Annotated in this window: 50 protein-coding genes and 2 pseudogenes (1 of these 52 running past the window's edge); 27 read left to right on the forward strand and 25 right to left on the reverse strand. The window is 71.5% G+C overall.

The features are described from left to right. Window positions 1-166: 166 nt before the first annotated feature. On the reverse strand, window positions 167-1,024 hold the full coding sequence (locus ACIBVP_RS18890) for an alpha/beta hydrolase family protein (RefSeq protein WP_396107441.1): 858 nt from the start codon (window positions 1,022-1,024) through the stop codon (window positions 167-169). 137 nt (window positions 1,025-1,161) lie between these two features. Here ACIBVP_RS18890 and ACIBVP_RS18895 point away from each other — a divergent pair, with 137 nt between their 5' ends. From ACIBVP_RS18895 to ACIBVP_RS18905, 3 genes are read left to right on the forward strand one after another with little or no spacing between them, the layout of a single operon-like run. Further along, a complete protein-coding gene (locus tag ACIBVP_RS18895) occupies window positions 1,162-1,758 on the forward strand; it encodes a QsdR family transcriptional regulator (protein ID WP_396107442.1) in 597 nt (198 codons plus the stop codon). Between the two features lie 48 nt (window positions 1,759-1,806). Continuing rightward, on the forward strand, window positions 1,807-3,372 hold the full coding sequence (locus ACIBVP_RS18900; RefSeq protein ID WP_396107443.1) for a class I adenylate-forming enzyme family protein: 1,566 nt from the start codon (window positions 1,807-1,809) through the stop codon (window positions 3,370-3,372). Beyond that, the gene (locus ACIBVP_RS18905) at window positions 3,369-5,768 is read left to right on the forward strand and encodes a LuxR C-terminal-related transcriptional regulator (RefSeq protein WP_396107444.1); all 2,400 of its coding nucleotides are present in this window, start codon (window positions 3,369-3,371) and stop codon (window positions 5,766-5,768) included. Before ACIBVP_RS18900 ends, ACIBVP_RS18905 begins: the two co-directional genes overlap by 4 nt. Here ACIBVP_RS18905 and ACIBVP_RS18910 read toward each other — a convergent pair. The 3 genes and pseudogenes from ACIBVP_RS18910 to ACIBVP_RS18920 all read right to left on the reverse strand — a co-directional run bounded on the left by ACIBVP_RS18910 (window position 5,740) and on the right by ACIBVP_RS18920 (window position 9,499). Beyond that, a pseudogene (locus ACIBVP_RS18910) lies at window positions 5,740-6,962 on the reverse strand (acyl-CoA dehydrogenase family protein). The gene ACIBVP_RS18905 and the pseudogene ACIBVP_RS18910 overlap by 29 nt on opposite strands. Continuing rightward, entirely contained in the window at window positions 6,959-7,999 is a 1,041-nt protein-coding gene (locus tag ACIBVP_RS18915; RefSeq protein ID WP_396107735.1) for a zinc-binding dehydrogenase, read from the reverse strand. The pseudogene ACIBVP_RS18910 and the gene ACIBVP_RS18915 overlap by 4 nt, the downstream one beginning before the upstream one ends. Window positions 8,000-8,146: 147 nt before the next feature. Continuing rightward, window positions 8,147-9,499, reverse strand: coding sequence for a DHA2 family efflux MFS transporter permease subunit (locus ACIBVP_RS18920; RefSeq protein WP_396107445.1), 1,353 nt, complete (start codon window positions 9,497-9,499; stop codon window positions 8,147-8,149). A 105-nt stretch (window positions 9,500-9,604) separates the two neighbouring features. On the opposite strand from ACIBVP_RS18920, the gene ACIBVP_RS18925 reads away from it, so the two are divergent. Further along, complete coding sequence (locus tag ACIBVP_RS18925; protein WP_396107446.1) at window positions 9,605-10,159, forward strand: TetR/AcrR family transcriptional regulator; 555 nt, start codon at window positions 9,605-9,607, stop codon at window positions 10,157-10,159. 22 nt (window positions 10,160-10,181) lie between these two features. On the opposite strand, the gene ACIBVP_RS18930 is transcribed toward ACIBVP_RS18925, so the two are convergent. The 5 genes from ACIBVP_RS18930 to ACIBVP_RS18950 all read right to left on the reverse strand — a co-directional run bounded on the left by ACIBVP_RS18930 (window position 10,182) and on the right by ACIBVP_RS18950 (window position 14,201). Next, window positions 10,182-10,721: an ATP-binding protein gene (locus tag ACIBVP_RS18930; RefSeq protein ID WP_396107447.1), complete on the reverse strand. Its 540-nt coding sequence runs from the start codon at window positions 10,719-10,721 to the stop codon at window positions 10,182-10,184. Window positions 10,722-10,938: 217 nt separating this feature from the next. Further along, a complete protein-coding gene (locus tag ACIBVP_RS18935; RefSeq protein ID WP_396107448.1) occupies window positions 10,939-11,571 on the reverse strand; it encodes a response regulator transcription factor in 633 nt (210 codons plus the stop codon). Window positions 11,572-11,588: 17 nt separating this feature from the next. Next, window positions 11,589-12,152 carry a class F sortase gene (locus tag ACIBVP_RS18940; protein WP_396107449.1) on the reverse strand — a complete coding sequence of 188 codons (564 nt, stop codon included), beginning with the start codon at window positions 12,150-12,152 and terminating at the stop codon, window positions 11,589-11,591. Then, on the reverse strand, window positions 12,149-12,652 hold the full coding sequence (locus ACIBVP_RS18945) for a hypothetical protein (RefSeq protein ID WP_396107450.1): 504 nt from the start codon (window positions 12,650-12,652) through the stop codon (window positions 12,149-12,151). Before ACIBVP_RS18945 ends, ACIBVP_RS18940 begins: the two co-directional genes overlap by 4 nt. 85 nt (window positions 12,653-12,737) lie before the next feature. Then, window positions 12,738-14,201, reverse strand: coding sequence for an RNA polymerase sigma factor (locus ACIBVP_RS18950; RefSeq protein WP_396107451.1), 1,464 nt, complete (start codon window positions 14,199-14,201; stop codon window positions 12,738-12,740). A 140-nt stretch (window positions 14,202-14,341) separates the two neighbouring features. Here ACIBVP_RS18950 and ACIBVP_RS18955 point away from each other — a divergent pair, with 140 nt between their 5' ends. The 3 genes from ACIBVP_RS18955 to ACIBVP_RS18965 all read left to right on the forward strand — a co-directional run bounded on the left by ACIBVP_RS18955 (window position 14,342) and on the right by ACIBVP_RS18965 (window position 16,982). Beyond that, the gene (locus ACIBVP_RS18955) at window positions 14,342-15,073 is read left to right on the forward strand and encodes an enoyl-CoA hydratase/isomerase family protein (protein WP_396107452.1); all 732 of its coding nucleotides are present in this window, start codon (window positions 14,342-14,344) and stop codon (window positions 15,071-15,073) included. Window positions 15,074-15,189: 116 nt separating this feature from the next. Then, a complete protein-coding gene (locus ACIBVP_RS18960) occupies window positions 15,190-15,954 on the forward strand; it encodes a putative protein N(5)-glutamine methyltransferase (RefSeq protein ID WP_396107453.1) in 765 nt (254 codons plus the stop codon). Between the two features lie 263 nt (window positions 15,955-16,217). Continuing rightward, the gene (locus tag ACIBVP_RS18965) at window positions 16,218-16,982 is read left to right on the forward strand and encodes a class I SAM-dependent methyltransferase (RefSeq protein ID WP_396107454.1); all 765 of its coding nucleotides are present in this window, start codon (window positions 16,218-16,220) and stop codon (window positions 16,980-16,982) included. Here the strand turns inward: ACIBVP_RS18965 and ACIBVP_RS18970 are convergent. Further along, entirely contained in the window at window positions 16,936-17,439 is a 504-nt protein-coding gene (locus tag ACIBVP_RS18970; RefSeq protein ID WP_396107455.1) for a MarR family winged helix-turn-helix transcriptional regulator, read from the reverse strand. The two genes, ACIBVP_RS18965 and ACIBVP_RS18970, sit on opposite strands and share 47 nt — an antisense overlap. Window positions 17,440-17,561: 122 nt before the next feature. Here ACIBVP_RS18970 and ACIBVP_RS18975 point away from each other — a divergent pair. The 3 genes and pseudogenes from ACIBVP_RS18975 to ACIBVP_RS18985 all read left to right on the forward strand — a co-directional run bounded on the left by ACIBVP_RS18975 (window position 17,562) and on the right by ACIBVP_RS18985 (window position 21,873). After that, a pseudogene (locus ACIBVP_RS18975) lies at window positions 17,562-18,639 on the forward strand (amidohydrolase family protein). A gap of 7 nt (window positions 18,640-18,646) precedes the next feature. After that, window positions 18,647-19,159, forward strand: coding sequence for an AAA family ATPase (locus ACIBVP_RS18980; protein WP_396107456.1), 513 nt, complete (start codon window positions 18,647-18,649; stop codon window positions 19,157-19,159). 113 nt (window positions 19,160-19,272) lie between these two features. After that, on the forward strand, window positions 19,273-21,873 hold the full coding sequence (locus ACIBVP_RS18985; protein ID WP_396107457.1) for a glycoside hydrolase family 97 catalytic domain-containing protein: 2,601 nt from the start codon (window positions 19,273-19,275) through the stop codon (window positions 21,871-21,873). 49 nt (window positions 21,874-21,922) lie between these two features. Here ACIBVP_RS18985 and ACIBVP_RS18990 read toward each other — a convergent pair whose 3' ends face one another. Beyond that, complete coding sequence (locus tag ACIBVP_RS18990; RefSeq protein ID WP_396107458.1) at window positions 21,923-23,428, reverse strand: alpha/beta hydrolase; 1,506 nt, start codon at window positions 23,426-23,428, stop codon at window positions 21,923-21,925. A gap of 169 nt (window positions 23,429-23,597) precedes the next feature. Here ACIBVP_RS18990 and ACIBVP_RS18995 point away from each other — a divergent pair, with 169 nt between their 5' ends. Genes ACIBVP_RS18995 through ACIBVP_RS19010 form a run of 4 tightly spaced genes read left to right on the forward strand, consistent with a single transcriptional unit; the run spans window position 23,598 to window position 25,574 of the window. Next, the gene (locus ACIBVP_RS18995; protein WP_396107459.1) at window positions 23,598-23,897 is read left to right on the forward strand and encodes a YbaB/EbfC family nucleoid-associated protein; all 300 of its coding nucleotides are present in this window, start codon (window positions 23,598-23,600) and stop codon (window positions 23,895-23,897) included. 10 nt (window positions 23,898-23,907) lie between these two features. Then, on the forward strand, window positions 23,908-24,204 hold the full coding sequence (locus ACIBVP_RS19000; protein WP_396107460.1) for a hypothetical protein: 297 nt from the start codon (window positions 23,908-23,910) through the stop codon (window positions 24,202-24,204). Beyond that, entirely contained in the window at window positions 24,201-25,121 is a 921-nt protein-coding gene (locus ACIBVP_RS19005; protein ID WP_396107461.1) for a WXG100 family type VII secretion target, read from the forward strand. Before ACIBVP_RS19000 ends, ACIBVP_RS19005 begins: the two co-directional genes overlap by 4 nt. A gap of 3 nt (window positions 25,122-25,124) precedes the next feature. Then, window positions 25,125-25,574, forward strand: a complete 450-nt coding sequence (locus ACIBVP_RS19010) for a hypothetical protein (protein WP_396107462.1) — start codon at window positions 25,125-25,127, stop codon at window positions 25,572-25,574. Between the two features lie 43 nt (window positions 25,575-25,617). Here the strand turns inward: ACIBVP_RS19010 and ACIBVP_RS19015 are convergent, their stop codons facing one another. Genes ACIBVP_RS19015 through ACIBVP_RS19025 form a run of 3 tightly spaced genes read right to left on the reverse strand, consistent with a single transcriptional unit; the run spans window position 25,618 to window position 29,408 of the window. Further along, entirely contained in the window at window positions 25,618-27,285 is a 1,668-nt protein-coding gene (locus ACIBVP_RS19015; RefSeq protein WP_396107463.1) for a choice-of-anchor I family protein, read from the reverse strand. 18 nt (window positions 27,286-27,303) lie between these two features. Then, window positions 27,304-27,717, reverse strand: coding sequence for a hypothetical protein (locus tag ACIBVP_RS19020; RefSeq protein ID WP_396107464.1), 414 nt, complete (start codon window positions 27,715-27,717; stop codon window positions 27,304-27,306). Next, on the reverse strand, window positions 27,717-29,408 hold the full coding sequence (locus tag ACIBVP_RS19025) for a PHP domain-containing protein (protein ID WP_396107465.1): 1,692 nt from the start codon (window positions 29,406-29,408) through the stop codon (window positions 27,717-27,719). Before ACIBVP_RS19025 ends, ACIBVP_RS19020 begins: the two co-directional genes overlap by 1 nt. A gap of 154 nt (window positions 29,409-29,562) precedes the next feature. On the opposite strand from ACIBVP_RS19025, the gene htpG reads away from it, so the two are divergent. Further along, a complete protein-coding gene (gene htpG / locus ACIBVP_RS19030) occupies window positions 29,563-31,383 on the forward strand; it encodes a molecular chaperone HtpG (RefSeq protein WP_396107466.1) in 1,821 nt (606 codons plus the stop codon). Continuing rightward, window positions 31,380-31,814: a GNAT family N-acetyltransferase gene (locus tag ACIBVP_RS19035; protein WP_396107467.1), complete on the forward strand. Its 435-nt coding sequence runs from the start codon at window positions 31,380-31,382 to the stop codon at window positions 31,812-31,814. The genes htpG and ACIBVP_RS19035 overlap by 4 nt, the downstream gene beginning before the upstream one ends. Here the strand turns inward: ACIBVP_RS19035 and ACIBVP_RS19040 are convergent. Beyond that, complete coding sequence (locus ACIBVP_RS19040; RefSeq protein WP_396107468.1) at window positions 31,802-32,698, reverse strand: SDR family oxidoreductase; 897 nt, start codon at window positions 32,696-32,698, stop codon at window positions 31,802-31,804. The genes ACIBVP_RS19035 and ACIBVP_RS19040 overlap by 13 nt on opposite strands. 88 nt (window positions 32,699-32,786) lie before the next feature. Between ACIBVP_RS19040 and ACIBVP_RS19045 the strand changes: the two genes are divergently transcribed. Then, window positions 32,787-33,362, forward strand: a complete 576-nt coding sequence (locus ACIBVP_RS19045; protein ID WP_396107469.1) for a helix-turn-helix domain-containing protein — start codon at window positions 32,787-32,789, stop codon at window positions 33,360-33,362. A gap of 137 nt (window positions 33,363-33,499) precedes the next feature. On the opposite strand, the gene ACIBVP_RS19050 is transcribed toward ACIBVP_RS19045, so the two are convergent. After that, window positions 33,500-34,132: a dienelactone hydrolase family protein gene (locus ACIBVP_RS19050; RefSeq protein WP_396107470.1), complete on the reverse strand. Its 633-nt coding sequence runs from the start codon at window positions 34,130-34,132 to the stop codon at window positions 33,500-33,502. Then, window positions 34,129-35,355 carry an erythromycin esterase family protein gene (locus ACIBVP_RS19055; RefSeq protein WP_396107471.1) on the reverse strand — a complete coding sequence of 409 codons (1,227 nt, stop codon included), beginning with the start codon at window positions 35,353-35,355 and terminating at the stop codon, window positions 34,129-34,131. Before ACIBVP_RS19055 ends, ACIBVP_RS19050 begins: the two co-directional genes overlap by 4 nt. 74 nt (window positions 35,356-35,429) lie before the next feature. Between ACIBVP_RS19055 and ACIBVP_RS19060 the strand changes: the two genes are divergently transcribed. Beyond that, a complete protein-coding gene (locus tag ACIBVP_RS19060; RefSeq protein WP_396107472.1) occupies window positions 35,430-36,218 on the forward strand; it encodes an RNA ligase family protein in 789 nt (262 codons plus the stop codon). Here the strand turns inward: ACIBVP_RS19060 and ACIBVP_RS19065 are convergent. Then, window positions 36,210-37,580 (reverse strand): PLP-dependent aminotransferase family protein, encoded by a 1,371-nt coding sequence (locus ACIBVP_RS19065; RefSeq protein ID WP_396107473.1) that lies wholly within the window; start codon window positions 37,578-37,580, stop codon window positions 36,210-36,212. The genes ACIBVP_RS19060 and ACIBVP_RS19065 overlap by 9 nt on opposite strands. Window positions 37,581-37,626: 46 nt before the next feature. On the opposite strand from ACIBVP_RS19065, the gene ACIBVP_RS19070 reads away from it, so the two are divergent. Both ACIBVP_RS19070 and ACIBVP_RS19075 read left to right on the forward strand, forming a co-directional pair. Beyond that, a complete protein-coding gene (locus tag ACIBVP_RS19070) occupies window positions 37,627-38,091 on the forward strand; it encodes a carboxymuconolactone decarboxylase family protein (protein WP_396107474.1) in 465 nt (154 codons plus the stop codon). Further along, the gene (locus ACIBVP_RS19075; protein ID WP_396107475.1) at window positions 38,088-38,804 is read left to right on the forward strand and encodes an isocitrate lyase/phosphoenolpyruvate mutase family protein; all 717 of its coding nucleotides are present in this window, start codon (window positions 38,088-38,090) and stop codon (window positions 38,802-38,804) included. The genes ACIBVP_RS19070 and ACIBVP_RS19075 overlap by 4 nt, the downstream gene beginning before the upstream one ends. Here ACIBVP_RS19075 and ACIBVP_RS19080 read toward each other — a convergent pair. The 7 genes from ACIBVP_RS19080 to ACIBVP_RS19110 form a co-directional block, all read right to left on the reverse strand. Next, entirely contained in the window at window positions 38,797-39,159 is a 363-nt protein-coding gene (locus ACIBVP_RS19080) for a barstar family protein (RefSeq protein ID WP_396107476.1), read from the reverse strand. The two genes, ACIBVP_RS19075 and ACIBVP_RS19080, sit on opposite strands and share 8 nt — an antisense overlap. A gap of 9 nt (window positions 39,160-39,168) precedes the next feature. After that, window positions 39,169-39,555: a ribonuclease domain-containing protein gene (locus tag ACIBVP_RS19085; RefSeq protein ID WP_396107477.1), complete on the reverse strand. Its 387-nt coding sequence runs from the start codon at window positions 39,553-39,555 to the stop codon at window positions 39,169-39,171. 127 nt (window positions 39,556-39,682) lie between these two features. Continuing rightward, window positions 39,683-40,912 carry a RimK family alpha-L-glutamate ligase gene (locus tag ACIBVP_RS19090; protein ID WP_396107478.1) on the reverse strand — a complete coding sequence of 410 codons (1,230 nt, stop codon included), beginning with the start codon at window positions 40,910-40,912 and terminating at the stop codon, window positions 39,683-39,685. An 11-nt stretch (window positions 40,913-40,923) separates the two neighbouring features. Beyond that, window positions 40,924-41,649, reverse strand: a complete 726-nt coding sequence (locus ACIBVP_RS19095) for an esterase family protein (protein WP_396107479.1) — start codon at window positions 41,647-41,649, stop codon at window positions 40,924-40,926. Next, on the reverse strand, window positions 41,649-42,701 hold the full coding sequence (locus ACIBVP_RS19100; protein ID WP_396107480.1) for an alpha/beta hydrolase: 1,053 nt from the start codon (window positions 42,699-42,701) through the stop codon (window positions 41,649-41,651). The genes ACIBVP_RS19095 and ACIBVP_RS19100 overlap by 1 nt, the downstream gene beginning before the upstream one ends. A gap of 82 nt (window positions 42,702-42,783) precedes the next feature. Next, complete coding sequence (locus tag ACIBVP_RS19105) at window positions 42,784-43,677, reverse strand: TIGR03619 family F420-dependent LLM class oxidoreductase (RefSeq protein WP_396107481.1); 894 nt, start codon at window positions 43,675-43,677, stop codon at window positions 42,784-42,786. Between the two features lie 90 nt (window positions 43,678-43,767). Continuing rightward, window positions 43,768-48,117, reverse strand: a complete 4,350-nt coding sequence (locus ACIBVP_RS19110) for an ExeM/NucH family extracellular endonuclease (RefSeq protein ID WP_396107482.1) — start codon at window positions 48,115-48,117, stop codon at window positions 43,768-43,770. A 415-nt stretch (window positions 48,118-48,532) separates the two neighbouring features. Between ACIBVP_RS19110 and ACIBVP_RS19115 the strand changes: the two genes are divergently transcribed. The 7 genes from ACIBVP_RS19115 to ACIBVP_RS19145 all read left to right on the forward strand — a co-directional run. Then, window positions 48,533-49,696, forward strand: coding sequence for a ThuA domain-containing protein (locus tag ACIBVP_RS19115; protein ID WP_396107483.1), 1,164 nt, complete (start codon window positions 48,533-48,535; stop codon window positions 49,694-49,696). A 66-nt stretch (window positions 49,697-49,762) separates the two neighbouring features. Continuing rightward, on the forward strand, window positions 49,763-50,548 hold the full coding sequence (locus ACIBVP_RS19120) for an alpha/beta fold hydrolase (protein ID WP_396107484.1): 786 nt from the start codon (window positions 49,763-49,765) through the stop codon (window positions 50,546-50,548). A 31-nt stretch (window positions 50,549-50,579) separates the two neighbouring features. Beyond that, window positions 50,580-52,898 carry a hypothetical protein gene (locus ACIBVP_RS19125; protein ID WP_396107485.1) on the forward strand — a complete coding sequence of 773 codons (2,319 nt, stop codon included), beginning with the start codon at window positions 50,580-50,582 and terminating at the stop codon, window positions 52,896-52,898. Between the two features lie 119 nt (window positions 52,899-53,017). Continuing rightward, complete coding sequence (locus ACIBVP_RS19130) at window positions 53,018-54,193, forward strand: PP2C family protein-serine/threonine phosphatase (protein WP_396107486.1); 1,176 nt, start codon at window positions 53,018-53,020, stop codon at window positions 54,191-54,193. Continuing rightward, entirely contained in the window at window positions 54,186-55,769 is a 1,584-nt protein-coding gene (locus ACIBVP_RS19135) for an ATP-binding protein (protein ID WP_396107487.1), read from the forward strand. The genes ACIBVP_RS19130 and ACIBVP_RS19135 overlap by 8 nt, the downstream gene beginning before the upstream one ends. Beyond that, window positions 55,762-56,205 carry a response regulator gene (locus ACIBVP_RS19140; protein WP_396107488.1) on the forward strand — a complete coding sequence of 148 codons (444 nt, stop codon included), beginning with the start codon at window positions 55,762-55,764 and terminating at the stop codon, window positions 56,203-56,205. Before ACIBVP_RS19135 ends, ACIBVP_RS19140 begins: the two co-directional genes overlap by 8 nt. Continuing rightward, on the forward strand, window positions 56,202-56,600 hold the 5' portion of the coding sequence (locus ACIBVP_RS19145; RefSeq protein WP_396107489.1) for a hydrolase. Its footprint extends 36 nt past the window's final position; the window shows 399 of its 435 coding nt (coding positions 1-399); its start codon is at window positions 56,202-56,204; its stop codon lies beyond the right edge, outside the window. Before ACIBVP_RS19140 ends, ACIBVP_RS19145 begins: the two co-directional genes overlap by 4 nt.

Here is a 56,600-nt window from a genome sequence, read left to right on the forward strand (position 1 = left end):
GCTCTCGCCCCCGAACACCCCCCCCCGCGCCCCCCCACCCCCCCCGGCGCGCCCGCCCACACACCGTCGTTTTTGTTTTTTTTCCCCCCCCCCCCCCCCCCCCCCCCCCACAACTCAGTATGTGTGACAGCGCGACTCGCGGTGTTCTGGCGCGTGACTCGCGGGGTTAGCCTGCGTGGGGGCAGGTGTCTCGGTATTCCTCGATGCTTGAGTCGTTCGGGGCCGGGCACAGGAACTGTTCGTAGCGGGTGTCGTTGTCCACGAACCGCTTCAGCCACGAGATCATGTACTTCGCGACCGTCGTGTTCGACGTGTTCGGGAAGAAGTGGCTCGCGCCGTCCATCTCCATGTACGCCTTCTCCGTCGAGGACGGGATGGAGTTGTAGAACGGGATCGAGTGCGTGGTCACCGAGGCGATCGAGTCGTTCTCGCCGCCGATGATGAACGTCGGGACCTGCAGCGTGGACCACGTCTTCTGCGTGTTCCACGGGGCCAGCGGGATGGCCGCCTGCAGGGTCGGCTGGTCCTGCGCCGCCTCCAGGGACCCGCCGCCGCCCATCGAGTGGCCCGCCACCGCGAGGCGGGACGCGTCGATGCGGGAACGGACCGAGCTGCTGCTCGTCAGGTACGACAGGGCCGCGCGCAGCTGGTCACCCCGGCTTTCGGGCTGGTCGTAGATCGAGTTCGTGTCGATCGTGATGACCACGAAGCCCTGCGACGCCAGGCGCGGGCCCAGCCACGCGATGCTCGACTGGCTGGCCGTGAAGCCCGGTGAGATCGCGAGCGCGCCGAAGGCGCCCTCCGCGGTGCTCGTCGGGTAGTAGATGGTGCCGCCGCCGAAGCCCGGCACCAGGCTCGACACCGAGGTCTGCGACACCGAGAACGGGCCGCGCACGGCCTCGATGCTGTTCTCCGTCGGGTCCGGGCCCCGCTCGTAGGGGTTGTCGACAGCCTGTGCCGTCGGTGCGATCGCGAGTGCCGCGACCGCCGACAGTCCACACAGGATCCGTGTGGTTCTCCGCATGTGCCCTCTCCGTTCGCCGTTGAACACGGTCGGTGACCGACTGTGGCAAACGGACGCCGGTTGCCGCATCGGTGCAATCACCGGTCCGTGGTGGTGATTCGGCCGACACGGCCGGGCCGGACGTACGATCGGCGACCGTGAACCCCTCCGCCGACGAGATCGTCCGCGCCGCCGCGCACTGGATCGATCGCGGCATCCGCCTGGACACCCGTACGTTCGCCCACGAGCTGGGCATCTCCCGCAGCACGCTGTTCCGTCGCGTCGGCAACCGCGAGGAGCTGCTCGGCGACGCGCTGTTCTACCTCGCCGACCGCACCATGGCGGCCGCGGTGCGCCAGTGGGAGCGGGTCGAGGGGGCCGCGGTGCGCAACGGCGCCGGGGAGCTGCGCTGCCTCGTGGTCATGCGCGACTACCGGTCCGCCATCGCGGGCAACAAGGGCTTCCGGCGGTTCCTCGACGACGAGCCGACCGTCGCGATCCGCGTGCTCACCGACCCGCACGGGCGGGTGCAGCCGAGGGTCATGGCCGCGCACATCGAGCTGCTGCGCCGCGACGTCGAGGACGGCGGGTTCGTCCCCGCGGTGAGCCTCGAAAGTCTCTGCTACGCGATCGTCCGGCTCGGTGAGGCGTTCCTCTACTCCGACGTCCTCGCCTCTCGCGCGCCCGACCTCGAGGCCGCGTCGACGCTGCTCGCGGCGCTGGTGGAGGGCCGGGTGCCGACCACCCCCTTGTGAAACACTCGCGCTTGGTGTTTCATCGAACTCGACTTCGAGGAGGCGCCGATGCCGGTCCGGACGGACGTCAGCTGGCCACCCGGACTGCCGGGATCACTGGTATATCCCGAAGTTCCGGCCGGTGCGCTCCTGCTCGGCGCGGCCCGCCGCTACGGCGACAAGGTCGCCTTCTCCCGGGGCGCCGAGTCGCTCACCTACCGGGTGTTGGGGGAGCGGGCGGCCCAGGCCGCGCACGGGCTGATCGCCCGCGGCGTGCGGCCCGGCGACCGTGTGGCCCTGCGGATGCCGAACTGCCTGGAGTACCCCGTCGCCTACTACGGCACGCTGCTCGCGGGCGCGGTGTTCGTGCCGGTGAACCCGCTGCTGCCGGAGTCCGCCGCCGCCAGGCAGATCGCGGACGCGGGCGCCGGGGAGGTGCTGACCGCCGAGGACGTGCCGGGACTCTGCGCCGGGCAGCCGACGACACCACCGTCCGTCGACCTCGACCTGGACGAGAACCTCGCGCACCTCGCCTACACCGGCGGCACGACCGGCGAGTCGAAGGGCGTGCGCCTGCCGCACCGCAACGTCGTGACCAACACGCTGCAGTACGCGTGCTGGATGTCCGGGTCGCTGCCGGCGCTCGACGGCAACGGCGGCGTCGTGCTCGACCAGGTCGGCTCGGACGAGGAGTACCCGACCCGGCTCGGTCAGTCCGTCGCGATCAACCTGACGCCCTGGTTCCACGCCATGGGCACCATCGCGGGCCTGAACGCGTTGCTGCTGCTGGGTTTCACGACCGTGCTGCACGACCGGCTCGACCCCGGAGCGTACCTCGCCGACGCGGAACGGCTGAAGATCACGTCGATCGGCGGCGCGCCCGCGTTGTTCGCCGCACTGCTGAACCACCCGGCGATCGAGACGACGGACCTGACGAGCGTCAGGACGATCTCGTCCGGCGCGGCGCCCATGCCGCTGGAGATGATCAACCGGATGCGTGCGCTGGCGCCGGACGCCGTGGTGACCGAGGGCTACGGCCTGACCGAGGTGACCATGGGTGCCGTGCTCGGGCCGGTGCACCGGTCGGGCGTGCGGAAGGTGGGCACCGTCGGCGTGCCGATCTTCGACACACAGGTGCGGATCCTCGACCCCGAGGGCGCAGAGGTGCCGACCGGCGAGCGCGGCGAGGTGTGCGTCAGGGGCCCGCAGGTGATGGCCGGGTACCACAACCGTCCCGACGCGACGGCCGAGGTGATCCGGGACGGCTGGCTGCACACCGGTGACGTCGGCGTGTTCGACGAGGACGGTTACCTGTCCATTGTCGACCGCATGAAGGACATGCTGCTGTACAAGGGTTACAACGTCTACCCGCGTGAGCTGGAGGAGATCCTGGCGGCGCAGCCAGGGGTCCTCGCGGCGGCCGTGGTCGGCAAACCGGACCCGGCCGTGGGCGAGCTGCCGGTCGCGTTCGTGGTACCCGCGGGTGACGCGGTGACCGCGGAGTCGCTGATGTCGGCGGTGAACGAGCAGGTCGTCGCGTACAAGCGGTTGCGGGACGTCGTGTTCGTCGACCAGATCCCGGTCTCGGCGGCGGGGAAGGTGCTCAAACGCGAACTGCGCGGCCGGTTGTCGTGACCGGCTACCCGCTGCGTGGCAGGGATGCCGTGCTCGGCGGGCTGCGGTCGGTGGCCGGCGGCGCCGTGCTGGTGCGCGGCGCGGAAGGGCTGGGCAAGTCGGCGTTGCTGACCGCCCTGCGTGCCGCCGCCGGTGTACGAGTCCTTGGCGTGCGGGGACTGCGGGCGGAGCGCGCGCTGCCGCTCGCCGCGCTGCAGCGGATGTTCGGCGCCGCGTTGCCCGACGGTGCCGCGGTCCACCGCCTGCTCACCACGATGTCGATGCCCACGTTGTGCTGGGTGGACGACGCGCAGTGGCTCGACGAGGAGTCCCTCGCGGCCCTGGCGTACGCGGCGCGGCGGCTGACCGGACACCCGGTCGGGGTCGTGCTGGCCTCGCGGGCGGCGTCGGAGCTGTTCGAGTCGGTGGAGCTGGCGCCGTTGACCGACGACGCTGCCGACGCCCTGCTCCGGGACCGCGGCGTCCCCGCCGGGGTGCGGCCGCAGCTGGCCGAGCTGGGCGGTGGCAACCCGGCGGACCTCGTGGCGCTGGCGGAGTCGCTGACCCCGGCCCAGGCCGCCGGCCGGGAACCCGTGTCGCCGGTGCTGATGTCGCGGCTCTCCCGGTACGCGGCGCACCTGGCGGAGCTGTCGGAGACCGACCGCGTCCGGCTCCTGGCGAACGCCGCGGAAGCACCAGCGGACATGAGCAAGGCGACCCGGTCGACCTGGTACGCCGCGGCGTCGCTCGCGGACCGCAGGGCGGCACACGCACAGCTGGCGTCCACTCTGGAGGGTCCGGACCGCACGTGGCACCGCGCGATGGCGGCCGCGGCCGAGTCGGCCTCGCTCGCCGACGAGCTGGCCACGGCCCCCGCCGCCGACCACGCCACCGCGGCCCGTCAGCTGGAGCGGGCGGCGGCGCTGACGGCCGACCCGGCGTTGCGGGCCACCCGGCTGCTGGCGGCGGTCGACGCGGCCTGGCAGGCGGGCAGGCCGGGGTGGGCCAGGCTGCTGTTGTCGCGGGTGGACTCCCGGCTCGGCGAGGTCGCGTTGCGGCACGGCGAGATCGAGCTGCGCGACGGCGACCCGGCCGTCGCCACCCACGAGCTGACCACTGCCGCCGCACTGCTGCCCGACCCCGCACCCGCGCTGCTGATGGCCGGCGAGGCACGCAGGCTCGGTGGCGACCTGCACGGCTACCGCAGGCTCGCTCGTCGTCTGTCCACGAAGGACGACCTGGTCCAGGCCCATTTCCTCGGCTTCACCGCGATGTTCGCCGGTCGGCACGACGACGCCGCCGAACCACTCGACGAGACCGTGCGGCGGGGCATGGCGGCCACGGACGTGGCGGGTGCGGTCTGGGCCGCCGAAGCCGCCTTCGCGCGCGGCGACGCCGAGCTGGCGCACGAGTGCGCGGCCGCCGCGGTCGGCCGGGCGCGGCTGCAGAAGCGGCACGCCGAACTGCCGTGGGCGCTCGTCTACCTCTCCCTGTCCGCCATCGCGCTCGACCGGCTGCCCTGCGCCAGGGCCGCGTCCCGCGACGGGCTGCACGCGCCGCACAACCTGCGCATGGAGCACCTGACGCTCCTCGGGCTGGCCGCCGCGCTCCTCGGCGACCGGGCTCCGGAGCTGGACGAGGCGGCCGACGGGATCGCCGAACGTGGGCTCGGCAGGCCCGCAGCGGTGGCCGCCTGGGCGCACGCCTGCCTCGACCTCGCCGAGGACCGGCCCGACGACGCGCTCGGCAGGCTCGAGGACCTCGCCGCCGGGGTGGCGGGCGACCAGCCTGCCGTCCGTGTGCTTGCCACGCCCCAGCTGGTGGAGGCGGCCGTGCTCGTCGAGCGGGAGGACCGGGCACGGGAGGCGCTCGGCATCTTCGACCGGTGGACCCGCGCCGGCGGCAGCCCGTCCTGGAGAGCGCTCTCCCACCGCTGCCACGCCCTGACCACGCCGGACACCGACGACGCGGGCAGGCACTTCCGCCAGGCCATCGAGTGCCACCGGCGTGCGGGCAGCGGCATGGAGCTGGCTCGGACGCAGCTCCACTACGCGACGCTCCTGCGCAGACACCGGCGGACCCGTGACGCTCGCGACCAGTTCCGCGATGCCCTGCGGGGCTTCGAGAAGGCGGGCGCCACCCGGTACGCCGAACGTGCCCGTGCCGGGTTGCGGGCCACCGGCGAGACCGTCGCGGCCCCGCACCAGTCGCTCGCCGGGCTGACCCCGCAGCAGGCGGCGATCACCCGGCTCGTGGCGGCGGGGGAGACCAACAAGGAGATCGCCCGCAGGCTGGTGATCAGCCACCGGACCGTGGACCACCACCTGCGCAACATCTTCACCACGCTCGGCGTGCGATCCCGCGTGGAGCTGGCGCGCCGCGTCGCGGTCAGCGAACGAACGCGCTCAACCCCGTGACCGCGCGGCCGACGATCAGCTGGTTGATCTCCCGCGTGCCCTCGTAGGAGTACAGGGCCTCCGCGTCGGCCATGAAGCGCGCGACGTCGTTCTCCAGCAGGATCCCGTTGCCGCCCAGCACTTCCCGTGCGAGCGCCACCGTCTCACGCATCCGCGTGGACACCACGGACTTGGCGAGCGCGGCGTACTCGTCCTTGTTGACGCCGCGGTCCTGCAGCCCGGCGAGGCCGACGACCATCGCGAGCGACGACGTCACGTTCCCGAGCATGGTCGCCAGGTGGTCCTGCACCAGCTGGAAACCGGCGATGGGCCGGCCGAACTGGACGCGTTCGCCCGCGTACCGCAGCGCGGCCTCGTAGGCACCCATCATGCAGCCGACCGCGCCCCACGCGACGCCGCCGCGTGTCTGGCGCAGCACGTCGTCGCTGGTGTCGCGGAACGAGTTCGCCCGCTGCAGCCGGTTCTCCTCCGGCACAACACAGTGACACTTCCTGGGGAGCGATCCCCCAGACCCCCGGGGGCGGTGAGCGTGATGTCCGCGTTCTGCACGGTCCGCAGCGCGACCTTGCCCTCGATCCTGGTCGCCGTGAACCCGGGCGTGCCCTTCTCCACGACGAAACCCTTGACCTGGTCGTCGGCCTCGTCGCGGGCCCACACGATCACGAGGTCGGCGAACGTGGCGTTGCCGATCCACCGCTTCGCGCCGTTGAGCACCCAGCTGTCGCCGTCGCGGCGGGCCGTGGTCTCCAGGCCACCGGCGACATCGGACCCGCCGTGCGGCTCGGTCAGCGCGAACGCGCCGATCTTCTCCATGCGTGCCATGGCGGGCAGCCACCGCGCACGCTGCTCCGGCGAGCCACACCGGTGGACGCTGCCCATCGCCAGTCCGGTGTGGACACCGTAGAAGGTGTTCATGGACGGGTCGACACGGCCGATCTCCAGCGCGATGAACCCGGTCAGCAGGCGGGTGCCGCGGTGCGCCGCCATCCCGTCGTACATGAGGCCCGCGGTGTCCAGCGCCCGGAACCCGTCGACCACCTGGAACGGGAACTCGGCCCGCGACCAGTAGTCGGTGGCGATGGGCGCGATCTCCGCCTGCAGGAACTCCCGCACGCGCAGGACGATCTCCCGCTCCTCGTCGGACAGCTGCTCCTCGAAACCGAACAGGTCACCGGTGTGCGCCGCAAAGGTCATGGCACCAGAATGAGCCGGATCGGGTTGCCTGTCTTGTCGGTGAGCGCACGCACGGCCTCGGGCGCCTCGGCCAGCGGCAGCGTGCCGCTGATGGACTTCGACAGGTCGAGCCGCCCGTACCGGATCAGGTCGACGAGCCGTTCCACGTCACCGGGCGCGGAACCGTAGTGGCCGATGACCTTCAGCCCGCGCACGCTCAGCGCGATGCTGTTCTTGACCGTGAGCGGCTCCGGGGTGAGGCCCACGAGCACCAGCCGTCCGCCCCGTGCCAGGCACTTCAGCGCCTGCGACCGCACCGCGCCGACCCCGGCCATGTCGTAGGCGACGTCGAGACCGCCGCCGCCGGTGGCCGCGAGCACCTGCTCGCCGAAGTCGGGCGCGGTGGGGTCGAACGCGAAGTCGGCGCCGAACTCCAGCGCCCGCTCCCGTGCCGACGCGAGCGGATCGGCGGCGACGATCGGTGCCGCGCCGAGCATGCGCAGCAGCTGCACGGCATGCGCGCCGAGCCCGCCGATGCCCCAGACACCCGCGGGACGCCCGGGTTCGGCCCGTCCCGTGCCCGCGACCGCACCCCACGGCGTCGACACGGCGTCCGGCACGATCGCGGCCTGCTCGAAGGGAAGCGAGTCCGGGATCGCGACCAGCGTGTGGTGGGTGGCGATGGCGTACTCCGCCCAGCCGCCGTCGTAGTCGACACCGCGCGTCCGCACGGCGAGGCACGGCTCGCGGAAGCGGGTGCACTGTGGACACCGCCCGCACCGCTCGCCCGCCGCGAGCGTCACCCGCGTGCCCGGCTGCCACTGCTCCGGCACGTCCGGTCCGACGACGTCGATCTCGCCCGCGACCTCGTGCCCCAGTGTCACTTCCGGTTCGCTGAGGAAGGCAGGGGGCAGGCTGCCGTCGATGAGGTGCACGTCCGAAAGGCACACCCCGGCGGCGCGGACGCGGATCCGCACCTGCCCCGAGCCCGGTTCCGGCACCGGGACCCGCTTCATCTCGAACGTTCCGGCACTCGGGTTGAGGCGTCCGGCAAGCATGCTCACTAGTCCGCCTCCCCGAATTCAAAAGTGCTGGTCCCGACCCAGCCGCACCGGCGGACCGTAGGCGGCTGAGTGCCGTCACGTTCCCCTGAGGTAACTGCTGATCAGGTCAAGACTCACCCGCAAAGATCGACAGTACTCACCTTAGTGCGCGCGCCTCGGTAGGACCAGGGCGACCAAACCGCCCGCCGCGACCAGCGCCACGCCGACCCAGACCGCGGGTCGTGCGCCCGCCACGAAGTCCGTTGGGCTCGCGTAACCACCTTGCGCCGCGAACACCGACGCGAGCACCGCGACGCCGACCGCCACACCGAGTTCGCGGATCGTGTTGAGCACACCGGACGCCACGCCGTGCTCGTCTGAGCCCACGGTCTCCAGTGCGAGCGTGCTCATCGGCGCGAACTCCAGTCCCAACCCGACCCCGGCGAGGACGAACGGGACGACCAGCTGTCCGTAGGCGACGTCGGTGGTGCTGACGGCCGCCAGCCAGGCCAGTGCCACCACGAGCAGGGCCTGTCCGGTGACGATCAGCGCCCGTGCGCCGAACCGGCCCATGAGCACGAGCCCGGCGAGCGGCGCGACGACCATCGGCGCCATGGTCCACGGCAGCGTGCGCAGCCCGGCCTCCAGCGGGCCCATGCCCTGCACCACCTGGAGGAACTGCGCGAGCAGGAACACCGCGCCGAACGCCCCGGCGGAGAACAGCAACGCGACCCCGTTGACCGCGCTGAACCCCCGTGAGCGGAAAAGCCGCATCGGCAGCATGGGCGCGACCGCTCGCCGTTCCCACGCGACGAACGCACTGAGCAGCACGACACCACCGACGAGCGCGGTCAGCACCCCAGCCGACGTCCACCCGTGGTCGGACGCGTGCGTGATACCCCAGACCAGGGCCAGCATCGCGCCGGACGACAACACGAGACCCGCGGGGTCGAGCCTGCGCGCGCCGCCGTGGGACTCACGCAGCACCGCGGCCGCGAACGGCAGCGCGACCAGCCCGACGGGCACGTTGAGCCAGAAGATCCACGTCCAGTGCAGCCCCTCCGCGACGGCCCCGCCGACCACCGGTCCGATGGCGACGCCGAGCCCGGAGATGCCGCCCCAGATGCCGACGGCCGCGTTCCGCGCGCCGGGCGGGACCGCGGCGGCGAGCAGCGTGAGGGACAGCGGCATGACGGCCGCGCCCGCCGCGCCCTGGACCGCGCGGGCGGCGGTGAGCTGCCACGGTTCGGTCGCGAGCGCGCACGCCGCCGACGCGGCCGTGAACAGGGCGGTGCCCGCGAGGAAGAGGCGTCGCCTGCCGATCCGGTCCCCGAGCGCGGCGAAGGTGAGGAGCAGGGCGGCGAAGGAGAGCGTGTAGGCGTTGACGAACCACTGCAGGTCGGTGAGCGAGGCGTTCAGTGAGGTCTTGATGACCGGCAGCGCGGTGGTCACGACGAGGTTGTCCAGCGTGACCATGAACATCGGGATGCTGACGGCGGCCAGGACGGCTGCCATCGGTCTGGTTCTGGTGACCCGTTCTTCGACGAGCGTCACACGTTCCCCCTTGGTTGTTATCGACTGATAACTAGCAAGGTAGTAATCGACTGATAACATGTCAACGTGTCCAAGACGAGGCTGTCCGCGACCGAGCGAGCAGAGCAGATCGTGTCCGCCGCCGTGACCGCGTTCTCCTCCGGCGGCTACGCGGGCACGTCCACCGACGACGTGGCCCGCCTGGCCGGGGTGTCGCAGCCGTACGTGATCCGGCTGTTCCGCTCCAAGCAGCGGCTGTTCCTCGCGGCGGTCGAGCAGGCGTGCGGCCGGATCGAGAGCGCGTTCCACGACTCCGGCGCCCACGACCTCGCGGGCCTCGGCGACGCCTACGACCTGCTGCTCGAACAGCGTGAACTGCTCGGCATGCTGCTGCACGGCTTCGCGGCCAGCTCCGACGAGGAGATCGGCGCGGTGGTCCGCGCCCGCTTCGGCCGCATCTACGACACGATCCGCGAACTGACCGGCGCCGAGCCGGAGGAGGTCACCCAGTTCCTCGGCTCGGGCATGCTGCTGACCGTGCTGGCCGCGATGCGCGCCATCGGCCCCGGCGCGCCGGAACCGAAGGGCTGGCTGGCCGACATCGCGTCGGTGTACCCGTCGCTGTGCGGCCCGGTGCCCTGAAAGACGCTTTCAGTGCACTGAGCTAGATGCGCATGGGGCCGTCGCCCTCGCCGCGGCGCAGGCCCTTCAGGATGCGTTCCATCACGTCAGGCGACAGGTCGTCCGCGGCCGCGATCTCGGCGGGCGGAGGTGCGGCGGCGGCCGCCGCGCGGGTGGTGCCGCGGCGTGGGAGCGGGACGACCGTCGCGTCCATGCCCTTCGGGAGCGGCACCTCGCACCACAGCAGCTGCTTGCCCGTCGACAGGAGCTGCACACCGCTGTTCGGGCCCGCGAGGGATCTCGGCACGTTCAGCTCCGGCACGGAGCGGTCGTCCTCGATCTCCACCGCCAGTGCGTTGCCGGACAGGCGCAGGCGGAACAGCAGCATGGTCGGCGTCGAGGTGGGCTTCGCGTCGCCCACAACCGCCTTGACCAGTGCCTCCGCCGTGCGCCGGACCTCGGGCACTATCGACTCGACCCGCCACTCGGTGAGCGTGAACCGCACGAAGAGGTCTGCGCAGTTCACGGCGCTCGGCAGCGCGACGAGCTTCAGGTCGTCCACCTGCACCGTCTGATCGCGCACGGATTCCTTCACATCCCAACCTCGGGGGAGACCCGGTGATCTTGCCCCGCAACCCTGCGTGGGGGCAATGCCCACGCAGGCAGCAGGTTACTGCCATCCCGCAAGTCCCCTGTAGCCGCGTGGTGGCCGGTTACCCACCGGTACTTCCCGCATCGCGCTGACCTGCGCAGAGAGGCGGTGCAGGCCGTTTCGTCACACCGAGCGTAACCCTGAGTCGCTAGATGAGCCCCTCCTTGAGCGCGTACGCCACCGCGTGCGCCCGGTTCTTGAGCTGGAACCGGTTCGTCACGTCGTGGATGATGCTCTTCACCGTCCGCTGCGAGTAGCACAGCTTCTCCGCGATCTCCTGCGTCGACAGCCCGGACGCCACCAGCCGCAGCACCTCACCCTCCCGGTTCGTGATGCCCGCGAGTTGCAGGCCGCGCGGCTCCAGCACGTGCCGCTGCAGCCGCGACACCCGGTTCAGCAGCCTGCCGAGCAGGTCCGGCGGCAACGCGCCCTCACCCGCCGCGGCCGCCTTCACCAGGCGCACCAACACCTCCGGCGTCGCCTCCGCGCGGCGCGCGACCGCGCACACGCCCGCCTCGACCGCGGTCAGGATCTCCGCTTCCGCCATCTCACCGGAAACCAGGACGATCCGGGTGAAACCGCGACCCTGCAGGACTCTCAGCAGCTTCGCCGCCGGCTCGTCGAACCGGTCGGCGGCGACGAGCGCGACCGTCGTCGCCGGGTCGGCGTCGTCACCGGCCAGCCAGATCTCCTGGCGGGTGCGCAGTGCCGCGGACACCCCGTTCTGCAGGATCGGGTCGGTCGCGCGGACCAGGACCTGGGTGCGGGTGGTTGCCATCATGTCGTTGTCTCCCCACATCAGCCGAGCTGGTCGGCGTAGACGATGACGTTGTCGAGGTAGCTGCGCGCGGCGCGGTCGAACGCGCCACCGCAGGTGATGAGCCGCAGGACCGGTGTGGTCGCGCCGTTCCAGATCCTGTTCGCGGGCAGTGCCGTCTTCGGGGCCTGCTCCTTGCCGGTGACCACGAAGGTCACCGCACTGGTGCGGTAGTGGACGACCACCTCGTCGCCCGCCGCCAGCTCACGCAGCCGGAAGAACACGTCCGGCCCGTTCGCCTTCGAGTCCACGTGCGCCACCACGACCGCGGGCCCCGGCGCGCCCGGACGCGGCCCCGGCGAGTACCACGCGGCGAGCCCGAAGTCCGGCGTCTGCATGGCGCCGTCGTCCTTGAGCCCGACCGGCACCAGCGCCGCGTCGACGTTGATCGCCGGGATCGTGATCCGCAGCGGGTCACCGGGATCGGCGGGCGGCGGCGTTGTGGCGGGGGCGGTGGTCGCCGCCACCTCCCGCAGCTGGACGCCCACGAGAACCACGGCGGCGACCGCGACCAGCACGGCCGCCACCCACGTCACGACCTTCATGACGGCCGCCGCTCGCTCCGCCGGATCACCAGCAGCGTGCCCGCGGCGGCGAGGCCCAGCAGGGCGAGCGCGGGGACGATGAGCAGGAACCAGTTCACCTCGTCAGCGGGGCCCGCGCCGGTGTCGATGCGGTTCGGGGTCGGCACGCCCGACGGCGGGTCCTGCGGCTGCTGCACCGGCGGTTGCGGCGTGGTCGTGGTGACCGGCGGCTCGGTCGGGTCCGGGTTCGCGATGTCCGTGGGACGGGTCGGTTCCGCTGTGGGGCTCGCGACGTCGGTCGGGGTGGTCGGCTCCACGGTCGGGCTCGCGATGTCCGTCGGCGGCTCCGCCACCGTCGGCAGCGTGATGTCGCACGTGACCTGGACCTCGCACCGCTCCGGAGTCGCGGTCGGCGACGCGATGTCCGTGGGGCCCGCGAACGGCGGGGCGGCGGCCGCCACCTCGGCACCGGACAGCAGCGTGCCCAGCAGGATCGTCGTGGTCAGCACGGCCTTCTTCATCGGGTTCCTCCTGGTTGACGTTCGTGTCACCAGGTAGGAGCCGAGGCCCCGGCAGACCCTTACAACTTTTCCTCAGAACTTTTTTCTAGCCGATGCAGTACACGGTGATCTTGCTGGAATCGGTGGCGGAGTTGCCCGCGGCGTCGGACACCGTGACGGTCCACGCGACCGCACCGGTGTTCTCGAACGGGCCGAGCGCGGCGCGCCAGGCCCCGCGGACGAAGGTCATCGGCTTGCTGCCCGTCACACCCGCCGGGTCCGTCCAGCTCAACGTCGCGGTCTCGACACCGACGTTGTCGGCGGCGGTCGCCGTGACCGGGGTCGTGTTCGGCTCGCCGCAGCCGAGGGCGGGGATGTCGCCGCCCGCGTCGGCTGACACCGTCGGTGGCGTGGTGTCCCGAGGCGGTGGCGGCGGCTGGACCCTGGTCGTCGTGGTCGTGGTGGTGCGTCGGCTGGTCGTCGTCGTTGTGGTGGTGGGCCGCGTCGTCGTGGTCGTCGTGGTTGTGGTCGTGGTGGTCGTCGTCGTTGTCCTGCTCGGCGTCGTGGTGGCCGTCGGCGCGAGCGTCGTCGACGTGGTGGTTGTCGTCGCGGGCACGGTGTTCTCGAGTGCGAGGGGTTCGCCCTCGACGGGGCCGTCAGCGCGCCAGTACACGACCGCCGAGCCGAGGGCCAGCAGCGCGAGCACCGCCACCCCCGCCGCGACCACCCGGCCGCGCCGTGACCGCGTCGGGTCCGGTGACGGCGGCGGCACCGCGGGTGGGAACAGCACCCGGTCCGCCGACGCCAGCCGCACCTCGGCCATCACGCGGTCCTTCAGGAACAGCGGCGCCGGCAGCAGCGGCACACCCGCGAGCAGTGCCAACGGGCTGACCGCGACCCGCCGTCGTTCCGAGCAGACGTCACACGAGTCGACGTGCCGGGCCACGCGCTTGCGCATGAGGGGGGAGAACCGGCCGTCCCAGTCCGACAGGAGCGCGTCGAGTTCGGTGCAGTCCTCGCGGCCGAGGCGGGCGATGAGCAGCGCGCCGAGCGACCGTTCGACCTGGTCGCGCAGCCGGGTGAGCAGCACGTACGCGTGGTTGGCGCTGACACCCATCGCCTCGCCCAGCTCCGCGCCGTCCAAGCCCTGGCGCACGTGCAGGTCCAGCAGCGCACGGTCGCGTTCGGACAGTCCGGCCGCCGCCGACCACACCAGGTCCCGCAGTGCCTTCTGTTCGGCCGCGCGGTGCGGTCCCGGCTCGGTGTCCGCCATGTCCTCCACCTCGTCGAGCACGACGCGGCCGCGGACACGGACCCTGCGCAACGCCACACTGCGTGCGATGGCGTACAGCCAGGGCCGGAGCCGTTCCGGGTCGTTGAGCTGACCGAGGCGTTCGGCGGCGAGGACGAAGGTGTCCTGGACGGCGTCGGCGGCCTCGTCACGGTCGCGGAGCACCGACCAGCAGAAGTCGTGCAACCGGTCGGCGTAGCGGTCGTAGACCGCCCCGAACGCCTCCCGGTCGCCCGCGAGCACACCGGCCACCAACTCGGTGTCAGTGCGTTCACTCAAGGTTCGACCTCCGGGGTGACGGCAAGCGACGTGCATCGACAAGGAGCCCCCGAAGCGAGGAAACCTTACGACTTTCCCCCATACCGGCCGTACCGCCATCCGTCGCACGAATGTCTGCCCGAAAGGGCATGCTGGACCCCGTGATCGAGACTTCCGAACAGGGCGACGTCGCCGTCCTGACCATGTCCCGCGGTCCGGTCAACGCGCTGGACCTCGAGTTGCTCACGGCGTTCCCCGGCGCGCTGAGCGACGTCGCGGGCGCGGCCGCGGTCGTGCTCACCGGTGCGGGCCGCTGTTTCTCCGCGGGCGTCGACCTCAAGCGGATCGTCGACGGCGGGCCGTCGTACGTCGCGGAGTTCCTGCCCGCGCTGAGCACCGCGATGCTGGCGCTGTTCGACCACCCTCGTCCGGTGGTGGCCGCCGTGAACGGGCACGCGCTCGCCGGTGGGTGCGTGCTGGCCGCCGCGTGCGACGTCCGGGTCATGTCGGGCGGCACCATCGGCGTGACCGAACTGGCCGCCGGCGTGCCGTTCCCCACCGTGCCGATGGAGATCATGCGGCACGCGGCGGGCTCCGCCGTCGACCGGCTCGTGCTGACCGCGGAGAAGCTGCCGCGCGAGGAGGCGTACCGGATCGGGCTCGTCGACGAGCTGACCGACGACCTGGTGCCCGCCGCGCTGGCGCGCGCGAACGCGCTCGCTGCCGCGCCCGCCGAGGTGTACGCGCTCGCCAAACAACAACTGCGCGCACCCGCGCACGAACGGATCGCGGCCCGGCGCGAACGGGACGATCCGGGCGTAGCGGAACTGTGGAGCGCGTCGGCCACGCAGGAACGGTTGAGGGGTTTCCTGTCCCGGCTCGCGGCGAGGTAATCTTGCCGCGTCCGCTCGACTCTGGGAGGTGAGACCCATCAACGCTGTTGCAGGCTGGGTGCTCTCACCTCGCGCGGCCTAGGAGAGCCGGGGAGCGCCCACAGCGAAAGGCGCTCATGACATCTGATCTCAGTACCGACCTCGTCGCGCGGCTGCGTGCCGCGGGCTGCGTGTTCGCCGAGGACGAGGCCAAGCTGCTCCTCGAAGCGGCCGCCACCCCGCTCGAACTGGCCACGATGGTCGGCCGTCGCGCCGAGGGCGTGCCGCTTGAGCACGTGCTCGGCTGGGCCGCGTTCCTCGGCCTGCGCGTGGCCGTCGACCCGGACGTGTTCGTCCCCCGGCGGCGCACGGAGTTCCTTGCCCGCCAAGCGATTCGCCTCGCCCGCCGCGGCGCCGTGGTCGTCGACCTGTGCTGCGGGTCCGGCGCGGTGGCGGCCGCGATCGCCGTGGCCGTGCCGGACGTGGACCTGTCGGCCGCGGACGTCGAACCCGCCGCCGTCCGCTGCGCCCGCCGCAACGTCAACGGCGCGGTGTACGCGGGCGACCTGTACGACGCCCTGCCGACGCGCCTGCGGGGGCGGATCGACGTGCTGGTGGCGAACGTGCCGTACGTGCCGTCCGGAGACGTCGCGTTGCTGCCCCCGGAGGCACGGATGTACGAGCCACTGGTGGCACTCGACGGCGGCGGCGACGGATTGGACGTGCTACGACGCGTGGTCGCCGGAACCGCGGAATGGCTGGCGCCAGGCGGTCACCTGCTGTTCGAGATGAGCACCAAACAGGCCCCGTCAGCTGCCGACCTGCTGACGACAGCAGGCCTGACCCCACAAGTGACAACAGACGAAACCCTGGCCGCGACAGTGCTGATAGGCACCCGCTAAAACAACCCCCGCGAGTCGCGTTCCCCCGCACACCGAGTTGTCGGTTTCGTGCAGGTCATTTGTGTGCACGAAACGCACAACTCGGTATGTCCGGGCGCGCGACTCGCGGTGTCTGGGAACGCGACTCGCGGTGTCTGGGAACGCGACTCGCGGTGTGTGCACGGTGTTTATTTGCCCATCGATCGTGTGGTGCTTCCCCCGGTTCGGCGGTACATCGCTTTGGTTACCCCCTCCTACGCTGGCTTGGCTTGGAGGTTCCCCTGGTGACCAGTACCGAACAGCACAGGCGCAAGTACGACGCGCTCGCCGAACGCTACGAGGAGATCTATTTCTACGTCGCCGACCTGGGCCGGGAGCTGGTGTCGCGTGCCGCGCCGCCGCCGGGCACGCGACTGCTGGACGTGGGCGCGGGCCGCGGCGCGGTGGCCAGGGTCGGGCTCGCCCGCGGCTGCACCGTGACGGCGGTGGACGCCTCGGCGGGCATGGTGGCCCGGCTTGCCGCCGATCACCGCGACATGCTGGTGCTCCAACAGGACGCGGGTGCGCTCCGGTTCCCCGACGGTTCGTTCGACCTGGTGACCGCGGGTTTCCTGGTGCAGGTGCTGGCGGAACCTGAGATGGCGCTGGCGGAGTTCCACCGCGTGCTCGTGCCGGACGGCATGGTGGCGTTGTCACTCGAACGGCAGGTCGTCGGCCGTCTCGGCTGGCTCCACGACCTGAACCGCGAGTACTTCGGTGGCGGCTCCGGCGCGCCGTTGTCCCCGGACCGTCTTGACGAGTTGCTCGTGGCGGCGGGTTTCGACGAGCCGGAACGCACCATGGTCAAGGTCCCGAGGCACCTGCCCGACCCTGCGGCACTGTGGGACTGGCTCGCACTGCAGGGCGTCCCGGAAGCGCTGGACGACCTCCCGTCCCCCCACGCCGTCACGTTCCGCGAACGCTTCTTCCGCGGCGCCGAGGACATGCACCGCAACGGCGGCATCACCCTGGAGTTCGCCGCCACGCTCCACACCACCACACGCCCCTGACCCCCGCTGGCCTCGCGAGGTCAGCGGCTGGCGCGGGTGGTGATCGGGCGTAGGGCTTCCGCCGCTGCCCGGACGGCGTCCGGCGGGACCGCGGCCAGGACGCGTTCGTGGACTTCCATCGACACAGCCATGGCTTCTCCGTCAGCCGGGTGCCTTTTTCCGTCAGGTGGACCCATCGGCTCCGCGCGTCCGACTCGTTCTGTTCGCGGGCCACATGACCCGCTGCCGACAGGCGTTGCAGCGCGTTGCTGGTGCCGCCCGACGTCAGGTACAGCGACTTCGCCAGCTCGCTCAGGCGCAGGCGGCCACCCGCTCGCAGCAGGGCCGCCAGTACGTCGAACTCGGCGTAGGTCAGGCCCAGGTCGCTCAACGCCGGCTTCATCGCCTGCTCGAACACCAGGCTCAGCCGCGAGACGCGTTTGGCCAGCGCCAGCCGGGCGATGGCCTCGGGGGCCATCCCGTCGTCGGCCCACCGCTCCGCCAGCCCGGGTCGACGTGCTCGTCGAGGACGGCCGCATCGCCGCCGTCGCGTCCGGGCTCGGCGCGCCCGACGGCGCTGAAGTGGTCGACGCGACCGGCATGCTCGTGCTCCCCGGCTTCGTCGACACCCACCGGCACACCTGGCAGGCGGGCATCCGCGCGGTCGGGCCCGATCTCACCTTTCCCGGCTACCTCGACCTCGTCGTGAACACGATCGCGCCGCGCTACCAGCCCGCCGACGTCCACGCGGGCACGCTCGCCGGCGCCCTCGAACGCCTCGACGCGGGCATCACCACCGTCGTCGACTGGGCCCATATCCAGCACACGCCCGACCACACCGACGCGGCGCTCGACGCGCTCGCCGAGGCGGGCATCCGCGCCGTCTTCGGCTACTGCGTCACCGAACCTGACGTCGCCGCCGCCCGTCGCGTGCGCGACCGCGCCAGGTGGTCTTGTGACCATGGCCATGGCGCCCTACGGGCCCGAGATCGTGGGCGAGGAGCAGGCGCTGCGGGAGTGGCACGTCGCCCGCGAGCTGGGCCTGCCCGTCACCGTCCACATGGGAGGCCATGGCGCCGAGAGTGCCGAACGCGGGCCGGACTTCCTGCGCCGCAACGGGTTCCTCGGCCCGCGCACGAACTACGCCCACGGCAACAGCTACTCCGACGACGCGCTCAAGGTCATCGCCGACAGCGGCGGCACCATCGCCGTTTCGCCGGTCGTCGAGGCGGCGCTGGGGTTCGGCGCACCGGTCACCGCGCGCGCAATCGCCGCCGGGGTGCCGACCGGGCTCGGTGCCGACACCGTCGTGAGCGGGCCCGGGGACATGTTCAGCCTCATGCGCGGCGCGTACGCGTTCGCGCGGCTCGAGGACGGCGGCTTCACCACCCGTGACGCACTGCGCGCCGCCACCGTCGACGGTGCGAAGGCCGCCGGGCTCGACGACCTCGGCTCGCTGCGCCCCGGCAACCACGCCGACCTCGTGCTGCTGCGCACGGACCTGCCCGCGCACGACCCCGTCGGTGCGATCGTGCTGTCCCTGGACACCAGGGCGGTCGACACCGTGGTCGTCGGCGGCCGGATCGTGAAGCGCGATGGAGTCCTACTGGACGCTAAGTGGACAAAAGTCTTGCGGGACGTGGCGGTATCAGCCGATCGGGTGGTTGTCGCGGCATGATTGCCGGGTGCTCGTTGTGTTCGTCGGTCGGCCGGGCACCGGCAAGACGACGCTCGCCCGGCTGACGGCCGCCGAGTTGACCGCCGCCCACCTCCGGATCGACGCCATCGAGGCTGCCGTCATCCGCAGCGGGCTCGCGAAGCCGCCGCTCGGTCCTGTCGGCTACGTGGTCGCGCACGAGGTCGCCGCGTCGTGCCTGGCCGTGGGCACGTCCGTGGTGGTCGACGCGGTGAGTCCGGTGCCGGAGGCGCGTGCGGGCTGGGTCGGGCTGGCGCGTGGCGCCGGGGCGCCGGTGCGGATGATCGAGGTGGTCGTGTCCGACCCGGCCGAGCACCGCCGCCGGGTCGAGGAGCGGCGCAGCGACGTCGACGGGCTGGTCGTGCCGACGTGGCGGCAGGTCACGGCCGTCGCGTACGAACCGTGGAACACCGGACGCGACGGGCCGCGGCTCGTGGTCGCCAACGACGGCTCACCCGACGACGCCATGGTCCGCGTCCGGGCTTACTTGAGCACAATTTAAGCAGACTTTCGCGCAAGTTGTACGAAAGTCTTGTCTGGAACCGACACATCCGGTACCCCTTGAACAGGAACCGCACAGAAGCGGTCACGTTTCAACAGAGCGTGGGGTTGCTGATGAAGTCGTCCCTTGTCACCGCCGCCACGCTCGCCGTGGCCCTGGCCACCGCCTTACCCGTCCCCGCGACCGCCGACGCACCCGGCCGGTGGACCGTCACCGGCCCCGACCGGGCCCTGACCGCCCAGGTCGCGCTCGACGGCGACGGCACCCCGACCCTGAGCGTCAGCCACCGCGGCACCCAGGTGCTCGCACCGGCCCCACTCGGCCTGCGGACCACCGGCGCGGACCTGTCGACCGGTCTCCACCTGGTCGGTGACCGCACCCGCACGGTCGACGAGCGGTACACGATGACCACCGGCAAGCGCCGCGAGCGGGCGACCACGATGACCGAGCGCCGCCTGTCGTTCGCGGGCGACGGCGGCGCACGTGTCGACGTCGTGCTGCGGGTCGCGCCCGACGGCGTGGCCTACCGCTACGAACTGCCCGCCGCCGAGGAGATCACCGGCGAGGCGTCGGCGTTCACGCTGCCCGCCGACGCGCCCGCGTGGTTGCTGCCCTACAACGCCTGGTACGAGGCCAACCGCGTCGCGACGACGGCCGGGGGCGCCGCGGCGGGAGACTTCGGCAACCCGTCCCTGTTCCAGGTCGGCGACAGCTACGCCCTGCTCACCGAGTCCGATGTGGATGGACGGTACTCGGGCATGCGGCTGCGGCACGCGGCCGGCACGTCCACCTACCACGTGGTGCTCGCCGATGAAGAAGTCACCGCGCGGCAGACCCCGTGGCGCACCGCGATCATCGGCGACCTCGGCCGCGTCACCGAGTCCACGCTGGTCGACGACCTCGCCACGCCGGCGAAGTTCCGCGACACCTCGTGGATCCACACCGGCAAGGTCGCGTGGTCGTGGCTGTCGGAACACCAGAGCCCGTCGGACTTCGAGCGGCAGAAGGACTTCGTCGACTTCGCGGCCCGCAACGGCTGGTCGGCGGTGCTCGTCGACGAGGGCTGGAGCGCCGAATGGGTGCCCGCACTGGTGCGCTACGCGCGTGCCCAGGGCGTCGAGGTGCTGCTGTGGTTCCACTGGAACCGGCTCGACACGGCCGAGAAGCGCGACACGATCCTGCCGATGGTGAAGAGCTGGGGCGTGCGCGGCGTGAAGATCGACTTCATGGAGTCGGACTCGCAGGCCCGCTACCAGTGGTACGACGCGGTGCTCGCGAAGACCGCCGAGCTGCGCCTGATGGTCAACTTCCACGGCTCGACCATCCCGCACGGCCTCGCGCGTACCTGGCCGCACATCATGACCATGGAGGGCATCCGCGGCGCGGAGAACTACCCGCCCGCCGCGAACAACCCGGTGCAGGCGTTCACCCGCAACGTCGTCGGGTCGATGGACTACACGCCGGTGTCGCTGGACGTCGGCACGCACGAGGCGTCGGTGGCACACGAGATCGCGCTGCCGGTCGTGTACGAGTCGGGCTGGACGCACTACGCGGACAAACCGGAGGCCTACGAGCGGTACCCGGAGGCGCTGCGGTTCCTGAACCAGGTGCCCTCCGGCTGGGACCAGACCCGGTACGTGGCCGGGCATCCGGACGAGGGCACCGTCCTCGCGCGACGGTCGGGCGACCGGTGGTTCGTCGGCGCGATCTCGGTCGGCGAGGCACGCACGATGACCGCACCGCTGGACTTCCTCGGCGGCGGCACGTGGACGGTCGAGCTGGTGCGCGACGGGTCCGCCGAACGCGGTGACGTCGTGTGGTCGCGGCAGCGTGTGGCGGCCGGGGACACGTTGTCGGTCGACGTCCCCGCGAACGGCGGGTTCGCCGCGATCCTCTGCCGGACGTCGTCGTGCTCGAAACCGCTGCCGGACGTACCGTCGGGCAGCGTGGCGGTGACTCCGTCCACAGTGGATGCCGAACCCGGCTCGACGGTCGAGGTGACCGGCACGTTCACGCTCGCCGAGGGCACCGCGAACGACGTCCGGTTCCGCGCCGCCGCACCGGACGGCTGGCAGGTCGACGGGCCGGTGCTGACCCGCGACCGGATGACGGCGGGCCAGTCGGTGACCGGCCGCTGGACAGTCCATGTAGGACAGTCGCGCGGCTACGTCGACGTGCCCGTGTTCGCGGAGTTCCGGGCGCCCGACGGGTTGTGGGCGGACCGGGTGCACGTCGAGGAGGCCGTGCGCGTGTTCGTGCCGCCGCCGCCGCTGACCGGCACGCCCTACGTGAGCGACCTGACGTTCGTCAGCGAGACCAACGGCTGGGGCCCGGTCGAACGGGACCGGAGTGTCGGCGAGTCGGCCGGTGGCGACGGCAACCCGATCACGATCGGCGGTGTGGTGTACGAGAAGGGCCTCGGCACCCACGCCCCCGCCGCGATCCAGGTCTACCTCGGTGGCCGCTGTGCCACGTTCACCGCCGCGGTGGGCCTCGACGACGAGACCACGCAACCGGGTTCGGTGACCTTCCACGTGCTGGCCGACGACACCGTCGCCTACGACAGCGGCGTCCTGCGGCCCGGCCCGGCCACGCCGGTGACCGCCGACGTGACCGGAGCCCGCATGCTCACGCTGAAGGTGACCGACGGCGGCGACGGCAAGAACTTCGACCACGCCGACTGGGCTGACGCCCGCCTGAGCTGTCAGGGGTGACAGGAGGAAAGCGGGGGGCCCGGCGATCCCGGGCCCCCCGCTGCTCACGTCAGCTCACCCGGTACGGACCCACCTCCGGGTGGATCCCCCTGGTGTTCACCGTCATCGACCCGGAGCCGGGGACCTCCGTGGCCGGGCAGCGCAGGCCCCACCTCGGCGGCGTCAGGTTGATCAGGTAGTCGTCGACCGCGGCGTTGACGCAGTCGCTCGGCCCGCCGTCGCCGTACGCCGTGTGACCCCAGCCCTCGTACGTGATCAGGCGTGCGCCGCTCTGGTGCGCGGCCGTCAGGTTCCACTCGTACACCGTCGCCGGGTCGTGGACGTTGCCGATCATCACCAGCGGCGGTGCGTCGTCGACGTCGAGTCGCCGCTGCGGGTTCGTGGTCTCGGTGCCGCTGCCCACACACGTCATGGCGTGGTCGACGTACGGGGACCACTCGACGTTCGGGAACGCCCGGGAAAGCTTGCCGCGCAACAGCTTGTAGTGGCCGTAGCTCACGACCGGGTAGTTCCAGTCGCTGCACCAGATCGACGGGTACGGCATGTTCGTGACCTCACCGAACGACGCGGTCGCGTCGGCGGTGCCGTCCCGCAGGTCGGCGAAGTACGTCGCGAGGCCGTCCCACGAGGACGGTTGCATCACGCCGAACGCCGACGACGCGAGGTCGTAGAAGTCGATCGGCTGCCCGTCCGGGTCGGTGAGCGTCCCGGCCCTGGCCTTCTCCTTGAGGTCCGCGTACACGGCCGCGGTGTCCTCGCCGTACAGCGCGCACGCGGGTGTGGTGTCGCACCACCGCGCGAACTCGGTGAACCCGCGCTCGACCGGCGCGGTCTCGCTGCGCATGAAGTCCCACGCCGTCCGCATGCTGTGGTCCATGTTGCCGTCCATGACCAGCGCGCGGATCCGGTCCGGGAACATCTCCGCGTACTGCTGGCCCATCAGGCTGCCGTACGAGTAGCCGACGTAGGTCAGCTTCTCCTCGCCGAGCGCGGCGCGGATGGCGTCCATGTCCCGCACGGTCGCGAGGTTGTCGACGTGCTCGGCGAGCCCGTCCGAGTTGGCGCGGCAGCTGTCGTGCAGTGCCCGGTTGACCGATGCCAGGTGGTCGAACTCGGCGGAGCTGGTCGGGTGTTTCGCCTCTTCGGACCGCCGCGCGAGGTCCGCGTCGCACAGCAGCTGCGAGGAGTTCGCGATGCCCCGCGGGTCGAACCCGACCTGGTCGAACCGTGCGTTCACGGCGTCGGTGAAGAGGTCGCCCGACTTCACGGCTCCGACGCCGGAGCCACCCGGCCCGCCGGGGTCCATGAGAAGCGAGCCGATGCGGTTGGCCCGGTCCTTCGCCGGGCGCCGCGCGAGTCCGATGTGGACTTTCTCGCCGTCCGGGTCCGCCCAGTCGAGCGGCACCTCGATGGTCGCGCAGTCCACGCCCTCGGCGTCCGGACACGGTTTCCAGTCGACGCCGCCCCGCGCGGCCGCCGTGCCCGGCACGAGCACGATTCCCGTGGCGGCCAGTGCACCCGCCAGGAACGCGAGCAAACCTCGCTTATGCGTCATGTGCAATCCCCCGATGTCATGATCAGCACTCTGTGTGCTGCCCATGATGCCCTCAGTTGTCGTCCGTCGCCAGGAAGCAGGTCAGGAGTCCCGGCAGGATCCGGCCACCGCGTCCCAGTCCGGTCCCACCGAGACGACGCTTGACGGGACTGGGAGGAGTTCGGTGGCGATGCACGAACGAACGGAAGAACGACTCGCCGCGATGCTCGACACCGGCCGCCGCGAGCTGACCGATCGGCTGCTGGCGATCCGGAACGAGCGCGCGACGGCGGTGGCGACCGCGTACTCCGACGACGGCCTGGTGAGCGCCACGGTCGACGGGCGGCTCCGGCTGGTCGACCTTTCCCTGGACGAGCGGGTGTTCCGTACGTCGGACTCGGCCGCGCTGGCGCACACCATTCTCACCACGGTGCACGCGGCGGCCGACGCGACGGTGCCACGCGCGGGCGGTGACCATGGCCGGGTCTGACGGGCTTCGCATGCGACCCGCCGAGACCGCCGACTCGATGTCGAGGCTCGGCACGGCCGGCCAGAACCTCACCACGTCCTGGTCGTCGGCCCGCACGTCGATCGCCGCGCTCGAGGGCCGGCTCGGCAACGGACAGCTCGGGGCCGCGTTCATGGGCCGCTACCGTCCTGGCGCCGAGCAGGCGGCGCGGACGGTGGCGCGGTGGGTGGCCCAGCTGACCGATCTCGCGCGAGGCGGCAGCCAGGCCGTCGACGGCTACGTCGGGACCGACCGAGCGGTCGAACAGGACATCGGGAGGCTGCCGTGACCGTCGCCGAGCCGACGCATCCACTGTGGACATTCGTGAAGTCGCACGGGATCGAGTGGCCCGCCGACGTCGAGGAGGTGGCCGCCGACCTCGGCGCGGCCTGGCACGCCGCCGCCGACGGCCTGACCGAGGGCGGCACGACGGCGCGAGCCGTCGGCGCCGATCTCACGTCGTCGTGGGCGGACACGTCGGGCGGCACCGCGCAGACCAGGGCGGCGGAGATCGGTGCCGGACTCGACCACGTCCAGCAGGGGCTGCGCCGGCAGGGTGACCAGGCCATCGCCTACGCCGAGAGCCTGATCCGGACCAAGCAGGGCATCCAGCAGGTCATCGCCACCTTCGCCCCGTTCTGGGACCTGCTCGACCCCCGCAACCGCAACCAGATGGAGCAGTGGGTCATCGACCTGGTCAACAGCGCGGGAGAGAAGGCGACCGAGGCGATCCGCTGGCTGCTGACGGTCGAGTCGCAGGGGCCCCAGACCGAACCGTTCTCGTGGGAGGGCCCGAACGACTCCGGCCGGCTCGGCAGTCTCAGCGTGGACGGCGCGTTCGACCACGGCCGGTGGTCGGCGTTCGGTGGCGCGTTGCAGGGCGAGTACGCGGTCGGCCCGCGTGGCGAGGCCCAGGTGAACGCGCCGTGGTCGCGCGACCCGCTCGTGGACGCCGAGGTGCGGCTCGGGGCGAGTGCCAGCCTCGACAGGATCGACGTCATCGACTCGGGGCCGGTGAAGCTCGGCTTCACCCCCGAGGTGTCGGTCGGCCCCGGCGCGACCTTCACGTTCGACCCGAAGTGGGAGAACGGGCGGTTCGATCTCAACGCCAGGATCGGGGCGTCCCCCATGATCGGCGGCAGCCTCGGTACCGACTTCTCGATCGACTTCAACGAAATCGGCAAGAGCCTCTTTCCGACGGGGTGACACATGGACGAACTGACGCTGCCGACGGGATGGCTGCCCGTGCCGCCGGCCGAGGTCGGCCTCGACGCGGAGCTACTCGCGATCAAGGCCGACACCCACGGATCGGGGTTCACCGCGACCATCGTGGTGGACGGCGCCGGACTGGCGCCCGGCGAGACACTGGCCGACCTGGCCGACCGGTCGGCCGCGGCGCTGCCGACCGGGATCGTCGTCGGGCGCGACGCGGCCGGGCCACGCCTGACCCAGTCGCTGCGGCTGACGCACCTCGCCGACGACGTACCGAGGCGGGTGGTGCGGGTCGAGGAGTACCTGGCGTTGCCGGACCGGAGCAGGCCGGGGTGGACGGGCGTGCTGCGCGCGGTGTCCACCGCGACGGTCGAGCAGGCTGACGCGGTGGCGGCCGACTTCACGCGGCTGCTGGCCGGTCTCGACGGGCTCGCCGCGAACGCGTAGCACGCGGCGGTGGTCGCGTCCGCGAGCCACCGCCGCGCGGGCCTCAGCGTGTCGTGACGCGGAACAGGGTCGTCGTGCCCGAGACCTCGTTCGCCACGGCCACCATCGGACCGTTCTCCGACGGGATGAACGTGACGCCCTCGGGGCCGAGGTCGCCCGCCTTGGCGAGGTCGCCGCCGTCCTCCACCGACTCGGCGAAGTTCCTGTTGTTCTCGTAGGCGACGAAGCGGGCGTGCCGCGGGTCGGTGATGTCGTACACCGCGATGCCGCCGACCCGTTCGAACCCGACGAACGCGTACGTGCGGCCGTCGATCTCGCCGAGCGCCATGCTCTCCGGCTCCGGGCCCTTGTCGTCGCTGCGGCCGTCGAGGTCCGACTCAGTGTGGTTGGAGTTGAAGAACTCCGGGTTCGCCGCCGCGGTGACGCGCTCGAAGTCGTCGCCCGAGTCGAAGACCTGGCGACCGTCGGTGGTCCAGATCGAGAACGAGCGGCCGCCGAAGGCGTACAGGCGTTCGTAGCAGCTGCCGTCGGCACGCAGCCCGTCCGCCGTGGTGACGTTCAGCCGACCGAGGTCGGCGTCGGTGGTCACGGACCCGTCGAACACGTCCGGGCACAGCGGCGGCAGGCCGTCATCACCGAGGTCCTTCACCCGTGCGGGCTCGGTGTAGTCGCCCCACTCGCGGGCGTCGCCCTCGTTCGCGGTCACCAGGTAGGTGCGGCCGCGGGAGGTGTAGGACTCGATGCCGTCCGGCAGGTACAGGCCGGACACCGCAACCTCGCGGATGTGCACGGCGTCGTCGCGGTCGGACGTGTCGATCCCGTTGCCCGGCTCGCTGTGGTCCTTGGCACCCAACGGTTTCAGCGCCGTCACGCGGGCCGAGCGCAGGTCGACCACCGCGATCGCGTTCGCCTCCTGCAGCGTCACGTACGCGGTGCGGCCGGTCCGCTCGACCGTGACGTACTCCGGCTCCAGGTTCGCCGAGACGGGGAACTCCTCGTTCACGGTCGGCCCGAAGACCCGCACGCCGGCGGGCACACCGCGCTCGAAACGGTGGAAGTCGGCCGTGCGCACGGACTTCTGGCCCGGCGCGCGGACCGAACGCGGCACGTCGACCACCGCTACCGAGCCCTCCGGGTCCACGCCGTAGTCGTCGGCGGGCTCGCCCTCGTTCGCCACGACCAGCCGGTCGCCCTTCGGCGTGAAGGTCAGCATGTCCGGCAGTGCGCCGACGCGGACCGCGCCCAGCGCCCGGCCGTCGCCACGCGCGTCGAAGAAGACCACCCAGCCGTCGTCGGTCTTGGTGGCCGACTCGACCGCGACCGCGCCGAGACCGTCGGCACGGACGTCGACCGAGTTCGCGACCGCGCCGTCCGGGACCGTCGAACCGTCCGCGGCGCGCACGCCGACCGTGGCCAGGTCGAACAGCTTCGCCGGGGCCGACGGGCGGGCCGCGTCGAGCACCTCGACCTTCGCCCGCGCCGCGTTGACCACGAACAGCCGCCGCGACCTCGTGTCGTAGGACACGATCTCGGCGGCGCTCTCGTCGAAGATGCCGGTCGCGTACGTGCCCAGCGGTGTGAGACCGACCGCCGTGCCGTACTCGCGGTCGGTCAGCCGGTACTCGCGGTCACTCGCCGAGGCGGGGGCGGCGACGCCGGCGACCGTGACGACGAGCGCGCCGCAGGCCGCGACGCGTAAGAGGGAACGCAAGGGGAGTCCTCCGTGTTCTCAGTGCCCACCACAGCACTCGTGGGGTTGTTCGATCTCGCTCGGCCGCAGGACGCCGCCCGCGGCCGGTTCGACGAGCAGGACGAGCCTGCCCGCCTGGTAGGTCGGCCGCAGGTAGCCGAGCGTGTCGACGGGCGTGTCCGGCCCGACCGGCACGCCGATGCCGACGACCTCGTCGATCTCGGACCGCGCCGTGAGCTCACCGGCCGGGTGCACGCCGGTCAGCCGGTCCTGGCCGGGGAACCGGACCGCCCGCGCGCCGTCCGGCGGGCCGTCTAGCGCGGCGGCTCCTTCCCCGGGGACGCCCCGGGCGACCAGCACGGTCCGCGCGACCACGGCGGTGCGGTCCACATGCGTGCACACCACGTCCGCGGTCACGTCGTCCGCGCAGGAGGCCGGGGGCGACCACCACATCAGATGACGTCCACGAACACCGGGTTCGCGTAGAACCACAGGTCCGACCACGGGTCGGCGTCGCCGACGACGTCCATCACCGGGTTGCCCGCCGAGTCGAGGCGGTTGCCGTCGCTGCCGCGCAGCCGCAGGTAGAACGCGCGGTCCACGTTGCGGAAGACGTGCGTGAACCGGACCCGGCCGCGGGCCCCGCCCGGTACCTCGAACGTCTCCACGAGCTTCGTCTCCGGCGCGGTCATCGCGTCGCGGTCGGCGGCGGCGCCGGTCAGCGGGCCCGCGATCAGGTCCACCTTCGCGAGCTTCGGCACGCTGCCACCGAAGTTGGGGCGGGACGCCAGGGTCACCTCGATCGTCACCTCGACGTCGGTGCCGCGCCGCACGAACGTCCGGCCACCGATCGACACGCCGCGGTTGTCGCCGTCGGACTTGGCGCGCACCCGCAGGTCCAGGCCGTCGACCAGCCTGCCGTGCACCGCGACCACCTTGCCGGAACGCAGCCCGCGCATGATGTCCACATAGGACCGCGAGGTGGCGCCGACGAGCGTGCTGCTGTACTGGCCCGGCCAGAAGTCGCCGTACACCTGGCGCTTGCCGGTGTCGACGGGCGCGCCGCGGCTGCCGGTCCGGTTGTAGTCCTGACCGCCCTGCACGTACGTGTCGCCGAAGTTCTGGTGGCTGTCGGAGGTCGCGGTGATCGTCCACGGCTTGCCCTCGGCGAGCAACGAGTCCCACAGGCCGCCGAGCTTCGCGGTCATCCAGTCGAAGCCGCCGTAGGTGCGGTACGGGTTCTCGGCCGCGGTCGGCGCGTAGCCGGGGAAGCTGTCGGCGCCCGGTGACGCCTCGTAGAAGCCGCGGCCGTCGGCGCGTCCGCCGTTGGCCGCGGAGATCGCCGCGGCCTGGTGACCTGGCGCGCCCTCCATGCCGATCGCCACGTCCGGCGCCGTGTCGCGCCAGCCACGCAGCTCGTGCGGGCTGTCGACGCCGCGGCGGGCGGGGTGGTTCGCCAACATGAGCGCGATCTCGGTGCGGCCCGCGAACACCTGCGCGTCGAGGTAGCGCAGGGCGGCGAGCGCGTACGGCTCACCGTCGGCCGAGGTGGCGCGCTGGATGAGCCCGAGGCCGCCGTTCGCCACCGGCGTGGACAGGATGCCGCCGTCGTAGGCCGCCTCAAACGCGCGGAGGATGTCGACCGTGTGGCGGCCGGGCGGCAGGAAGACGGTCGCGTGCTCCGCGCCCGGGATGTTCCATTCGAGGCCCTGGTAGACCAGCATGTCCCGGTACTGCTCGCGTGCCCGCTCGATGTCCGGGCTGACCTGGTCGATCGAGAACTTCTGGTGCGCCACGCCGCCGTGGTCGGTGATCACGAGCCAGTCGAGGCCGTACTCGCGTGCGTTGGCGACCTGCGTCGCCACCTCGTACTGGGCGTCGGGGGAGTACTTGGTGTGGATGTGGTGGTCGCCCGCGAACCAGCGGTCGCCCGACTGCCACGGGTTGCGTGGCCCGTGGTGGTGACCGTGGTCACTGTCGGCCGCCGCGGTCCCGGTGCCGACGGCCGCAGCGCCCGCGGCGATGCCCATCCCGGCGAGGAACCGGCGGCGCGCGATCGACAACGGCCGGTCGTCGGCCTCGTCGCGCCAGCTGCCCTCGACGGGCTCCAGCTCGTGGTGGTGGTGATCGTGTCCGGCGCCCATGGCTGCTACTCCGTTCGTGGCGTGACCAGCGCGAAGTATCGCTTTGCCCGCACAAGCAAGGGCCCCTTCCGGACTGAACACCCGGTGAACAGTCGGCGCTGTCGCGGGACTCGTAAAATCGACCGGTCAACTCTCGTTCGAAAGGGGGACGCCCGTGACCGCGCAGGTCGAGACGCTCGAGTTCCAGTCCGAGGCACGCCAGCTCCTGCAGCTGATGATCCACTCGGTGTACTCGAACAAGGACACCTTCCTGCGTGAGCTGGTGTCGAACGCCTCTGACGCGCTCGACAAGCTCCGGCTGGAGGCCTACCGCGACAAGGACCTCGACGTCGACACGTCGGATCCGCACATCGAGCTGTCGACCGACCCGGTCGCCCGCACGCTCACGGTGCGCGACAACGGCATCGGCATGGACCGCGACGAGGTGGTCAGCCTCATCGGCACCATCGCCAAGTCCGGCACGGCCGAGTTCCTCGCCAAGCTGAAGGAGGCGAAGCAGAGCGACGAGCTGATCGGCCAGTTCGGCGTCGGCTTCTACTCGAGCTTCATGGTCGCGGACAAGGTCACGCTGGTGACCCGCAAGGCGGGCACCGCCGGGGGCGTGCGCTGGGAGTCGACGGGCGAGGGCACGTACACGGTCGAGCCGGTCGAGGACGCCCCGCAGGGCACCTCGGTCACGCTGCACCTGAAGCCGGAGGACACTGAGGACCGGCTCCACGACTACACGGACAAGGCCAAGCTGACCGAGATCGTCAAGCGGTACTCGGACTTCATCACCTGGCCCGTCCGCCTCGGCGAGGACACGCTGAACTCGATGAAGGCCCTCTGGGCGCGTTCGGACGCGACCGAGGAGGAGTACAGCGAGTTCTACAAGCACATCAGCCACGACTGGCAGGCGCCGCTCGAGTCGACCCGGCTGGTGGCCGAGGGCACGTTCGAGTACCAGGCGCTGCTGTTCCTGCCGGCCAGGGCGCCGTTCGACCTGTTCATGCGGGAGCGCAAGCGCGGTGTGCAGCTCTACGTCAAGCGCGTGTTCATCATGGACGACTGTGAAGCGCTGATGCCCGAGTACCTGCGCTTCGTGAAGGGTGTCGTCGACGCGCAGGACCTGTCGCTGAACGTGTCGCGGGAGATCCTGCAGCAGGACCGGCAGATCGAGCGCATCCGGCGGCGGCTGGTCAAGAAGGTGCTGCAGACGATCAAGGCCCTCCCGGAGGAGAAGTACCGGACGTTCTGGGGCGAGTTCGGCAAGGCGGTCAAGGAAGGACTGCTGGACGACACGGAGAACCGCGAGGCGATCCTGGAGGTCTGCTCGTTCGACTCCACCCACTCGGCGGAGGAGCAGACGAAGCTCGCGGACTACGTCGAGCGGATGAAGGACGGCCAGGAGGAGATCTACTTCCTGACCGGCGACTCCCGCGCGGCCGTGGAGAACTCGCCGCACCTGGAGGCCTTCCAGGCCAAGGGGTACGAGGTGCTGGTCCTCACCGACCCGATCGACGAGATGTGGGTCGACGCGGTCGGCGAGTTCGGCGGCAAGAAGTTCCAGTCCATCGCCAAGGGCCAGGTGGACCTCGCCGACGAGAAGGATCCCGAGCAGGACAAGGAGTTCGAGGGCCTGCTCACCTGGCTGAAGTCCACTTTGGACGAGCAGGTGAAGGAGGTCCGGCTCTCCACGCGCCTGACCACGTCCCCGGCCTGCATCGTCGGCGACACCTACGACCTGACCCCGACGCTCGAGAAGATGTACCGGTCGATGGGCCAGGCGTTGCCGCCGATCAAGCGGATCCTGGAGCTGAACCCGAAGCACGAGTTCGTCATCGCACTCCGGGACGCACAGGCCGCCGACAGGCCCGACCTGGCCGAGGTGGCCGAACTGCTGTACGGCATGGCCTTGCTCGCCGAGGGCGGCGACCTGGCAGACCCGTCGCGCTTCACGAAGCTGATGGCGACGAGGCTGTCGAAAACCCTGTGATACTGCGACGTTTCACCGCGGCGGACGCCGATCCGCTGGCCCGCCTGCACGGCGACCCCGCGGTGATGCGTTACGTCGACCCGCCGGAGTCGCGGGCAGTCGTCGAGTCGTCGACGCTGCCCGCGACGAGCACGGGGCTGGACCCGGGGGACGTCGAGCTGGGCTACCGGCTGCTGCCGTCGTACTGGGGTCGTGGCCTGGCCACGACGGGCGCCCGTCTGCTGGTGCGGCGGGCGTTCGCGGAACTGGACGTGCCGAAGGTGGTGGCCACGACGATGGCCGTCAACACGGATTCCCGGCGGGTGCTGGAGAAGGCCGGGTTGCGGCACGTGCACACGTTCCACGCGGACTGGCCGGACCCGCTGCCCGGCGCGGAGCACGGCGACGTGGTCTACGCGCTGACCAGGTCGGAGTGGCTTCAGGCGAAGTAGTGCCCGAGGTCGAGGTCGGCGATGAGCCCTGGCTCGACGGGCGTCCAGTCCAGCAGTTCGCGGGTGCGCGCACTGGAGGCCGGGTTGTCCGTCGTGGCGGCACCGGCGAGCCACCCGAAGTGCGCCTCGGCCTGGTGGGCGGGAATGCTCTCGACCGGCACTCCGAGGTGACGCCCGACGGTCTCGGCGATCAGGCGGAACGGCACCCCTTCGTCGTCGACGGCGTGCAGGCGGGACCCGGCGGGCGCCTTCTCCAGCGCGAGGCGGTAGAGGTGCGCCGCGTCGAGGGTGTGGACGGCGGGCCACCGGTTGGCCCCGTCGCCGAGGTACGCGGAACGCCCGGCCGTCCTGGCGGCGGCGATCACGGTCGGGATGAACCCCTGCCTGTCGAGCGGGCCGTGCACAGTCGGTGTGAGCCGGACGACCGAGGTCCGGATCCCCCGCTCGGCGAGCGCGACGACCAGGTTCTCGGTGTCGACGCGGGGGCCGCCCGGGAGTGTGTCGCCCTCGGTGCCGGTGCGGCCGAGCCCTGCCATCAGCAACGTCCCCGACGTCCCGACGAACGGCTTGCCGCTGCCCGCGAGCCCGTCGGCCATCGCCCGCACGGCGGCCAGGTCGGCGTCGGCGGCGCCCGCGTAGTCGCCGGTGACCATCAGGTCGTGCTTGAAGGCGAGGTGGACCACCCCGTCGGCGGCCGCGGCGGCGTCGCGCAGCCCGTCGAGGTCGTCGAGGTCACCACGCCGCACCTCGGCACCCGCCGCGACGAGCGCCTCGGCGGAGGCGTCGGAGCGGGCGAGGCCGACGACCTGGTGACCGGCCTTGAGCAGTTCGGGAACGAGGGCGGAACCGAGATGCCCGCTGGCCCCGGTGACGAAGACACGCATGGGAGAACCTTTCGCTCAGTGATGACACTTGGTGTCGTCGGCGACGCTAGCACTGATGACACCAAGTGTCATCCCGTAGGCTGGTCCCATGGCGAGGTGGGAGCCGAACGCACCGGAGCGGCTGACGCTGGCGGCGCTGGAACTGTTCGTCGACCAGGGCTACGACCAGACGACGGTCGCGGAGATCACCGAACGAGCAGGCCTGACGAAGCGGACGTTCTTCCGGCACTTCGCGGACAAGCGGGAGGTGTTGTTCGCGGGCCAGGACACCCTGCTCACGCTGTTCGCGCAAGCCATCGCCGACGCACCCGCCACAGCGGGCCCGCTGGCGGCGGTCCTCGCCGCACTGGAGGCGGCGGGGGAGGTGGCGTTCGCCGAGGAACGACGCGAGTTCGCACGGAAACGCCAGTCGGTGGTCGAGGCCAATGACTCGTTGCGGGAGCGTGAGCTGCTGAAGGGCGCACGGCTGACGTCGGCGATGGCGGACGCGCTTCGTGCGCGCGGGGTGGCGGACCTGACGGCGAGGCTGGCGGCGGAGGTCGGGAACGTCGCCGTCGTGACCGCCTTCGGCCGGTGGGTGGACCCGGCGTGCCGGAAGGACTTCGGCTCCCTGGCCCGCGAAACAATGGAAGAACTGCGGAAGGCGGCGGCGTCACTCCAGTGAGGCACCGGCCCCCGAACTGAAGGACCCCTTCATCACGTTGAGCGCACTGAAGGACCCGCCTCGGCCACGGCCCCCGGCCCCGAAAACCGGCCTAGCCGCCACCAACGACAAAACCGGTCCAACCATCCACAAGCGACTCACTCAGGCAACGCGCCGGTGAACCAGTCAGCCGCCTGCAGCGAGACTTCCTCCAAAGTCCCCGGCTCCTCGAACAGGTGCGAAGCCCCGGGCACGATCCGCAACTCGGACGGCGCGCCGAGCACACTCCGGGCCCGCTCGTTGAGATCCGCCACCATCGGGTCCAACTCGCCCACGATGAGCAGGGTCGGCGCCCGCACCTCGGCCAACGCCGCTCTGGCGAGATCCGGCCGCCCACCCCGCGACACCACGGCACGCACCGCGTCCGGCCGGGCGGCCGCCGCGACCAACGCCGCCGCACCACCGGTGCTGGCACCGAACAACCCCAACGGCAGCCCGGCGGTGGCAGGCTCGGCACGAAGCCGGTCGACAGCCCCCACCAACCGCTCCGCCAGCAACCCGATATCGAACCGGGGCCCGCCGTCCGCGCGGTCCTCGTCCTCGGTCAGCAGGTCCATCAGCACTGTCGCGAGTCGACGCTCGTTCAGGAACGACGCCACCGCGCGGTTGCGTGGGCTGTGCCGGGAGCTGCCGCTCCCGTGCGCGAACAGGACCACCCCGACCGCACCGTCCGGCACCTCCACGTCGGCGTCCAGGTGCGCGCCCGCCGCGTCCAGCACGAGCTGCGTCATGACGGTGTCCTCCTCAGCTGCGCGAGCGGCCGCAGCGCGCTCGTCTCGTCGAACCACAGGAACGCGTCGTAGCGGTCGCCCAGCACCGTCGGCACGTAGTTGCCCCACCGCTCCCGCGCCGGGTGGTACACGACGCCGATCGCGCGGTGGTCCAGTTCGTCGGTCAGCAGGGCGGGCCGCGACGGCGGCCACACGAACAGGGCACAGGGTGGCGCGTCGTGGTGCAGCACCGCCTCCAGCGAACCCCTGCGGGCCGGGGGAACCGGCATCGTCTCGACGGGTGCGCCCCACGCGTCGGCCGCGACCACCGTGCCCTGATGGCTGCCGAAACCCACCAGCACCACCTGGTCCGCGCCGTGCCGCTCTCTCGCCAGCTGACCGATGTTGACCTCGCCCGACTCCGCCATGGACGTCGCCCGGGCATCGCCCACATGGGTGTTGTGGGCCCACACGACGCCCTTCCCGTCGTGGTGGGCCAGCAGCCGGTCCAGGGTGTCCGCCATGTGGTGGTCCCGGACGTTCCACGACTGCCGCCCGCCCGCGAGCATCGCGCGGTAGTAGCGTTCCGCGCCCGCCACGACCTCCGCGTTCTGCCACACGGTCAGCGCACCGTGCTCACGCAGCCGCACCAGCAGGTCCACGACCTCGTTCTCACAGGTCTCCGGCACCAGCCGGGTCGCCATCGCGTAGTCCTGCCCGCTCTCCCCGTACGGCTCGAAGCAGCGGTACGCCGACAGCGCGGCGGGCACGTCCTCGGGTGCGTGCTCGCGCAGCCAGGTCAGGATCGCGCGCAGCGACTCCCACAGCGAGTACACGTCGAGCCCGTGGAACGAGACCGGTCGCTCGGCGGTGCGGTTGTGGTCGCGCAGCCACCGGCAGAAGTCGGCGACCTCCTCGTTCGCCCACATCCACGTCGGCCAGCGGGCGAACTCGGCGAGCGCGGCCCTCGGGTCCGCGGGCGCGTCCGGTTCGGCACGCACGGACCGGTCGAGGCGTTCACAGTCGGGCCAGTCGCCCTCGACGGCCACGAACGTGTAGCCGCGTTCGGTGATCAGCCGCCGGGTGAGCGCCGCGCGCCACTGGTAGAAGTCGTGCGTGCCGTGGCTCGCCTCGCCGATCATCACGACGCGGGCGTCGCCGATCCGCTCCAGCAGCACGTCGAAGTCACCGGGGTCGGTCAGCGGCGCCGACAACCCGGCGATCTCGTCACCGTAGCGTCTCATCCCGGTCGGCCTACCCGGACCGGAAGCGGCTAAACCGATCGCGTCGGTCCGCTGGCGCTGCGATCATCCTCGGCATGGAGGAGGAGCACTTCGACGTGCGGGCGGCCGATCTCGGCGCCCTCAACTCGATGACCAAGTACCCGTCGATCCCGACCTACCACACCCTGGACCCGAAGAACGGCAGCCTGACCGAGGGCGAGACCGTCCCGTTCAGCGGTCCCGTGCTGGGCACCGAGAAGGTGGACGGCACGAACGCGCGCATCATCTCCCTGCCCGACGGGAACTTCCTGCTCGGCAGCCGCGAGGAGCTGTTGTACGCCAAGGGTGACCTGATCGGGAACCCGGCGCAGGGCGTCGTCGCGGCGCTGCGCGAGGTCGCCGAGGGGCTGGCGCCGGTCGACGGCGACGTGGTGCGGGTGCACTTCCTGGAGGTGTACGGCGGCAAGGTGACCGCCGCGAGCAAGCAGTACACCGGTACCAAGGCCGTGGGTTTCCGCCTGTTCGACGTCGCGGTGATCGCCGACTACCGCGCTGTGCTGGGCAGGGAGGCGGCGGCCATCTCCGCGTGGCGGGACGGTGGCGGCCAGCCGTACCTCGACGAGGACGCGCTGACCGAGACCGCCGCCCTGCACGGCTTCCCGCTCACCCCGCGACTGTTCCGGGTGGACGGTGCGGACCTGCCGCGTGAGCTGGACAAGACGCGTGCGTTCCTCGCCGAGCACCTGCCGGAGACGCGCAGCGCGCTCGACGACGAGGCGGGCGGCCAGCCGGAGGGCATCGTGCTGCGCGGCCCCGACCGTGCCGTCATCGCCAAGGCACGGTTCGCCGACTACGACCGGACGCTGCGCCGCCGTTCACGGTGACACGTCACGCAGAACGGCCTGCAACGCCGCCAGCGCGCCGCCGAACGAGCCCTTCGACGGTGCCGCGTAACCGACCATCAGCCCGGTCAACGGCTCTGTCGCGCGGATCGCGTGCGGGCTGACCGGCTCGATCACCAGTGAGTGCCGCGCGGCCGAGGCGGGGACCGCCGCCTCGGCCGACGCGGACAGCGGCACGAACAACGCCAGCCCGGCGGGGATGCCGGGTGGCTTCAGGTGGTCCGGCAGCGCGGCGACGAGCCGGTCTCGCCGGGACCGGTACTCCAGCCGGCACCGGCGCACGTGCCGGTCGAACGCGCCCGAGCTGATCAGGTCGGCCAGCGCCAGCTGGTCCAGCGTGGATGGCTGCACCCCGCCGCGTTCCACGGCCGCGACCACCGGGTCCACCAGGAACCTGGGCAGCACCAGCCACGCGAGCCGCAGTGACGGGGCGAGCGTCTTGCTCGCCGTGCCCGCGTACACCACCCGTTCGGGTGCGAGTGCCTGCAGCGCGCCGACCTGCTGGCGGTCGAAGCGGAACTCGCCGTCGTAGTCGTCCTCGACGACGACCGCGCCGGAGCGGGTCAGCGCGGTGCGGCGCCCGGGTGCCATGGTGACCCCGAGCGGCGCCTGGTGGGCGGGGGTGACGACGACCGCCGGGCTCGTCAGCTGCTCGACCACCAGGCCCTCGTCGTCGACGGGCACGCCGACGACCCGCTGCCCGGCGGCGGCCGCGAACTGGCGGAAACGGTCGATCGACGGGTCCTCGAACGCGGTCTCGGTCATGCCGAGATCGGCGAACGCGTGCCCGAGCACGGTGATGGCGTGCGTGAACCCGGCGACCACCACGATCCGCGCGGGGTCGGCGAGCACGCCGCGGCTGCGGCCGAGGTACGCGGCGAGCGTGTTCCGCAGTACGAGCGACCCGCGTGGCTCGCCGTAGCCGAAGACGTCGTGCGGGGCGTTGGCGAGGACCCGCCTGGTCGACGCGAGCCACTGGTCACGCGGGAACAGCGACACGTCCGGCCTGCCCGCCATCAACGTCCACCGGCGCGTCTGCCTCGGCGTGAACCCCGGGTCCGGGGACGCCAGCGGCGCGGCACCCGCGGTCGCGACCCGCGTCGGCGCGCCCTGGCTGGTCGACAGGTAGCCCTCGGCCGCCAGGTCGGTGTACACGCGGGTCACCGTGCCACGCGCGACCCCGAGGTCGGCGGCGAGCGCGCGGGTCGACGGCACCACCGAGCCCGGCCGCCACCGGCCGTCCCGGATCGCCGCCCTGATCGCGTTCGCGAGCTGCGTGCGCCCGCTGCCCGGAGTCCAGTCGAGGTGCGCGTCGACCGACGAACTGGTCCACGAATCCGCCATGGAACTGGACCCTACGCGTGGACAAGTTCGGGCTAGCGTTGATCACATGACACAGCGAATCTCGATCATCAACGGCATGCCCGGCCCCTTCAAGGCACTGAACGCCATGGCCGGGGAGGTCGCCAAGGCGGCGGCCGACGCGGGCGTGGACACCACGGTCCTCGAGCTGATCAAGGTCAGGGCGTCGCAGATCAACGCGTGCGCCTTCTGCCTCGACATGCACACCGCCGACGCGCTCAAGGACGGCGAGGACCCCCGACGGCTGCACGTGCTGGCCGCCTGGCGCGAGACCGACCTGTTCACCGAGCAGGAACGCGCCGCGCTGGAGCTGACCGAGGTGCTGACCCGGCTCGCGGAGACGAACGACGTGCCGGACGACGTCTACGAGCGCGCCACGGCGGTGTTCACCGAGACCCAGTACCAGGTCGTCGTCTGGATGGTCATGGTCATCAACGCCTACAACCGGGTCGTCCTGCCCGGGCACCCGAAGCTGCCGAAGAGGGCCGCGTGACGGCCGCGCTGCTGCGGTCGCTGCACGTCCCGGGCACGCCGCTGGTGCTGCCGAACGCGTGGGACGCGGGCACCGCGCGCCTGGTGGTCGAGGCCGGGTTCCCCGTGGTGGCCACGACGTCGGCCGCGGTGGCCGAGTCGCTCGGCCACGCCGACCACCACGGCGCGCCCGCGGCCGAGATGTTCGCCGCGGCCGCCCGGATCGTCCGCGCGGTCGACGTCCCGGTGACCGTCGACGCCGAGTCGGGCTACGGCCTCCCGCCCGCCGAGTTCGCGGAACGGCTGGTGGCGACCGGCGCGGTGGGCTGCAACCTGGAGGACACCGACCACGCGAGCGGTGGCCTCACCCCGGTGGCGGACCAGGCGGACTACCTGGCGGCCCTGCGTGCCGCCGAGCCGGACCTGGTGATCAACGCCCGCGTGGACGTGTTCGTGGGCGCGGCGGACCAGGAGGCGGTGCTCGACGAGGCGGTCGAGCGGGCACGTGCCTACCTGGCGGCGGGCGCGGACTGCGTGTACCCGATCCTGGTGCGGTCGGCCGCGGTGCTGAAATCCCTGGTGGACGCGGTGGACGCGCCGGTGAACGCGACCTTGCTGCCGGGCATGACGATCGCGGAACTGGCGTCCGCCGGTGTCGCGAGGATCTCGCTCGGGCCGGGTCTGTGGCGGCTCACCCAGGCCACGCTGCGCGAGCGGCTCGCGAACCTCACCTAGTCACGAGGGCGTTCGCGATCCGGTGCCGCAGCGCGGTGTCGTGGCCCGGGTTGGTGACGAGGGTGAGCGTGAGACCGTCCGGTGCCGCGCTCGCGGCGATGTCCAGCAGCGTGGCGAACTGGGCGGGGGACTCGTCGGCGAGCAACTCCTCGGCGTGCGACACCACGACGTCGATCGCGCCCGCGTCGCGCAGGCAGTCGACCAGCGCGTCCCAGTTGTGCCCGAAGTACGGCGGGAAGTCCAGCACCCGCGCCGCCTCGGCGAAGAAGGCGGCGCGGGTGCGGCATGCGCGCCCGTCAACGGCGACAGCGGTTGCCGCTTCCGTGGTCACTGTCAGCCAGTGCGCGGGCGTCATGCGAACTCCTCAGAGCCGGTAGAAGTCGGCGTAGTGGTTGGGTGAGAAGTAGACCACCCCGGTGGTGCGGTCCAGGACGATCCGGTACGCGTCACGGGAGGCGCCGCACGCACGCGGGTACACGTCGAACTCGCGGTAGCTGTGGCCACTCGGCAGCTGCCCCTCGCGGTTGTAGAACGTGCCGCCCGCGAAGTTGCACTGCCCGTTCGGCCAGCTGTACCAGCCACGCGTGCCGGGGTAGCCCTTGGACTGCCAGATGTTGTTGGCGGAACGTGCGTCGGCGCACCGGGTCATGGTGCAGGAGCCGTAGACCGCGGCGTCCGCGGCCGGGGCGACGACCACGGTCATGCCGAAGATCGACGCGAGCGCGGCCAGCGTGATCGCGAAGCGTTTCATGAAGGGAATTCGGGTGTGCACGGGAACCTCCAGAGCAGGGGCTGGGGGAAACCAACACCGTGGATGGTGTCCCCTCGACCTTGTCAGGAGGTGGCGGAGATCGACAAGATTGGGTGAACTTTGCGGGTCAGGCGTTATCCCGCGCCCACAACCCGAGCAGGCCCCGGAAGTGCGCCACGAACCGGTCGTGCTCGGACACCGGGTACGTCGAGCGCACGGTCGACACCAGCAGCTCGTCGAACTCCTCCGAGACCACCCAGTCCCGCACCAGGTCGTCCACATGCGACAGTGTGGTGGTGCAGAACTCCTGGTATCGCTCGATTTCGAAGTAGTCGTCGGCGAGTCGGCGGTACTCGCCGAGCTTCTCGTCGTAGGTCCGGTCCGAGTCGGCCACCGCGAAGTAGTTGCGGGTGTCGAGGTCCAGCCGCGGCGTGCGGCCGGTCACCGCGCAGAACGCCGACCACTTCAGCAACGTGGCGATGGCCCACGGGAAGTAGTAGTGCAGCGAGGTGATCGAGATGTCCGGGCACGCGTTCGCGTAGTCGATCGGGTGCACCGACCCGTCGACGACCAGGCTCTCGCACGAGTTGAACTCCCAGCGGAAGAACGCGTTGATCAGCCGGGAGATCGTCAGCACCTCGGCACCGGCCTCCGGCGACAGGAACGCGTGGTCCACGGCGTACCGGTTGTGCATCGGCTCGTCGGGCTGGAAGCGCATCACCATGCTGTCCGGCCCGATCGTCAGCGACCGGGCGAACACGTCGTAGCCCTCGACCGACGCCTGCAGGTGCATCAGCATCTCGCCGGACTGGTCGTAGGCGCGGTTCAGTGTGGCGGGGTCCTTGATGCGGGACACACCGCGCCACGCGCCGCCGTCGTAGGGCTTCATGTACAGCGGATAGCCGATCGTCGCCGCGATCTCGTCCAGGTCGAACGGCTGGTTGTACTTCGCGGCCGTGTAGGCGTAGCGGGCGTTGTCGACGGGGTTCTTGTACGGCACCAGCCACGTGTCCGGCACCTTCAGACCCAGCCGGATCATCGCGCAGTACGCGGCGTGCTTCTCCATGGACTGGAACGTGAACGGGCTGTTCAGCAGGTACACGTCGTCCATGAGCGCGACCTTCTTCAGCCACTCGCGCGGCACGTAGTACCAGTACGCGAGCCGGTCGATCACGAGGTCGTAGCGGGGTTTCGCGCGCAGGTCGAACGGCTCGATCGTGATCCGCTCGGTGCGCAGGACGTGTTCGGTGCCCTCGGCGCGCACCGGTCCGAGCCGCCGGACGAGCTCCTCGAACGCGCGCGGCCAGTCCTCCTCCGTGCCCAGCAGGAGGCCGAGCAGGTGTTCCGTGCGGTCCATCCGGTCCTCCTTCAGCAGAAGCGGGGCAGGTGGTGCGCGAGTTGCGCACGCCAGGACGGCCAGTCGTGCGGGACGTCGTGGCCCCACAGGTCCAGTTCGCACCGCAGGGTCTTGGCACGCAGGACGGCCGCGAGCCCCCGGGTGGAGTCCAGCGAGCCGGTGGTGTCCTCCCACTGGCCCTGGCCGACGACCAGCAGCACCGACAGCCGTGACCGCAGCCAGTCGAGGTGGTCGCCGTCCAGGTGCGGCACGAAGTCGACGGGGTTGGTGAAGTAGGCGGCGTCGCCGCGTTCGCCCCACCCGTGCCACGTCGACGGGTCGTAGTTGCCGGACAGGCCCATGGCCAGCGGGAACAGGTCCGCGCGGCGCAGCGCGAACAGCACGGCGTGGAACGCCCCGAGCGAGCAGCCCACCGTGGGCACCTCGGTGACGCCGCCGCAGTCGGCGTGGATCGACGGCAGGACGCGGTCGATGATCCACGACTCGTACACGCCGTGCTGGTGGGCGCGTTCCTCCAGCGGGAGCGACCGGTTCGACCACGACGCGGCGTCGTGCGAGTCGACGCAGTACAGCTTGGCGCGACCCGCGTCGATCAGCGGCGCGACCGCGTCGACCATGCCGTTGGCCTCGAAGTCCCACGCCCGGCCCTGCTCGGCGGGGAACACGAGGAAGGGCCTGCCGTAGTGGCCGTAGGCGATCACCGTGCCGCCGCTGATCTCGTACTGGTCGCGGCGCATCACGCGCTCCAGAGCCCGCGGAGCAGGTCGGTGAGCGCGGGGTCGAACGCGTCGCGCCAGGCGACGTGGTTGTGCGCGTCCGGCACCTCGACCAGCCGCGTCGCGTAGCCCTGCTTGGTGAGGGTGGCGGCCATCTGCCGGTTGTTGGCGAGGTTCTCCTCGGCCAGCCCGCACGTCATGGTCACCGGCACCGTCTCGTGCGGCACCGTGCGCAACACGTCCGCCACATACACGCTGACCTGTCCGAACCGGCTGAACCGGTGCTGCTCCTGCGGGTCGAGGTCCACGGTCAGGAACGACGCCGACTGCAGGAACAGTCCACCGAACAGACCGGGCAGCGCGCGTTGCGCGTGCAGCATGGCGAGGCCGCCGAGGCTCGCGCCCATGCCGGCGACCGGCCCGGTCATCGCGATCAGCGAACGCAGCCGCGGCAGCACCCGCTGGTGGAGTGTGGCCGCGTAGCGGGGGTTGGCCGCGTACTCGTCGTCGCGGTCGCCCGGGGCGAGCAGGGCCAGCCGGAAGGGCGGCAGTTCGCCCGCGGCGATCATCGCGGCGGCGTAGTCCGTGAGGGCGGCGAGGTGGTCGTACTCCGGGCCGTCGTGCGCGACGAGCAGCGGTAGCGGCTCGTCGGCGGGGGCAGGCGACCAGACCCGCACGTCGACGTCCCGGCCGAGCAGCGGCGCCGCCACCGCCACGTCCGCCGTCTCGCCCGGCGCCCGGTCCGCCACCAGCCACTTCGGCGGCGCGTAGCCGGGGAACTCGACCACCGACTTGTCGCCGAAGGCGCCGGGCGCGCGCAGCGGGTTGCCGGGGTCGCAGACCTCCTCGACCTGCCCGCCCGGGTGGCGCAGCTGGAACCGGTACTCCATGCGGTCCACGGGCGGCCGGGGGAGCGTGAGCCGCCACCGGCCCTCCTCGCGGACGAAGTCCAGCGGGGTGCCCGGGAGCGACAGGGCGGGCAGCAGCCGGGTCGCGGCCAGCGCCGACTCCGCGTCCGGCAACCGGAACACGACGGAGTCGTCGGTCACCAGCGGCTCCGTCTCGGCGATCACTGACCCATCACAGTCACCCCGCGCGGGTGAAGTCAAGGCCGCGATCAGGACGCGCGGACCACCGGCTACCAGTTCGCGTTCGTCATCCGCTGCGTCCCGGTGCGAGGGCTTCGATGATCTCCATGGCGAGCGAGGTGGCGGTTTCGGGTGATACGTCCGGGTTGCCGATCCGGTCGTGCCAGTTCAGGTCGTAGTACAGCTCGGTGACGCCCTGCTCGCCCAGCCACTCCGCGTCAGCACGGATATCGTCGTAGTCGCCCGTGAGCCTGCCCGCACGTGGCCCTGGCCGGACCACCCCGCGCACGACCACCCGCACCCGGTCCGGCTCCGGCGCCGCGTCCCGTACCACGGCGATCTCGTCGGCGATGCGGTCCAGGTCGGTGGCGCTGCGGCTCATCCAGCCCGCCGCGATCCGGCCCGCGCGCCGCAGCGCGGCCGGGACGGCGCCGCCGAGGATGATCGGCGGACCGCCGGGCTGCACCGGCCGCGGCAGCATCCGGCTGGGTGGCACCGTGTAGAACTCGCCGTCGAAGGACGCCGGGTCGTCCGTCCACAGTGTCCGCAGGACGCGGACGTACTCCTCGGCCCGCGCGCCGCGGCGGGCCGTGTCGGCGCCGGTGGCGGCGAACTCGGTGGCCGACCAGCCGACACCGAGCCCGAGGTCGAAGCGGCCGTTGGACAGCACGTCGAGGGTGGCGGCCTGCTTCGCGAGGTACACCGGGGAGACGTAGGGCAGGTTCACGAGCGCGACACCGAGCCGGATCCGGGTCGTCGTGGCGGCCGCGAAACCGAGCGGCAGCAAGGGGTCCAGGACGCTCTGGTAGACGGCGTCGAGCCGGTCGTCCACGCCGACCAGCAGGCGTTGGAACGTCCACAGTGAGTGGTAGCCGAGCTCCTCGGCTCGCGTGGCAACGTGCGTGATGGCGTCCGGGGTGGCCCACGCGCCCGACACCGGCGCGCCCAGTCCGATCTTCATGCCCCCAACGTAAAGCACGCCCCCGACAGTCGCCCACACGCGGGAAGGCCCGCCCGGCGCGAAGCCGGACGGGCCTTCCCGGTGTTCGGCTCAGAGCTCCGCGCACTGGCCCGTCGCCGGGCCGTTCACGGTGTTCTTCCTGCCGTCGTTGCCCGGCGCCGGGTCGTTGCCCGAGCAGGACAGCGGGCCGGTGACCGTGTTGCCCGCCACGATCGCCTCGCCGCCGGTGTTGCCGGTCAGCCGCAGCGGGCCGGTGATCGCCGACGCGTCGACCAGCACGCCCGCCGTGTTGCCGGTCACGGAGACCGGGCCGGCGATCTCGGCCCCCTCCAGCACGACCTCGCCGGTCGCGCCGGACACCGTCACCGGGCCGTAGACGTGCGTGCCGTGCAGCTCGAACAGCGCGGGCCTGGTGGCCGTCACCGGGCCCGCGATCAGGCCGTCGGTCACGATCAGGGACGCGCCCGGCCGCACCGTCACCGCACCGAAGATCGTCGCGGCGTCGACGCAGGTCAAACCATCCGACACGGTGATCGGGCCGAACTCCATGCCCGTGATCGTCTCGTCGCACGCCGGGCCCGGTTGGCCGATCTCCGACCTTGGCGCGGTGTCCGCGGTGATCGGCGAGTTGGCGCCGATGTACGCGGTCAGCATCGTCAGGTCGTTGTCACCGGTCGTGGCCGGGTTCGTGCCGTCTCCCAGCGTGGCGAAGTTGTCGCCACCCGCGGCCAGGAACGAGTTGACCGTCACGCGGTACGTGCCCGCCGGGTCGATCGGCTCGTCGTTCAGCCACATGCCGGTGATCCGCTGCCCGGCCGGGTTGTCCGGCAGGTACATGTAGCGGAAACCGGACGACACGCCGAGGTGCAGCTTCGGCCGCGAAGCACCGGCGGGCTGCCACTGCTCCTCCAGCACCTGCTTGATCTGCGCACCCGTGTACGTCTTCGTCACGACGTCGTTCGCGAACGGCTGCACCGAGAACGCCTCGGAGTAGGTCACGACACCGTCCGGCGCGTACAGGAGGTCGGCACGCAACCCGCCCGGGTTCATGAACGCGATCTGCGCCCCGCCCCGGCCCGCGTCCTTGGTACCCGCGAGCTGCACGTCGGCGATGAAGTTGCCCAGCACCGACTCGGAGCCGCGGTCCTCGGCACCCGTGGACGAGAAGGCCCGCTTGACGTCCGCGGTGATCTTGCCCAGCGGCTGCTTGCCCAGCTCCTCCGCGTTCGCCTTGGCCCTGGCGACGAGGTCGGCGACCTCGGGGTTCGACGGTGCGCCGGTCACGTCGAGCAGCTCGGCGTTCGACGACACGACCGTCTTCGTCGCCGGGTCGATCGACAGCGTGACCTTGCCCAGCTTCACGCCGTAGTCCTCGGCCTGCAGCACCGGGCGGGTCCGGTCCGTGCCCGGCACCGGGATCTGGAACGCGTACGGCTGGTGGGTGTGGCCGGACAGGATGGCGTCGATGTCGGCGCCGGCCCGCGTGAAGTCACCGAAGACCGGGTCGTTCTGCAGGTCCGCCACCGAACCGATGTTCTCCGTCGCCGCGCCCTCGTGAGCCAGCAGCACGACCACGTCGGCCTCGCCGTTGCCCTCGTCGCCGTCCTTCAGCTGGCCCGCCACCGCGTCGGCCTCGGCCACCGGGTCGCGGAACGTGAGCCCCGCGATGCCGTCCGGGCTCACCAGCGACGCCGTCTGCTCGGTCACCACGCCGACGATGCCGACCCGCACACCGGCCACGGTCCGCACGTCGTACGCGGGCAGCACCCGCTCCTCGCCGCGGTACACGTTCGCGCCCAGGTACGGGAAGTCCGCCCGGTCGGTGACCCGGCCGGACAGGTCCGCGAAGCCCTTGTCGAACTCGTGGTTGCCGACCGCCGCCGCGTCGAGGCCCATCAGGTTCAGCGCGTCGAGCGTCGGGTTGTCGTTGTCGATCGCCGAGACGAACGTCGACGCGCCGATGTTGTCACCGGCCGACAGGAACAGCGTGTTCGGGTTCTGCTCCCGCAGCTGGTCCACCAGCCCCGCGAGCTGCGCGGCACCACCGACACCGGACGACGGCGGCTCGAGGCGGCCGTGGAAGTCGTTGATGCCCAGCACCTGCAGGTCGATCGGCGCGAGCGTGCCGGTGTTGATGCCGATGACCTTCGGGTTGTGGTCGCTCGCCCGGTACGGGTCCGCCTGGTAGAACGCCGGGTGGCCGTCGTACTGGAACGCGAACGACTCGTGCGAGTTGATCTGCCAGGTGTCCACACCGGTCACCCGCTGCATCAGCGACGGGGTCGCGAGGGCGTGGTCGAGCGAACCGGACTCGCCGCCGAACACGTAGCTGGCCTCGCCGTTTCCGATGTCGTCGAGCGACGCGTCGTAGAAGACCTGCATCGGGTCCTCGTGCGTGTAGGCGTTGAAGTCGCCCAGGATGATCACGTCGTCGCTGCCCGAGGACGTCTTCAGCGAGTCCACGAACGCGGTCAGCGACTGGGCCTGCCGGACCCGGTCGCCGTTGTAGGCGCCCTGCCCGTCGCCGCTGTCGGCGTTGTCACCGGTGGGGTCGCCGGACGCGGACTTCGACTTGAAGTGGTTGGCCACCACGGTGAACGTGACCTGGCCCGCGGTGAACGTCTGCGCGATCGGCTCACGCGCGTTGAACCACACCGTCTCGTCGTTGATCGTCCGCGAGTCGCCATGCGGCGTCACCGAGCCGGGCTTGAAGATGATCGCCGTGGTGATGAAGTCCTGCTGCTCGGCGGAGGGCAGGTTCGCGGGCGACCGCACGTAGTCCCACGTGCCCGCGCCGTCCTTCTCGTTCAGCGCGGCCACCAGGCGCTTGAGCGCCATCTGCGGGTCGTTCGCCTCGAAGCGGACCGAGTTCTCGATCTCCTCCAACGCGATCACGTCGGCGTCCAGCGCGGAGATCGCGGCGACGATCTTGGCCTCCTGCTTGGCGAGACCCGCCTCGTCGTCCGCGCCGCGGGCGTCGCCACCGAAGTGGACGAAGTAGTTGAGCACGTTGAAGCTCGCGACCGTGATGTCACCGCCGACGGCCTCCGGCGCGGGGGTGCGCGGGTTGGTCGACTTGAACGTGGTGCGCTGCAGCTCCGGGGTCGTCGCGGTCACCGGGGTGGTCGGCTGCAGCCGCCACTCGTTGAACCCGTACGACAGCACGGTCGGCGCGAACGCCTCCACCTGGTCACCCACGCGCAGCGGCGCGTCCGGGTAGACGTAGGGCGGCAGCTGACCCGCCGACGACAGGTTCGCCGACGAGCCGTCGTCGATCAGCAGGCGTCGCAGCTTGTTCTCCGCGGCCTGCGCCGTGGCCTCCGGTGTGCCGGGGCGGTACAGGTCGGTCGGGATCGGCGCGGCCTTGTCACCAGCGGCGAGCACGACCTCGCCGAAGCGGTTGGTGTTGTAGACCTCGGAGACCGTGAAGTCGCCGACCGGCGCCACCAGCATCGACTCGACCGACTCACGCGCGGCCGGGTCGAGCGGCAGGCTCAGCGGGGCCGGGGTCGGCAGGGTCGCGTCGTGGGCGCACACCTGGAAGTCGGCCTTCGCGCCGATGGTGACCTCGGTGAGGCCGTTGAACTCGCTGACCACACCACGCACGCGCACCTGGTCGCCGTTCGCGGCGGCCGGGTGGTTGGCGGCGTCGTTGGTGAAGTAGACGAAGACGCCGTCGGAGGCGGTGCCCGCGGCGGGGGCGCGGTCGCCCGTGCCCGCGGTCTGGACGTACACGCCGTTGTAGCCGCCGGTGCCGTGGTCGGCGGTGACGACGCCCTCGATCACGACCTGGCTGCCGGACAGCGGCGACGCGTCGGTGGTGCCCTGGACCTCGGCGATCGTGTTGGTGACCGTCAGGTCGCAGCCGACCGGGTCGGGGTCCGGGTCACCAGCGCTGTTGCGGGTGCCGAAGGTGTTCTGGGCCGCCTCACGCCATGTGCCGTCGATCTTCTGCAGCGAGTAGCCGACCGGGGTGGCCGAGCCCTCTGCGACGCCGATGTCGGTGGCGGTGGTGCCGTTCGCGGGGCCGTTCGTCGCGGTCAGCGGGCCCTCGTAGGAGAGGAACTCCGCCACTGTGCCGTCGGGGCGGACGAGCGCGACCGCGTCGGGGGAGCCGTTCTGGAGACCGTCGGTCGGGTAGGTCGCGACGACCACACCCGCGTCGGGGACCGTGCCGGACAACGTGCGGGTGTTGTACACGCCGCCGCCGTTGCCGTTGTACAGGGCGAGCTGCCAGCCGGAGAGGTCGAAGCCGACGGGGGCCTCGATCTCCAGCGCCTCGCCGGTGTCCGTTCCGGCGTTGTCATAGTGGATCTCAGACAGGAACGGGGCGGTCGGCTCGACCGCCTGAGCCGTCGACGCACTGACGGCCGCGACCGTGGCGATCGCGGTCAGCGCTCCGACGACTTGGAGCGAACGGACACGTCTACTAGTGGGCATCAGGCCTCCATCAGGCGGGTAGAACCTGCCGGAGCCTAGGTGTGAACGGTGTCGAGAAAAATGCGCGCAGATGTACGTTGCGCGATTGTTAGATGGGTGTCAGAAATTGTTGGCACACAACGGAGTCGCCTGGATACGGCTGGTTACCGTCCGTATGTGCGGATTGTCACCGTAGCGACTGGCCGCAATTCCTGTCGACCCTTTCCGAATATGCCGAATGGCGTAATGCCTTCGTTTTTTCGGCGGAAGACGATCATGGGACACGGTCGACGAGACATCCGATCTCTCGGTTGAACTTTCTCGTTCATGACGTCCGAATGGCTGCTTGACGACGGTGAGACCTCGGATGTTAACTGCTTGTGCAAACCCTGCTGTCTCTTTCGGATCCACCCCTGCACCGAGAGAGGACCGAGTCGTGCGCACCGTTGCCAAGGCTCTCCTTGTCGCGACCGCGGCCATGTCGGTCGCCGTCGCCCCGCTGGCCGCCCCGCCACCGGCGGACGCCGCGCCACTGTCCAAGATCCTGGTCTTCTCGAAGACCGCCGGATTCCGCCACTCCTCGATCGACGAGGGCATCGCCGCGATCACCACCCTGGGTGCGCGCAACGGCTTCTCGGTGACCGCGACCGAGGACGCGAACCAGTTCACCACGGCGAACCTGGCGCAGTACCAGGCCGTCGTCTGGCTCTCCACGACCGGCGACGTCCTGAACGACACGCAACAGGCCGCGTTCGAGTCCTACATCCGGGGCGGCGGCGGGTACGTGGGCGTCCACGCCGCGGCCGACACCGAGTACGGCTGGGCGTGGTACGGCGGTCTCGTCGGTGCGTACTTCGCCTCGCACCCGCACATCCAGCAGGCGAACGTACGCGTCGAGACCACGGCCCACCCGTCGACCGCGCACCTGCCGTCGACCTGGACCCGCACCGACGAGTGGTACAACTACCGCACCAACCCGCGCCCGGCCGTGAAGGTCCTGGCCAACCTCGACGAGTCGACCTACAGCGGCGGCTCCATGGGCGACCACCCGATCACGTGGTGCCAGAACTACCAGGGCGGTCGCGCCTGGTACACGGGCCTCGGCCACACCGAGGGGTCCTACGCGGAGTCGAACTTCACCCGCATGCTGCTCGGCGGCATCCAGTGGGCGGGCGGCGCCGTGACGGCCGACTGCGCCCCTGCCACAGGTGTCACCGATCTGGCCCGAGGCCGCCCGGTCACCACGACGAGCGTCGAACCCGGCACGTCCCACGTGGGCGCGAACGCGGTCGACGGCAACCCGGGCACGCGGTGGAGCAGCGCGTTCGCCGACCCGCAGTCGATCACCGTCGACCTCGGCTCGGTCCGCGACGTCCAGCGGGTGCGGCTCGTGTGGGAGACCGCGTACGGCCGCGCGTACCAGATCCAGTTGTCCGACAACAACTCCACGTGGCGCACGGTCTACTCGACCGCCACCTCGGACGGCGGCACCGACGAGGTGACGGTGCAGGCGCCGGGCCGGTACGTGCGCGTCCTGGGCACACAACGTGCCACCCAGTGGGGCTACTCACTCTGGGAGCTTGCCGTCCTCGGCTCCTGAGTGAGCACCCGGCCGGGGCAGTCGACGAGGCCTGCCCCGGACCGGGTAACCACTACTGTGGTCCGCGTGAGTCTCGCCCGCGCCGACGACGGTGCCGCCCTGTACTACGAGGTCAACGGCACCGGGGACGACGTGCTCCTGCTCATCGCCGGGCAGTCGAACAACCACCACTGGTGGGACGCGCCGCGGCAGGACTTCGACGCCCGGTTCCGGACCGTCGTGTTCGACCACCGCGGCACCGGGCGCAGCGACAAGCCCGAGACCGGGTACGGCACCCGCGGCTTCGCGGCCGACGTGCGCGCGATCCTCGACGACATGGGCGTCTCCGAAGCCCACGTGTACGGCACCTCCATGGGCGGCCGGGTCGCGCAGTGGTTCGCCGCCGACCACCCCGACCGGGTGCGGCGGCTGGTGCTCGGCTGCACCTCGCCGGGCGGCGCGCACGGCATCGAACGCAGCGCCGAGGTCCGCCGCTCCCTCGCGCAGCGGGACACGAGGAAGGCCCGGCAGGCGCTGCTGGAACTCATGTACACACCCGCGTGGCTCGCCACGCACCCCGGACCCTTCACCACGATCGGCGACCGGGACATGCCGCCCCACGCGCGCCGCGGCCACTTCACCGCCAGCAAGGAGCACGACGGCTGGGACGCACTCGCGAAGATCACCGCGCCGACGCTGGTGGTCCACGGTGCCGACGACGTCTTCAACCCCGCGGCCAACGCGCCGTTGATCGCCGACCGGGTGCCCGACGCGCGGGCGCACCTCATCCCCAGCGCGCGCCACGCCTACTTCGAGGAGTTCCGGGAGGTCGCCGGCCCGCTGGTGCTCGACTTCCTCACCCGGACCCCGTAACGATCCCACCGTCCTGAGACGACCCTGGGGCATGTTCGTGGAACTGCGGGTCCACGGGGTGAGTGGCACGCCGCCGGAGGACATGCTCGACCGGCCGCTGGTGAAGCAGGTCGCGGGCGACGTGGACGGCCGGTTCTTCCGGCCGGTCGACAGCGCCGGGAACGAGGTCCGCGCGGCCGACGGCCACATCGTCGAGGGATACCACTGGGGACCACTGACGTCGGGCTCGTGGCGGCAGGCGCTGTGGCTCGCGCTGATCCCGTTCGGGCTCGTGAACATGGCCTACTTCATGCTCCCGGCGGGCGGCGGCCGTGCGGGCTCGGCCGCGCGGACGGTGGCCAGGGCCATGCTGCGCGTGCTGGCGATCGTGCTGACCGGGCTCGTCGTGCTGGGCTTCGCGCAGGCCGCGGTCGACCTGCTCGCCTGGCAGTGGACCGGAGCGGGGTCCCGGTCGGGTGACCCGCGGTGGTGGCTCGCGGGCGCGGTCGCCGTGGTGGTCGTCGCGTTGCTGGTGATCCGGTTCGTCGGCGGCAGGCCGCGCACGGTGCCGGAGACCGAACCCCTGCCCGACGCCGCGGCGAAGACGGGACTCGCGGGCGGGGAGTTCTACCGCGGCGACGAGGACATCCCCGCGCTGCGGCACCTGCACCTGGCCGCGGGACTGACCGTGCTGTCGCTGCTCGCCGGCGGTCTCGCCCGCGAGCACAGCGGTGGTGACTGGCCGTTCTGGGTCGCGGTCGTGCTGCTGCCGTGGACCGTTCTCCACGCCGCGCTCGTCGGTGACCCGGCGGTGCGACGCACCTGGGTGTCCACCCTGTTCGTGCGGCGGCTGCCCGGGGCGGTCCTCGCGGTCGCGATCGTCCTCCTGGGTGCCGCGGTGCTCACGATGCTCGCCGTACCGGAGTACCCGGCACGCGACCGGGGCGTGCTGCCGGGCATCGCGAACCTCGGCATGTGGGTGGCGGGGTTCGCGCTCGTCGCCCTGCTGGTGCTCGTCGCGGCCACTGCCGTGCTCGCGTCGCTGACGGGGAAACCGAGACCGCCCAAGCCCTTCCGCCGGTTCCTCGGCGGCATGACCGGGCCGGTGGTCGCGTCGCTCGGCGTGTTCCTCGGTGTCGGGTTCACCGCCGCGCTCGACTACGGCGTGCTGCGCGCGCTGCGCCCGTCGGACGAGCCGGACGCGATGGCGCTGCCGCTGTTCCACCTGCGGATCGCGTTCGCCGCCGGTGTGGCCGTCGGGCTCGGCGTCGTGCTCGCCGCGGTGCTCGGGACGTGGATGGCGTTGTCCGCCAAGCGGTACCGGCGGTTCGTCCGCGCGGCCGCCGGACCGGGCCTGCTGCCCGCGGACCAGGTGCGGCGCGTGGCACGCGCGTGGTGGGTCGGCCGGTTGAAGTTCTCCGTGCACTGGCTCGCGATCGCCGTCGCGGGCGTGGGCGCGGTGCTGACCGGGGCCGCCATCGCCGAGGCCTGGGGCGACCTCGGCGCGACCGTGTGCAGGCCGAGCGGGGTGATCCTGTCCGACTGCCGCGACCTGCCGGGCCTCGACCCGGTCACCGTCGGCACGGTCGCCTTGCTGCTGCTGGGTGGTTTCCTCGTCTACCTCGGCCGCCGTGCCGTGGGGGACAGCGCGGTGCGCCGGGGGGCGTGCGTGGTGTGGGACGTGGTCGCGTTCTGGCCCGCGGCCGCGCACCCGTTCGTGCCGCCGCCCTACTCGCCCAAGGTGATCGACGACCTGCGCAGGCGCATCGAGTGGCACGCCGAGGGCCCGGCCCGGTTCGTCGTGCTCGCCGGGCACAGCCAGGGCAGCCTGATCGCGGCGGCCGCGCTGACCAGGGTCGACCCGCGCTACCGGCGGCGGGTCGCGTTGCTGACCTACGGGTCGCAGCTGCAGGTCGCGTACGCGCGGGCGTTCCCCGCCTACGTCGACCACCCGTTCCTGTGCTGGCTCCAGGACGACGTGCTGCAGCGCCGGTGGGTGTCGCTGTACCGCGAGACCGACCCGATCGGCGGGCCCGTGCTGAGCTGGCAGCGCACCGACGAACCGGTGTTCAGCTCCGTCCGCCTCGGCTGCGACGAGGCCGCCGACGACGAGACCGACCCGGTGACCGGCGTCCGCCGCTGCGGCGCCGAATGGCGGGTGCTCGACCCGTGGCCCGCGGACGGCGAGTCGCGGCCGCGGCAGGCCATGCGCAGGCACAGCTGCTACAGCCTCGACCCCGCGTGGGACGTCGCGCTCGCCACGCTCACCGCGCGGCACCGTGACGACGACGGTGACGACGACCGGGACGCCGACCGTGACACCGACCGGCCTGCCCCCGGCCTGCTGCGCGCGGAAACCGCCTCGACCTGAGCCACCACGCCACGCGAACCGCTCGTTCCGGGCTTCGCCCGTGTTCCGACTAGGATGGGCAGACCGTATCGACCATCCGTGGTCGGCACCCGGGGAGTGAGGGACGAGCAGGCCAGGTCATGGTTGGTGCGCTCAGCGGGGCACGTGAGAGACCCGCGCCGACGCGGGTGCTGCTGATAGAGGACGACGACGGCGACGCGTTCCTCGTCGAAGAGCTGTTGCTCGAGTCCGGCGCGGCCGTCACGCTGCACCGGGTCCGCACGCTCGCGGAGGCGAAGGCCGCGGTCGAGGACGCCGCGTGCGTGCTGCTCGACCTCGGCCTGCCGGACACCCACGAACTGGACGGCCTGCGCTGGCTGCAGGACAACGTGCCGTCGGTCGCCGTGGTCGTGCTGACCGGGCTCGCCGACGAGTACCTCGGCGAGGAGGCGGTCCGGCTCGGCGCGCAGGACTACCTCGTCAAAGGCCAGGTCGACGGGCACCTGCTCGACCGCGTGATCCGCTACGCCGTCGAACGCGAGCGGTCCGACTCGCTGCAGCGCCAGCTGCGGGACGCGCAGATCTACGCGGAGGAGAACGGCCGCCTCGAACGCGGCCTGCTGCCGACTCCGATCGTGTCGGACCAGACGTTGCGGGTCACCACTCGTTACTCGCCCGGTGGCCAGCGGCTCCTGCTCGGCGGCGACTTCTACGACGTGGTCCAGACCGCCGACGGCGCCGTGCACGCGGTGGTCGGCGACGTCTGCGGCCACGGCCCCGACGAGGCCGCGCTCGGCGTGTCGATGCGCGTCGCGTGGCGGACGATGGTGCTGTCCACCCGCCCCTCGACGGAAGTGCTCTCGGTCGTGAACGAGGTGTTCACCCACGAGAGGTACCAGCCCAACCTGTTCACCACGCTCTGCATGCTCACCATCGACCCGGCCCGCACCACCGGCACGCTGCACCTCGTCGGGCACCCGCCGCCGCTGCTGATCACCGGCGCGGACGTGCGTGAGCTGAAGGCGCCGGTCCGCACGCCGGTCGGCGTCGGCGACGGCGGCCGCTGGCCCGACTGCGAGGTCGAGCTCGGCGAGGCGTGGACGATCCTGATGTACACCGACGGGCTCATCGAGGGCCGCGTCGGCACGGAACGCAGGCGGCTCGACGTCGACGGGCTCATCGGGCTGGTCAACACCGGTCTCGCCGCGGGCCTGCGGGAGGCGGCGCTGCTCGACCACGTGATCAACCAGGTTCGTGAGCTCAACGGCGGCGACCTCGACGACGACCTGGCCGTGGTGGCACTGAGCCATGGCTGACGCGGCGCGCTGGCCACTGCGCCGCATCATCAACGTCAGCGTCGCCGCGCTGGGGGTGTTCCTCCTGGCCGCCGTCATCGTCGGCGGGCTCGCGCTGCGGGGTCTCGGCGACGCCCGTGCGACCGTGGTCGGGCGCATCGACCCCGCGCTGCAGCAGGCGCTGCGGCTCGAGTCCGCGCTCGTCGACCAGGAGACCGGCGTGCGGGACTACGTGCTGGGCGCCGACGAGGACGTGCTCAGCCGGTACACGTCGGGTCTGCGGGAGCAGGACGCGGCCGTAGCGGCGCTGCGGCAGCTCCTCGCCGACCTGCCCGACGTGCAGGACGACCTCATGCGGGTCGTCGACCGCGCCGACGAGTGGCGCACCGAGTACGCCCAGCCGACGATGGTCGCGATCACGACCGGCAGAGGCGTCCCGTCGGACGCGACGATCGCCGAGGGCAGGGGCATCTTCGACCCCGTCCGGGACGCGCTCGGCAACCTCGAACGCGACCTCAACGCGGCCCGCATGGCCGCCACCGACGACCTCGAGAACACCGCGACCTCGGTGAACGGCGTGCTCATCGGCATCGCGGTCGCGTTCGCGATCGTCGTGGCGGTGCTCGCGATCGGGCTGCGGTTCGCGGCGATCCGGCCGGTGGCGCGGCTCGCCGAGGAGGTCCGGACCGTCTCCCGGGGCGACTACGACCACCCGGTCGAGCAGAGCGGCCCGCGCGAGGTCCGCGAGCTGGGCGCGGACGTGAACGTGATGCGGGAGCGGATCCTCTCCGACCTGTCCGCGGTGCGGGTGGCGCACGCCGAGCTGGACGAGCGCACCAAGGACCTGGAACGGTCGAACGCGGAGCTGGAGCAGTTCGCCTACATCGCCTCCCACGACCTGCAGGAGCCGCTGCGGAAGGTGGCGAGCTTCTGCCAGCTGCTCGAACGCAGGTACAAGGGCAAGCTCGACGAGCGGGCCGACCAGTACATCGCGTTCGCCGTGGACGGCGCGAAACGCATGCAGATCCTGATCAACGACCTGCTCGCGTTCAGCCGGGTCGGGCGGATCGTGCGCGAACCGGTCGAGGTGTCCTGCGACGCGGTGCTGGAGCAGGCGCTCGCCAACCTGGCGGACGCGATCGAGCGGACGGGGGCGACCGTCGTCTCCGACGACCTGCCGACCGTGTCGGCCGAGGTCCCGCTGCTCACGGCCGTGTTCCAGAACCTGATCAGCAACGCGCTCAAGTTCCGCGGCGAGGACCCGCCGAAGGTGTCGATCACGGTCCGCCGCGACGACGGTTTCTGGGAGTTCGCGGTCGCCGACAACGGGATCGGCATCGACCCCGAGTACGCCGAGCGGATCTTCGTGATCTTCCAGCGGCTGCACAACAAAGCCGACTATCCGGGCACCGGGATCGGACTGGCGATGTGCCGCAAGATCGTCGAGTATCACGGTGGCGCGATTTGGCTGGACAAGAATGTGGAATCCGGGTCGCGGTTCTGCTTCACTCTGCCGGTGATCGGCGCCGACCGTGCCAGTGACACCGCCGGCGACACCGCCAGCGACACCGCCGACGACAAGGACACCGATGGCTGACCCCACCCCGCTCGACGTGATCGACGTGCTGCTCGTCGAGGACGACGACGGCGACGTGCTGATGACGCGTGAGGCGTTCGAGCACCACAAGATCCGCAACCACCTGCACGTGGTGCGCGACGGTGAGGAGGCGCTGCGGTTCCTGCGGCGCGAGGGGGAGCACGCTGACGCGCCGCGGCCGGGCCTGATCCTCCTCGACCTGAACCTGCCGCGCGTGGACGGTCGGGAGGTCCTCGCCGAGCTGAAGGCCGACCCGGAGCTGCGGGTGATCCCCGTGGTGGTCCTGACGACCTCGGAGGCGGAGGAGGACATCCTCCGCAGCTACACGCTCCACGCCAACGCGTACGTGAGCAAGCCGGTCGACTTCGACCGGTTCATCGACGTCATCCGTCAGATCGACGACTTCTTCGTGACGGTGGTGAAGCTACCGGGATGATCGAGCTGCCGGACGCCTTCTGGGAGGTCCGGTACGTCGGCGCCCGCTACCCGGGCTCGCGTGCGGTGCTGGCACGGCCCGGCCTGGCGGACGGCGCGAACTGCCAGCTGTTCGCGTACGAGGTGCTGCGGCACTTCGGTTACGACCCGCCGGACCTGCGCTCGAGCGAGCTGTGGGACGACGTGAAGTCGACACAGCGGGTCGCGGCGCCGCGCCCGCTCGACCTGGTGCTGGTGAACTCGTCGAAGGACGCGTGGGGCGCGCACATCGGCGTCTGGGCGGGGCAGCACGGCGGCGAGGACAAGGTGCTGCACCTGTGCGCGGAGGCCAGGCGGCCCGCGTTGTGGACGCTGGCGATGTTCGCCGCCCGGCCGAGCTACCGGCAGCTGATCGGC

Origin of the sequence: Actinophytocola sp. NPDC049390 (assembly GCF_044466355.1) — a bacterium.
Classification (GTDB): domain Bacteria; phylum Actinomycetota; class Actinomycetes; order Mycobacteriales; family Pseudonocardiaceae; genus Actinophytocola.

Excerpts from the sequence above, each read along its gene's own strand:
- ACIBVP_RS18890 (WP_396107441.1), bottom strand. The coding sequence starts at position 1,024 with ATGCGGAGAACCACACGGATCCTGTGTGGACTGTCGGCGGTCGCGGCA.
- ACIBVP_RS18900 (WP_396107443.1), top strand. The coding sequence starts at position 1,807 with ATGCCGGTCCGGACGGACGTCAGCTGGCCACCCGGACTGCCGGGATCA.
- ACIBVP_RS18915 (WP_396107735.1), bottom strand. The coding sequence starts at position 7,999 with ATGCTTGCCGGACGCCTCAACCCGAGTGCCGGAACGTTCGAGATGAAG.
- ACIBVP_RS18920 (WP_396107445.1), bottom strand. The coding sequence starts at position 9,499 with ATGGCAGCCGTCCTGGCCGCCGTCAGCATCCCGATGTTCATGGTCACG.
- ACIBVP_RS18935 (WP_396107448.1), bottom strand. The coding sequence starts at position 11,571 with ATGATGGCAACCACCCGCACCCAGGTCCTGGTCCGCGCGACCGACCCG.
- ACIBVP_RS18940 (WP_396107449.1), bottom strand. The coding sequence starts at position 12,152 with ATGAAGGTCGTGACGTGGGTGGCGGCCGTGCTGGTCGCGGTCGCCGCC.
- ACIBVP_RS18945 (WP_396107450.1), bottom strand. The coding sequence starts at position 12,652 with ATGAAGAAGGCCGTGCTGACCACGACGATCCTGCTGGGCACGCTGCTG.
- ACIBVP_RS18960 (WP_396107453.1), top strand. The coding sequence starts at position 15,190 with ATGACATCTGATCTCAGTACCGACCTCGTCGCGCGGCTGCGTGCCGCG.
- ACIBVP_RS18970 (WP_396107455.1), bottom strand. The coding sequence starts at position 17,439 with ATGGCCCCCGAGGCCATCGCCCGGCTGGCGCTGGCCAAACGCGTCTCG.
- ACIBVP_RS18985 (WP_396107457.1), top strand. The coding sequence starts at position 19,273 with ATGAAGTCGTCCCTTGTCACCGCCGCCACGCTCGCCGTGGCCCTGGCC.
- ACIBVP_RS18990 (WP_396107458.1), bottom strand. The coding sequence starts at position 23,428 with ATGACGCATAAGCGAGGTTTGCTCGCGTTCCTGGCGGGTGCACTGGCC.
- ACIBVP_RS18995 (WP_396107459.1), top strand. The coding sequence starts at position 23,598 with ATGCACGAACGAACGGAAGAACGACTCGCCGCGATGCTCGACACCGGC.
- ACIBVP_RS19000 (WP_396107460.1), top strand. The coding sequence starts at position 23,908 with ATGCGACCCGCCGAGACCGCCGACTCGATGTCGAGGCTCGGCACGGCC.
- ACIBVP_RS19010 (WP_396107462.1), top strand. The coding sequence starts at position 25,125 with ATGGACGAACTGACGCTGCCGACGGGATGGCTGCCCGTGCCGCCGGCC.
- ACIBVP_RS19020 (WP_396107464.1), bottom strand. The coding sequence starts at position 27,717 with ATGTGGTGGTCGCCCCCGGCCTCCTGCGCGGACGACGTGACCGCGGAC.
- ACIBVP_RS19025 (WP_396107465.1), bottom strand. The coding sequence starts at position 29,408 with ATGGGCGCCGGACACGATCACCACCACCACGAGCTGGAGCCCGTCGAG.
- ACIBVP_RS19040 (WP_396107468.1), bottom strand. The coding sequence starts at position 32,698 with ATGCGTGTCTTCGTCACCGGGGCCAGCGGGCATCTCGGTTCCGCCCTC.
- ACIBVP_RS19045 (WP_396107469.1), top strand. The coding sequence starts at position 32,787 with ATGGCGAGGTGGGAGCCGAACGCACCGGAGCGGCTGACGCTGGCGGCG.
- ACIBVP_RS19050 (WP_396107470.1), bottom strand. The coding sequence starts at position 34,132 with ATGACGCAGCTCGTGCTGGACGCGGCGGGCGCGCACCTGGACGCCGAC.
- ACIBVP_RS19055 (WP_396107471.1), bottom strand. The coding sequence starts at position 35,355 with ATGAGACGCTACGGTGACGAGATCGCCGGGTTGTCGGCGCCGCTGACC.
- ACIBVP_RS19060 (WP_396107472.1), top strand. The coding sequence starts at position 35,430 with ATGGAGGAGGAGCACTTCGACGTGCGGGCGGCCGATCTCGGCGCCCTC.
- ACIBVP_RS19065 (WP_396107473.1), bottom strand. The coding sequence starts at position 37,580 with ATGGCGGATTCGTGGACCAGTTCGTCGGTCGACGCGCACCTCGACTGG.
- ACIBVP_RS19070 (WP_396107474.1), top strand. The coding sequence starts at position 37,627 with ATGACACAGCGAATCTCGATCATCAACGGCATGCCCGGCCCCTTCAAG.
- ACIBVP_RS19080 (WP_396107476.1), bottom strand. The coding sequence starts at position 39,159 with ATGACGCCCGCGCACTGGCTGACAGTGACCACGGAAGCGGCAACCGCT.
- ACIBVP_RS19085 (WP_396107477.1), bottom strand. The coding sequence starts at position 39,555 with ATGAAACGCTTCGCGATCACGCTGGCCGCGCTCGCGTCGATCTTCGGC.
- ACIBVP_RS19090 (WP_396107478.1), bottom strand. The coding sequence starts at position 40,912 with ATGGACCGCACGGAACACCTGCTCGGCCTCCTGCTGGGCACGGAGGAG.
- ACIBVP_RS19095 (WP_396107479.1), bottom strand. The coding sequence starts at position 41,649 with ATGCGCCGCGACCAGTACGAGATCAGCGGCGGCACGGTGATCGCCTAC.
- ACIBVP_RS19105 (WP_396107481.1), bottom strand. The coding sequence starts at position 43,677 with ATGAAGATCGGACTGGGCGCGCCGGTGTCGGGCGCGTGGGCCACCCCG.
- ACIBVP_RS19110 (WP_396107482.1), bottom strand. The coding sequence starts at position 48,117 with ATGCCCACTAGTAGACGTGTCCGTTCGCTCCAAGTCGTCGGAGCGCTG.
- ACIBVP_RS19125 (WP_396107485.1), top strand. The coding sequence starts at position 50,580 with ATGTTCGTGGAACTGCGGGTCCACGGGGTGAGTGGCACGCCGCCGGAG.
- ACIBVP_RS19130 (WP_396107486.1), top strand. The coding sequence starts at position 53,018 with ATGGTTGGTGCGCTCAGCGGGGCACGTGAGAGACCCGCGCCGACGCGG.
- ACIBVP_RS19135 (WP_396107487.1), top strand. The coding sequence starts at position 54,186 with ATGGCTGACGCGGCGCGCTGGCCACTGCGCCGCATCATCAACGTCAGC.
- ACIBVP_RS19140 (WP_396107488.1), top strand. The coding sequence starts at position 55,762 with ATGGCTGACCCCACCCCGCTCGACGTGATCGACGTGCTGCTCGTCGAG.